At 65.8% G+C, this 55593-nt stretch carries 57 protein-coding genes (2 of these 57 only partly in view); 16 read left to right on the forward strand and 41 right to left on the reverse strand.

Annotated features, from left to right (window positions below; translation table 11 throughout):
• Both CAPP_RS06955 and CAPP_RS06960 read left to right on the forward strand, forming a co-directional pair.
• Nucleotides 1-881, forward strand: the 3' end of a protein-coding gene (locus tag CAPP_RS06955) for a PTS fructose transporter subunit IIABC (protein WP_076598923.1). The gene continues 1237 nt to the left of window position 1, outside the view; only the last 881 of its 2118 coding nucleotides appear in the window; its start codon lies beyond the left edge, outside the window; the stop codon is at nt 879-881.
• A 69-nt stretch (nt 882-950) separates the two neighbouring features.
• Nucleotides 951-1220 carry an HPr family phosphocarrier protein gene (locus CAPP_RS06960; protein WP_076598856.1) on the forward strand — a complete coding sequence of 90 codons (270 nt, stop codon included), beginning with the start codon at nt 951-953 and terminating at the stop codon, nt 1218-1220.
• A 58-nt stretch (nt 1221-1278) separates the two neighbouring features.
• Here CAPP_RS06960 and CAPP_RS06965 read toward each other — a convergent pair whose 3' ends face one another.
• The 3 genes from CAPP_RS06965 to hflX all read right to left on the reverse strand — a co-directional run bounded on the left by CAPP_RS06965 (nt 1279) and on the right by hflX (nt 5384).
• Nucleotides 1279-2364 carry an HNH endonuclease signature motif containing protein gene (locus CAPP_RS06965; RefSeq protein ID WP_076598855.1) on the reverse strand — a complete coding sequence of 362 codons (1086 nt, stop codon included), beginning with the start codon at nt 2362-2364 and terminating at the stop codon, nt 1279-1281.
• Between the two features lie 119 nt (nt 2365-2483).
• On the reverse strand, nt 2484-3776 hold the full coding sequence (locus tag CAPP_RS06970; protein ID WP_076598854.1) for a uracil-xanthine permease family protein: 1293 nt from the start codon (nt 3774-3776) through the stop codon (nt 2484-2486).
• 87 nt (nt 3777-3863) lie between these two features.
• Nucleotides 3864-5384 carry a GTPase HflX gene (gene hflX, locus CAPP_RS06975; RefSeq protein ID WP_076598853.1) on the reverse strand — a complete coding sequence of 507 codons (1521 nt, stop codon included), beginning with the start codon at nt 5382-5384 and terminating at the stop codon, nt 3864-3866.
• 128 nt (nt 5385-5512) lie between these two features.
• Here hflX and CAPP_RS06980 point away from each other — a divergent pair, with 128 nt between their 5' ends.
• Together CAPP_RS06980 and CAPP_RS06985 are read left to right on the forward strand one after the other, a co-directional pair.
• Complete coding sequence (locus CAPP_RS06980; RefSeq protein ID WP_076598922.1) at nt 5513-6253, forward strand: hypothetical protein; 741 nt, start codon at nt 5513-5515, stop codon at nt 6251-6253.
• A gap of 47 nt (nt 6254-6300) precedes the next feature.
• Nucleotides 6301-6816, forward strand: coding sequence for a hypothetical protein (locus CAPP_RS06985; RefSeq protein WP_076598852.1), 516 nt, complete (start codon nt 6301-6303; stop codon nt 6814-6816).
• Nucleotides 6817-6826: 10 nt separating this feature from the next.
• On the opposite strand, the gene dapF is transcribed toward CAPP_RS06985, so the two are convergent.
• The 3 genes from dapF to CAPP_RS07000 are packed head-to-tail and all read right to left on the reverse strand — an operon-like array spanning nt 6827 to nt 9232.
• A complete protein-coding gene (dapF, locus tag CAPP_RS06990) occupies nt 6827-7726 on the reverse strand; it encodes a diaminopimelate epimerase (protein ID WP_234958770.1) in 900 nt (299 codons plus the stop codon).
• Nucleotides 7723-8643 (reverse strand): tRNA (adenosine(37)-N6)-dimethylallyltransferase MiaA, encoded by a 921-nt coding sequence (gene miaA / locus CAPP_RS06995; RefSeq protein WP_076598851.1) that lies wholly within the window; start codon nt 8641-8643, stop codon nt 7723-7725. The genes dapF and miaA overlap by 4 nt, the downstream gene beginning before the upstream one ends.
• Nucleotides 8636-9232, reverse strand: coding sequence for a hypothetical protein (locus CAPP_RS07000; protein WP_076598920.1), 597 nt, complete (start codon nt 9230-9232; stop codon nt 8636-8638). The genes miaA and CAPP_RS07000 overlap by 8 nt, the downstream gene beginning before the upstream one ends.
• A 196-nt stretch (nt 9233-9428) precedes the next feature.
• On the opposite strand from CAPP_RS07000, the gene CAPP_RS07005 reads away from it, so the two are divergent.
• Both CAPP_RS07005 and CAPP_RS07010 read left to right on the forward strand, forming a co-directional pair.
• Complete coding sequence (locus CAPP_RS07005; protein WP_234958789.1) at nt 9429-10754, forward strand: DUF349 domain-containing protein; 1326 nt, start codon at nt 9429-9431, stop codon at nt 10752-10754.
• A gap of 1 nt (nt 10755) precedes the next feature.
• Entirely contained in the window at nt 10756-11877 is a 1122-nt protein-coding gene (locus CAPP_RS07010) for a GNAT family N-acetyltransferase (RefSeq protein WP_076598849.1), read from the forward strand.
• Here CAPP_RS07010 and CAPP_RS07015 read toward each other — a convergent pair.
• The 3 genes from CAPP_RS07015 to miaB form a co-directional block, all read right to left on the reverse strand.
• Nucleotides 11874-12212, reverse strand: a complete 339-nt coding sequence (locus CAPP_RS07015) for a DUF3592 domain-containing protein (protein WP_076598848.1) — start codon at nt 12210-12212, stop codon at nt 11874-11876. The two genes, CAPP_RS07010 and CAPP_RS07015, sit on opposite strands and share 4 nt — an antisense overlap.
• 241 nt (nt 12213-12453) lie before the next feature.
• Nucleotides 12454-13089, reverse strand: a complete 636-nt coding sequence (locus CAPP_RS07020) for an Rv2732c family membrane protein (protein ID WP_076598919.1) — start codon at nt 13087-13089, stop codon at nt 12454-12456.
• Between the two features lie 10 nt (nt 13090-13099).
• Nucleotides 13100-14617, reverse strand: a complete 1518-nt coding sequence (gene miaB / locus CAPP_RS07025) for a tRNA (N6-isopentenyl adenosine(37)-C2)-methylthiotransferase MiaB (protein WP_076598847.1) — start codon at nt 14615-14617, stop codon at nt 13100-13102.
• 74 nt (nt 14618-14691) lie between these two features.
• Between miaB and CAPP_RS07030 the strand changes: the two genes are divergently transcribed.
• Complete coding sequence (locus CAPP_RS07030) at nt 14692-14874, forward strand: hypothetical protein (RefSeq protein ID WP_076598846.1); 183 nt, start codon at nt 14692-14694, stop codon at nt 14872-14874.
• A 16-nt stretch (nt 14875-14890) separates the two neighbouring features.
• On the opposite strand, the gene recX is transcribed toward CAPP_RS07030, so the two are convergent.
• From recX to CAPP_RS07045, 3 genes are all read right to left on the reverse strand, one after another.
• Nucleotides 14891-15532 (reverse strand): recombination regulator RecX, encoded by a 642-nt coding sequence (recX, locus tag CAPP_RS07035; RefSeq protein WP_076598845.1) that lies wholly within the window; start codon nt 15530-15532, stop codon nt 14891-14893.
• 6 nt (nt 15533-15538) lie between these two features.
• A complete protein-coding gene (gene recA, locus CAPP_RS07040) occupies nt 15539-16657 on the reverse strand; it encodes a recombinase RecA (protein WP_076598844.1) in 1119 nt (372 codons plus the stop codon).
• Nucleotides 16658-16853: 196 nt separating this feature from the next.
• Entirely contained in the window at nt 16854-17069 is a 216-nt protein-coding gene (locus tag CAPP_RS07045) for a DUF3046 domain-containing protein (RefSeq protein ID WP_076598843.1), read from the reverse strand.
• Between the two features lie 93 nt (nt 17070-17162).
• Between CAPP_RS07045 and CAPP_RS07050 the strand changes: the two genes are divergently transcribed.
• From CAPP_RS07050 to CAPP_RS07060, 3 genes are read left to right on the forward strand one after another with little or no spacing between them, the layout of a single operon-like run.
• A complete protein-coding gene (locus CAPP_RS07050; RefSeq protein ID WP_076598842.1) occupies nt 17163-17747 on the forward strand; it encodes a biotin transporter BioY in 585 nt (194 codons plus the stop codon).
• A gap of 9 nt (nt 17748-17756) precedes the next feature.
• Entirely contained in the window at nt 17757-18482 is a 726-nt protein-coding gene (locus CAPP_RS07055) for an energy-coupling factor ABC transporter ATP-binding protein (RefSeq protein WP_076598841.1), read from the forward strand.
• Nucleotides 18483-18484: 2 nt separating this feature from the next.
• Entirely contained in the window at nt 18485-19102 is a 618-nt protein-coding gene (locus CAPP_RS07060) for an energy-coupling factor transporter transmembrane component T family protein (protein WP_084560525.1), read from the forward strand.
• A 17-nt stretch (nt 19103-19119) separates the two neighbouring features.
• On the opposite strand, the gene CAPP_RS07065 is transcribed toward CAPP_RS07060, so the two are convergent.
• From CAPP_RS07065 to pgsA, 4 genes are all read right to left on the reverse strand, one after another.
• On the reverse strand, nt 19120-19980 hold the full coding sequence (locus tag CAPP_RS07065) for a PspA/IM30 family protein (protein ID WP_076598840.1): 861 nt from the start codon (nt 19978-19980) through the stop codon (nt 19120-19122).
• Between the two features lie 140 nt (nt 19981-20120).
• On the reverse strand, nt 20121-20507 hold the full coding sequence (locus CAPP_RS07070; RefSeq protein ID WP_076598917.1) for a helix-turn-helix domain-containing protein: 387 nt from the start codon (nt 20505-20507) through the stop codon (nt 20121-20123).
• 8 nt (nt 20508-20515) lie between these two features.
• Nucleotides 20516-21142, reverse strand: a complete 627-nt coding sequence (locus CAPP_RS07075) for a CinA family protein (RefSeq protein ID WP_076598839.1) — start codon at nt 21140-21142, stop codon at nt 20516-20518.
• Nucleotides 21139-21696, reverse strand: a complete 558-nt coding sequence (pgsA, locus tag CAPP_RS07080) for a CDP-diacylglycerol--glycerol-3-phosphate 3-phosphatidyltransferase (protein WP_076598838.1) — start codon at nt 21694-21696, stop codon at nt 21139-21141. Before pgsA ends, CAPP_RS07075 begins: the two co-directional genes overlap by 4 nt.
• A gap of 44 nt (nt 21697-21740) precedes the next feature.
• Here pgsA and CAPP_RS07085 point away from each other — a divergent pair, with 44 nt between their 5' ends.
• On the forward strand, nt 21741-22025 hold the full coding sequence (locus CAPP_RS07085; RefSeq protein ID WP_076598837.1) for a YciI family protein: 285 nt from the start codon (nt 21741-21743) through the stop codon (nt 22023-22025).
• Between the two features lie 9 nt (nt 22026-22034).
• Here the strand turns inward: CAPP_RS07085 and CAPP_RS07090 are convergent, their stop codons facing one another.
• From CAPP_RS07090 to dapB, 8 genes are all read right to left on the reverse strand, one after another.
• Nucleotides 22035-23210, reverse strand: a complete 1176-nt coding sequence (locus CAPP_RS07090; protein ID WP_076598836.1) for a TerC family protein — start codon at nt 23208-23210, stop codon at nt 22035-22037.
• Nucleotides 23211-23626: 416 nt separating this feature from the next.
• The gene (locus tag CAPP_RS07095) at nt 23627-24211 is read right to left on the reverse strand and encodes a DJ-1/PfpI family protein (RefSeq protein WP_076598835.1); all 585 of its coding nucleotides are present in this window, start codon (nt 24209-24211) and stop codon (nt 23627-23629) included.
• A 19-nt stretch (nt 24212-24230) separates the two neighbouring features.
• Nucleotides 24231-27401, reverse strand: a complete 3171-nt coding sequence (locus tag CAPP_RS07100; protein ID WP_076598834.1) for a DNA translocase FtsK — start codon at nt 27399-27401, stop codon at nt 24231-24233.
• Nucleotides 27402-27473: 72 nt separating this feature from the next.
• Nucleotides 27474-28100, reverse strand: coding sequence for a TIGR03085 family metal-binding protein (locus CAPP_RS07105; RefSeq protein ID WP_076598833.1), 627 nt, complete (start codon nt 28098-28100; stop codon nt 27474-27476).
• A 78-nt stretch (nt 28101-28178) separates the two neighbouring features.
• Complete coding sequence (locus tag CAPP_RS07110; RefSeq protein WP_076598832.1) at nt 28179-30317, reverse strand: ribonuclease J; 2139 nt, start codon at nt 30315-30317, stop codon at nt 28179-28181.
• 2 nt (nt 30318-30319) lie between these two features.
• Entirely contained in the window at nt 30320-31228 is a 909-nt protein-coding gene (gene dapA, locus CAPP_RS07115; RefSeq protein WP_076598831.1) for a 4-hydroxy-tetrahydrodipicolinate synthase, read from the reverse strand.
• A gap of 93 nt (nt 31229-31321) precedes the next feature.
• Nucleotides 31322-32074, reverse strand: a complete 753-nt coding sequence (gene thyX, locus CAPP_RS07120; protein ID WP_076598830.1) for an FAD-dependent thymidylate synthase — start codon at nt 32072-32074, stop codon at nt 31322-31324.
• A complete protein-coding gene (gene dapB / locus CAPP_RS07125; RefSeq protein WP_076598829.1) occupies nt 32075-32836 on the reverse strand; it encodes a 4-hydroxy-tetrahydrodipicolinate reductase in 762 nt (253 codons plus the stop codon). It abuts the gene before it with no gap.
• A gap of 179 nt (nt 32837-33015) precedes the next feature.
• Here dapB and CAPP_RS07130 point away from each other — a divergent pair, with 179 nt between their 5' ends.
• Entirely contained in the window at nt 33016-33657 is a 642-nt protein-coding gene (locus CAPP_RS07130) for an AMIN-like domain-containing (lipo)protein (protein ID WP_076598828.1), read from the forward strand.
• A gap of 12 nt (nt 33658-33669) precedes the next feature.
• On the opposite strand, the gene CAPP_RS07135 is transcribed toward CAPP_RS07130, so the two are convergent.
• Nucleotides 33670-33999, reverse strand: a complete 330-nt coding sequence (locus CAPP_RS07135) for a cupin domain-containing protein (RefSeq protein ID WP_234958761.1) — start codon at nt 33997-33999, stop codon at nt 33670-33672.
• 91 nt (nt 34000-34090) lie between these two features.
• Here CAPP_RS07135 and CAPP_RS07140 point away from each other — a divergent pair, with 91 nt between their 5' ends.
• Complete coding sequence (locus CAPP_RS07140) at nt 34091-34498, forward strand: cupredoxin domain-containing protein (RefSeq protein WP_143313846.1); 408 nt, start codon at nt 34091-34093, stop codon at nt 34496-34498.
• A 6-nt stretch (nt 34499-34504) separates the two neighbouring features.
• Here the strand turns inward: CAPP_RS07140 and CAPP_RS07145 are convergent, their stop codons facing one another.
• From CAPP_RS07145 to CAPP_RS07165, 5 genes are all read right to left on the reverse strand, one after another.
• The gene (locus tag CAPP_RS07145; RefSeq protein ID WP_076598826.1) at nt 34505-35689 is read right to left on the reverse strand and encodes a hypothetical protein; all 1185 of its coding nucleotides are present in this window, start codon (nt 35687-35689) and stop codon (nt 34505-34507) included.
• Between the two features lie 82 nt (nt 35690-35771).
• Nucleotides 35772-38063, reverse strand: coding sequence for a polyribonucleotide nucleotidyltransferase (locus CAPP_RS07150; protein WP_076598825.1), 2292 nt, complete (start codon nt 38061-38063; stop codon nt 35772-35774).
• A 194-nt stretch (nt 38064-38257) separates the two neighbouring features.
• Nucleotides 38258-38527: a 30S ribosomal protein S15 gene (gene rpsO, locus CAPP_RS07155; RefSeq protein WP_076598824.1), complete on the reverse strand. Its 270-nt coding sequence runs from the start codon at nt 38525-38527 to the stop codon at nt 38258-38260.
• Between the two features lie 168 nt (nt 38528-38695).
• Nucleotides 38696-39652 (reverse strand): nucleoside hydrolase, encoded by a 957-nt coding sequence (locus CAPP_RS07160; RefSeq protein ID WP_076598823.1) that lies wholly within the window; start codon nt 39650-39652, stop codon nt 38696-38698.
• 54 nt (nt 39653-39706) lie between these two features.
• Entirely contained in the window at nt 39707-40669 is a 963-nt protein-coding gene (locus tag CAPP_RS07165) for a bifunctional riboflavin kinase/FAD synthetase (RefSeq protein ID WP_076598822.1), read from the reverse strand.
• Between the two features lie 31 nt (nt 40670-40700).
• Between CAPP_RS07165 and truB the strand changes: the two genes are divergently transcribed.
• Nucleotides 40701-41609, forward strand: coding sequence for a tRNA pseudouridine(55) synthase TruB (truB, locus tag CAPP_RS07170; protein ID WP_076598821.1), 909 nt, complete (start codon nt 40701-40703; stop codon nt 41607-41609).
• On the opposite strand, the gene CAPP_RS07175 is transcribed toward truB, so the two are convergent.
• The 9 genes from CAPP_RS07175 to rimP all read right to left on the reverse strand — a co-directional run bounded on the left by CAPP_RS07175 (nt 41571) and on the right by rimP (nt 51086).
• Nucleotides 41571-42284, reverse strand: a complete 714-nt coding sequence (locus tag CAPP_RS07175) for a 4'-phosphopantetheinyl transferase family protein (RefSeq protein WP_076598820.1) — start codon at nt 42282-42284, stop codon at nt 41571-41573. The genes truB and CAPP_RS07175 overlap by 39 nt on opposite strands.
• On the reverse strand, nt 42281-43090 hold the full coding sequence (locus tag CAPP_RS07180) for a metallophosphoesterase family protein (RefSeq protein WP_076598819.1): 810 nt from the start codon (nt 43088-43090) through the stop codon (nt 42281-42283). The genes CAPP_RS07175 and CAPP_RS07180 overlap by 4 nt, the downstream gene beginning before the upstream one ends.
• A gap of 10 nt (nt 43091-43100) precedes the next feature.
• The gene (locus tag CAPP_RS07185; RefSeq protein ID WP_076598818.1) at nt 43101-44435 is read right to left on the reverse strand and encodes an MATE family efflux transporter; all 1335 of its coding nucleotides are present in this window, start codon (nt 44433-44435) and stop codon (nt 43101-43103) included.
• On the reverse strand, nt 44432-45418 hold the full coding sequence (locus CAPP_RS07190; protein WP_076598817.1) for a DHH family phosphoesterase: 987 nt from the start codon (nt 45416-45418) through the stop codon (nt 44432-44434). Before CAPP_RS07190 ends, CAPP_RS07185 begins: the two co-directional genes overlap by 4 nt.
• Nucleotides 45419-45853, reverse strand: a complete 435-nt coding sequence (gene rbfA, locus CAPP_RS07195) for a 30S ribosome-binding factor RbfA (protein ID WP_076598816.1) — start codon at nt 45851-45853, stop codon at nt 45419-45421.
• Between the two features lie 129 nt (nt 45854-45982).
• Entirely contained in the window at nt 45983-48823 is a 2841-nt protein-coding gene (gene infB, locus CAPP_RS07200; protein WP_076598815.1) for a translation initiation factor IF-2, read from the reverse strand.
• Between the two features lie 135 nt (nt 48824-48958).
• Nucleotides 48959-49240 carry a YlxR family protein gene (locus CAPP_RS07205; RefSeq protein ID WP_076598814.1) on the reverse strand — a complete coding sequence of 94 codons (282 nt, stop codon included), beginning with the start codon at nt 49238-49240 and terminating at the stop codon, nt 48959-48961.
• A gap of 184 nt (nt 49241-49424) precedes the next feature.
• Nucleotides 49425-50471 carry a transcription termination factor NusA gene (nusA, locus tag CAPP_RS07210; RefSeq protein WP_076598813.1) on the reverse strand — a complete coding sequence of 349 codons (1047 nt, stop codon included), beginning with the start codon at nt 50469-50471 and terminating at the stop codon, nt 49425-49427.
• Nucleotides 50472-50528: 57 nt separating this feature from the next.
• Nucleotides 50529-51086: a ribosome maturation factor RimP gene (gene rimP / locus CAPP_RS07215; RefSeq protein ID WP_076598812.1), complete on the reverse strand. Its 558-nt coding sequence runs from the start codon at nt 51084-51086 to the stop codon at nt 50529-50531.
• 50 nt (nt 51087-51136) lie between these two features.
• Here rimP and CAPP_RS07220 point away from each other — a divergent pair, with 50 nt between their 5' ends.
• A complete protein-coding gene (locus CAPP_RS07220) occupies nt 51137-51985 on the forward strand; it encodes a DUF4439 domain-containing protein (protein WP_234958759.1) in 849 nt (282 codons plus the stop codon).
• Here the strand turns inward: CAPP_RS07220 and CAPP_RS07225 are convergent.
• Complete coding sequence (locus tag CAPP_RS07225; RefSeq protein WP_076598914.1) at nt 51982-53760, reverse strand: proline--tRNA ligase; 1779 nt, start codon at nt 53758-53760, stop codon at nt 51982-51984. The genes CAPP_RS07220 and CAPP_RS07225 overlap by 4 nt on opposite strands.
• A 31-nt stretch (nt 53761-53791) precedes the next feature.
• Here CAPP_RS07225 and yaaA point away from each other — a divergent pair, with 31 nt between their 5' ends.
• Nucleotides 53792-54532 carry a peroxide stress protein YaaA gene (gene yaaA, locus CAPP_RS07230; RefSeq protein ID WP_076598811.1) on the forward strand — a complete coding sequence of 247 codons (741 nt, stop codon included), beginning with the start codon at nt 53792-53794 and terminating at the stop codon, nt 54530-54532.
• A 150-nt stretch (nt 54533-54682) separates the two neighbouring features.
• Here yaaA and CAPP_RS07235 read toward each other — a convergent pair whose 3' ends face one another.
• On the reverse strand, nt 54683-55593 hold the 3' portion of the coding sequence (locus tag CAPP_RS07235) for an endonuclease domain-containing protein (RefSeq protein ID WP_076598810.1). The gene runs 7 nt beyond the window's last position; only the last 911 of its 918 coding nucleotides appear in the window; its start codon lies beyond the right edge, outside the window — the gene reads right to left on this strand; it ends in the stop codon at nt 54683-54685.

Consider the following 55593-nt stretch of genomic DNA (forward strand, 5'->3'; position numbering starts at 1 on the left):
TGTCCGGCTACATCGGCTACGGCATCGCCGGCCGCCCGGGCATCGCGCCGGGCTTTGTCGGCGGCGCGATCTCCGTCATGGTCGGCGCTGGCTTCATCGGCGGCCTGGTCACCGGTCTGCTCGCAGGGTTCATCGCGTACTGGATTGGTTCCTGGAAGGTGCCGCGCTGGCTCGGCTCCCTCATGCCGGTCGTGATCATCCCGCTGCTGACCTCGCTGGCCGTGGGCCTGCTGATGTTCCTGCTGCTCGGCCGCCCGCTCGGCGCGATCATGACGGGTCTGCAGGGCTGGCTGGAGTCGATGAGCGGCTCGTCGGCAGTTCTGCTCGGTGTGATCATCGGCCTGATGATGTGCTTCGACCTCGGCGGCCCGGTGAACAAGGCCGCTTACCTCTTCGGTACTGCCGGCTTGTCCGCCGGCACCGACGCCGCCTACGAGATCATGGCTGCCGTCATGATCTCCGGCATGGTCCCGCCGATCGCTCTGTCCATCGCGACGTTCCTCCGCGCCAAGCTGTTCACCCCTGCCGAGCAGGAGAACGGTAAGTCTGCCTGGCTGCTCGGCCTCTCCTTCGTCTCGGAGGGCGCTATTCCGTTCGCCGCGGCCGACCCGTTCCGCGTCATCCCGTCGATGATGCTCGGAGGCGCCGCAGCTGGCGCGACCTCGATGGCTCTCGGCGTCGGCGCGAAGGCACCACATGGCGGCATCTTCGTCATCTTCGCCTACGAGCCGTGGTGGGGTCTCTTTATCGCCCTGGCAGTCGGCGTGGTCGTCGCGACGATCGCGATCATCGCCGCCAAGCAGCTGTGGCCGAACAAGGCAGTCGAAGAAGCCGCGCAGAAGGCTGACGAGGCCGAGACCGCCGAGGTGGCCGTCGCCTAGCCAGCGCCCGGTATCCGAAAGTCCTTATACTGGCCCCCATAAGCGCACCAACGAAAGGAAAAGCTCAACATGGCTTCCAAGACAGTCAAGGTCGGCTCCACCGTGGGCCTGCACGCCCGCCCCGCAACAGTCATCGCGGAGGCTGCCGGCGAGTACGACGACGACATCATCCTCACCCTCGTCGGCGGCGACGAGGACGATGAAACGGATGCCGCGTCCTCCCTCATGATCATGGCCATGGGCGCCGAGCACGGCGACGAAGTCACCGTCACCTCCGATAACGACGAGGCCGTGGAGAAGATCGCGGCGCTCATCGAGTCCAACCTGGACGACGAGTAAAAAACGTCCGGCCCGTCCAAGCTCCGGCCAAAGTGCCGGAGCTTTTTCGTGTCCGCCTCTAGGTCGGCCCCCTCGGCCCGAACAAAGTGTCCACTGCCGCGTACCGGTGGTAATGGTTGGGCACGAGATACCCGCGGGGCGAGCGCCACCTCGGGGTTCCACGCGCCCGCTCGATGCGGCCGCGTTTCGCGCGCTGCGGGTCGTCGTCGTTGACGCGGTTGTGGTACCTGCACAACGGCGCGAGATTGGCCGCGTTGGTCTCTCCCCCGTTCTTCCACGCAGTGATGTGGTGGATTTCGCACGCATCAGCTCCGTGGCGGCACCCAGGCACCGGGCACACGGGCGAGGATATCCGGGCGAGATCGCGCTGCTTCTGATTCGCCAGGCGCTGCGTCCGGTAGAGATTCACCGGGCCTTCTTGGGGGTGCACGGCGGCGAGCTCGAGTTCCTCCCCCACGCACTGCTGCAAGAACTCTGCACCAGTCATGGTGGTGGCATCCGTGAGGCCGAGGACGATGTCGTCGCCGTCGCCGGCCATGATGCGGCTGAGATCTGGCATCGGCACGAGCACCATTGGCCGCGGCACAGCTTCGGGCACGCCGCCTTTTCTGCCGCGCATGCGGCGCAGGAAATTCTCGAGCAGTTGTGGCGCAGCGGGTTTAGAGGGGTCGATCCCGCGCGTCAGGGCATGCTCGAGGTCGGCGAGATCGCGTTCTTCTGCGGTGACGGTCATCGTGCGGCGTCCGTGCCGGGTTTTCGAGAAGCGCACCTGCTTCTTCGGAGGTTTCGGTTCCTCGCTAATCAACACCTTCGCTTTACGACGAACCGCCTCGTATTCCCCGCTCACCCCCAAAAGTTCGAACCGCAACTCCCACTTCCCGCGGGGATCTTTCACCTTTTTGAGTTGTTTTTCGATCAGTGCGAGCTGGTCGATGCTCATTTTCCGGTTCCGCGCGAGCTGCACAGCGAATCTCTGCTGAGCGGTCCACTTCGTGGCGCCGAAGTAGGTTTCGTGGACGAGCGCCCACTCGTTAATTCGGCGCGGCTGAATGCCGGCGGCCCGGGCGGTCTCGCTGTCGAATTCGGCGATGACGTCGAGGGCGTCGGCTGTCTGGGTGCAGAGAAACGAAGCAAATCTGCTCATACCCCGCACATTAAAGATTGGGGCCGAATCCCGAACGGGAGCGCCTTTCAGGCTGTGGATAACCCCCGTTTTCCACAGGCCCGCACGCTCGCCCAGTGCGCGCGGGGTCGCGGTGTGGTTTATTCGGAGGGTTTGGGCAGCAGGCGGCCTTCGCCGAGGTTCTCGTAGGCCCAGCGCATGACCGGGTACAGCACGATGATGCCGATGGAACCCAGCGCGATGCCCTCGAGGGTGACGTTGCCGATTTCGAAGGTCAGGTTGCCGATGCCCACGATCAGCGCCACCGCCGCCATGGTGAGGTTGACCGGGTTGTTGAAGTCGACCTGATTGTCCTGCCAGATGCGCACGCCCAGCATGCCGATCAGGCCGTAGAGGACCAGGCACGCGCCACCGAGCACTCCGGCGGGAATGGTGAAGATCAACGCACCGAATTTCGGGATGAACGCCAGCAAGATCGCAAAGCACGCCGCGACCCAGTACGCGGCCGTGGAGTAGACGCGGGTGGCGGCCATGACGCCGATGTTCTCGGCGTACGTCGTGGTGCCGGAGCCGCCGAATGCGCCGGCGAGCGTAGTGGCGACACCGTCGCCGACGAGAGCCGGACCGGCGAGGTCGTCAAGGTCGCGGCGGGTCATCTCGGCGACGGCTTTGACGTGGCCGACGTTCTCGGCGATGAGCACGACCAGCACCGGCAGGGTGACAAGGATGGCGGAGAGGTGGAACTCGGGCGTGTGGAAGGTCGGCAGACCGACCCACGGCGCGGCGGCGATCGTCTCGCCCGCGTCTTCTGCCAGGTTGCCGGTCAGCGTGGCGAAGATCCAGCCGGTGACGACGCCGATGAGGATGGACAGGCGGGACGCCATGCCGCGCAGGCACGCCGTGGCGATCAGAATCGCGGCCAGCGTGACCAGGCCGACAGCGGGCTGCGTTTGCGTGTTCGCGACAGCCGTGGGAGCGAGATTCAGGCCGATCAGCGCCACGATCGCACCAGTGACCACGGGCGGCATGACGGCGTCGAGAACACGCTTGCCGGCCCAGCTGACCAGCAGGCCCACACTGATCAGCGCCAGACCGGTGACGAAGATGCCGCCGATCTGCGCGCTGATGCCGTGTTGCTGCGACGCGGTCAGGGGCGCGATGAAGGCGAACGACGACCCCAAATAACTGGGCAGCCGGTTACGGGTGAACAGAAGGAAGATGATGGTGCCCAAACCGGAGAACAGCAGCGTGGTGTTCACCGGGAATCCGGTCAGGGTGGGCACGAGCAGCGTCGCGCCGAACATGGCGATGACGTGCTGCATGCCAATGCCGATCGTGCGCGACCAGCTCAGGCGTTCTTCGGGGGCGACGACAGATCCAGGTTGGATGGTCTTTCCGTCGCCGTGGACGGTCCAGGAGGGAATGAAGCTCACAGGCTCACAAATTTAGCACCGCGCCCAGCTGACACGAAGTCGTCGCGGGCCGCGCCGTAAGCCGGCGACGCCGCCCGGGGCACCGCGTCAGTCGACCACGAACTCGGAGTACTGGTGGAAGAGGACGCGGGGCAGGCGGACGTCGATAAGCGTGCCCTCTTCCTTGTATTCCTCGCTGCGAACGGTGCCTTCTTCATGGAGGCGCGAGACGATGTCGCCGCGCGTGTACGGCACGAGCATTCTCGCGTGCGCGTCGAGGGTGTTGAGGAACATCTCGATGCGGCCTTCGAGCTCCGCGATCCCCTCACCCGTGCGCGCGGAGACGAAGACGACGTCGCGCTTCGAATCGGCGAACGAGTGGCGCAGCTCGGCCAGCACCACCGGGTCCGCCTGGTCGATCTTGTTCACGACGACGATCTCCGGCGGAATCTCCTCGCCGGTGTCGCGCGTGATCTCGGCGAGAACGTCGTTGACCGCCTGGATCTGCTTCAGCGGGAACGGGTCGGAACCGTCGACGACGTGGAGCATCAGGTCCGCACCGGCGACTTCCTCGAGGGTGGACTTGAACGCTTCGACGAGCTGCGTGGGCAGGTGGCGCACGAAACCGACGGTGTCGGTGAGCACGACGGAACGGCCGTCAGCGAGCTCCGCCTTGCGTGTCGACGGATCCAGCGTCGCGAACAACGCGTCCTCCACCAGCACGCCCGCATCCGTCATCGCGTTGATCAGCGACGACTTGCCGGCGTTGGTGTAGCCCGCGATGGCGATCTTCGGAATCGTCGAGCGCTGCCTTTGCGCGCGCTTGACGTCGCGGGCTGTCTTCATGCCCGCCAACTCGCGGCGCAGCTTCGCCATCTCGGAGCGCAGGCGGCGGCGGTCCGCCTCGATGCGCGTCTCGCCGGGGCCGCGCAGACCAACGCCGCCGTTGGAGCCAGCGCGACCACCCGCCTGGCGCGACAGGTTGCCGCCCCAGCCGCGGGTGCGCGTGTACAGGTACTCCATCTGTGCGAGGCTGACCTGCGCCTTGCCCTCCTTCGACTTCGCGTGCTGGGCGAAAATGTCCAGAATGAGCATGGTGCGGTCGATGACCTTGACTTTGAGCGCTTCCTCGAGCGCCACCATCTGACCGGGCGAGAGCTCGCCGTCGCACACCACGGTGTCGGCGCCGGTCGCGTGCACGATGTCGCGCAGCTCGCTGACCTTGCCCGAGCCGATGTAGGTGCCCGGGTCCGGCTTGTCGCGCTTCTGGTAGAGCATGTCCACGACGTCGGCGCCGGCGGTCTCGGCCAACGCAGCTAGCTCATTCATGTTCGCCTCGACTTCGGCGATGGTCCCCTCGGTCCACATGCCGACCAGGATGACCTGCTCGAGGCGCAGCTTGCGGTACTCGACCTCGTAGATGTCCTCGTGGTCTTCGGAGCGGATCTCGGTGTCGCGGGTGACGCGTCGAAAAGCGTTGCGCTCAGCGAGATCCAGCGAGCCGACCGTCGGGTCCGTGCTCTCGTGCGCGGCGGGCGGCGCGTGGTCGCGGAATGCTTCCGCGAGAAGTGCGTCGTGAGCCGAATCCTCGTGTGGTTCGGCGGAAAAACGGGAAAAAGGTTTCGTCATTGAGTCCTTATTGTCACATGCCTGCATGTCCAGGCAAAGAAACACCTGCCCACTGCGCAACCCCGTGCAGCGGGGGATTGTTCCCTTCGCGCCCTCCGGCACTAGACTCGGGACCTATGAGTGAGACGATCACGACAGATCTTTCCAGCATTGGCATGGGCTATTCGCGGTGGCAGGACGCCGTGGAAGCCGCAATCGCGTCGAATCAGCTCGCGGTGACGGGCGAGGTGCGCGGAGGCCAGTTGATCCAGTTCTCGGACCCGTCGGGCGCGCAGCTGAATATTCTCGCGGTCGAGCCGTTCGCGACATTCGCCGGATTCGATTCCACAACTCGCACGTACGCGCATGTCACGATGCTCAACGACGTCGTCGGCCTGTGCGATGTCGTCGATCCGGTGGGCAACGCGATCGCGTCCGTCACGGCTAATATCGCGCAGGGGCCGTTGCTTGTCGACGAATCCACCCTCCAGTGGCAAGAAATGGGCTTCACCGCCCTGGCGATTGACGCGCGGCACTACGGCAGCGTCGACGAGTACCTCGCCGCCACCGGCGCGACTCTGGGCACGGTCGTCTCGGAGGGAGCCGAGCGCGTCAATTCCGGCGCAGCCGCTGCCCCGGACGCCGCCGCATCGTTTTCCGCCCGCGTCTTGGAAGCGGAGTACCGCACCAACACGCTGACCGGCGAGCGCTTCGTCCACGTCTCCGTCGACGCCGCGTTCCCCTTCGACGTGGTGCTCCCCGACACCGGCGCCGAGCTGCCGGAGCGCAATTCCGTCATCGCGGGCACTGCCGTGCTGGCCGGCCAAGTCGCAATGGCCGCCGGGTGCGGATGTGGCGGCGGCGGAAGCTGCGGCTGCGGCGGCCACTAAAGCCCGCGGGTTGCCGGGCACGAACACCTCAGCGAGCGGAGCAGACGATGGCCGGGACAAACCGCAGCAGAGAGTCGGCGATTTGGCTGACGCTCGCGCTCGTCGTCGCAATTTTACTGGGCACGCGGCTAGGGGTACCGGGGCTGATCCTCGGAATTGTTCTAGCTGCGGCGGCGTTCGTGGCGTACCGCGCCAACACGGTCGACCCTGAAGTCGAGGCGCTGCGCTCCTCTCTCCGCGTCGCCCGGGACGATATCGCCGAGGTAGTCGCGGAGTACGAGGATTTCGCGTCGGGCACCAGCACAGACGCGCTCGCGGAGCGCACGCTCACCTACCGGGCGTTGGCGACCCCGCACAGCGATATTCCGGCGATCGAGGATTTCCATCTGCGGCTCGGGTCGTCGCGGCGTTTCCTCGCTCGGGTTGACACGCATTTGCACAACAACGACTTGGACCGCCACGCGCTGGAGCGGATGATCAATATCGCGGACCAGCGCGCTCTCGACCTCGCGCAGTCGTGGGCCGACGCCCGCCGCGCCGCGCGCAGGCTCGGCCCCGCTTAACGTTTTCCGCTTATCGACGAAGCGCCCCCAGCTCCACCTCTCCCCTCCCCACGATGACCGATGGTCCCGTCATAGTGGCTACCCCGTCCTCGATGGCGATGGTCAAGGTGCCTCCCGGGACGTGGACGGTGACGGAGCCGTGCTCGATGCCGGCGTCGGCAAGCGCGGCGCGTGCCGCGGCGACGGTGCCGGTGCCGCAGGAGCGGGTCTCCCCCACGCCGCGCTCCCACACCCGCATGTGGACTGCGCCGCCGGTCATTTCCGTGAGGATTTCCACGTTGACGCCTGCAGGGAAGAACTCGTGGTCGAAGGCCGGCTGAACGAATTTCATGGCGGCGAGCTCGTCCGGCGTCAGTCCCGGGATCACCGCGGCGAGATGCGGGTTGCCCACATCCACGCCGAGGCCCGCAAAGTCGAACTCGCCCATGCGCGCTGTAGATACGCCGGTGACCTCGACGCGCCCCATGCCCACTTCCACCTCAGCGCTCGCCGGGCCGTGCGGTCCGTCCCCGGTCAGCTCCCGGATGATGATGTGCTTGGTTCCCGCGCGGGTGGCCACGTCGAATTCGCGTGCCGTCTCCAGCCCCTGGGCCGCGAGCACGTGGGCGAAAACACGGATGCCGTTGCCGCACATCTCGGCGATCGAGCCGTCGGCGTTGCGGTAATCCATGAACCAGCGGGGCGACTCAGTCGACGACGGATCGTTCCGGACAATGCGCAGGAGCCCGTCGCCGCCGATGCCGGCGCGACGGTCGCACAGGGAAGCCGCAAGGTCGCCAGTGAGGACGCCTAGGTCCTCGAGCTGATCGTCGACGTCGATAAGCACGACGAAGTCGTTTTCGGTGCCGTGTGCCTTGATGAACGGCAGGGAGGACAAGTGCGGTTCGGTTTCGTTGCTGTCGGTGCTCACGCCAGCGAGTCTAGCGCGGCCCGCAGCAGCTTCTCCGGGGCCTGGTCCGCGTCGATCCACGCGATGCGTTTGTCGCGGTTGAACCAGGACCGCTGGCGCCGAACGTAACGGCGGGTGCCGGCGACGGTGGACTCCACTGCTTCTTCGAGGGAGCACTTTTCGGCGAGGTAGTCGAGCACCTGCGCGTAACCGATGGCGCGGCCGGCGGTGGAATCGGGGGTGAGGCCGGCGTCGATAAGCGTGCGCACTTCGTCGACGAAGCCTCGGTCAAACATGAGCTGGGTACGTTTTTCGATGCGCGGGTTGAGCCATTCGGCATTCGTGCGCAGGCCGATGATCCGGGTGCCCCACCGCGGCGGGGCGTCTTTCGGCGGCTGGGACGCCTGGAACGGTTTGCCGGTCAGCTCGATGACCTCGAGCGCGCGGACCGTGCGGCGCGGGTCGTTGTCCTCGATGATGCCCGCCGCCTGCGGATCGACCTCGGCGAGCTCCGCGTGGAGGGCCTGCACGCCGATCTCGGCCTGGCGCGCTTCGTACTTGGCGCGGACGGCGGGGTCGGTGGGAGGGAACTGCCAGTTGTCGATGAGCGACTGCACGTACATCATCGACCCGCCCACGAGGATCGGGACCGCTCCGCGCGCGGCGATCTCCTCGACTTCGGCCACCGCGCGGGCCTGGTACTCGGCGACCGACGCTGTGCGCGTGACCTCCCAGATATCGAGCAGGTGGTGCGGGATGCCGCCGCGCTCTGCGGGCGGGAGCTTGGCGGTGCCGATGTCCATGCCGCGGTAGAGCTGCATCGAATCGACGTTGACCACTTCCCCGCCGAGCTCGCGCGCGAGAGCGATGCCGAGGTCCGATTTACCGGACGCCGTCGGGCCGACGACCGCGACGGGAGTGACGGGAAGCTCAGGCATGGTCCACCTGCCATACGGCGACGAAACGCCCCACGCCGCGCGTCGCGTCCGCGGCGATGAGCTGCTGCCGCGCGGCCTCCAGCGCGGCGAGCTCGTGCCACAGTGCGGGCTCAACGACACCGTACGTTTCCAGGTCGTCCGGCAACGTGTCCTTGCCGTCCAGGAAACGCGCCATCTGCTCGTGCGCTTCGGGCGCGCCGTCGACGAGCGCGAGCGGCGCGCGCGGCGTCAACCCAGCTGAACCGTCGAGGACGACCACGGTGAGCGCCCGCGGATCAAACGGCGCGGTGGCCCCACGCGAATCCGTCACGCGCGACTCCGCGCCCCCCAGGACGTACCGCGCGACGAGCTCCGCCAGGAAACTCCCGCCGCCCACCGTGACCTGCGGTGCGCCCCACGCCGCGAACGAGCCCGTGTGCTCCGTGCGCCACCGTGCGTCGCGCGAACCGACGATGTGGATCTCGCGCGTATCGTGCGCAGTCAACTCGCGGATCGCTCGCACAATTTCCTGCCCGGCAACATCGTTCGGCGCGAGCTCCGCCACCAGCGCCGGCGAGCCCGGCACGACGCACACATTGAACTGATTCACGCCCACCACCCTAACCAGCGCCCCCGGTCGCGCGCGCAAACGGTTCCATCGGCTGACATCGGGGTGCGGGGGCCGGTAAAGTCTTCAAGCATTACGGCAGCCGTGTCGCGCGGCACACACATGAAAGGACAGGCACACCATGACGCAGCCCCCTACCGACGGCCAGAATCCGAAGCCGGCACCTTCGCCAGGAGCGATGCCGTCGAGGGCACCGAAGCCCGGTCCGCGGCCGGGGGCACGTCCAGTGCAGGCTGGCGCGTCTACGCCGTCGCCGGTGCCCGCGACTCCGGCCGCACCCGTCGACACTGCCGCGGCGAAGAAATTCGGGCGCGTCGACGAGGACGGCACTGTCTATGTGACCCGCGGCGGCGCCGAACGCGCCGTCGGTTCGTGGCAGGCCGGCACCCCGGAGGAAGGCCTCGAGCACTTCGCGCAGCGCTTCGGCGACCTGTCCACCGAGGTCGGTCTGCTGGAAAACCGCCTCGCGGCGCGCCCGGAGGACGCTAATTCCGTGCGCACTCAGGCGCAGCAGCTCATCGACTCGCTCGACGAGCAGGCCATCGTTGGGGACCTCGATGCACTGGAGACCCGCCTGAAAGAGCTTCTCGGCCAGGCCGACATCGCCGGCGAGAAGGCTAAGGAAGCGAAGGAAGCCCGCCGCGCCGACGCGATCCAGCGCAAGGAAGCGCTCGCCGCCGAGGCCGAGGACATCGCCGCGAACTCCACCGAATGGAAGGCCGCCGGCGACCGCATCCGCGCGATCCTGGACGAGTGGAAGACGATCCGCGGCATCGACCGCAAGACGGACGACGCGCTGTGGAAGCGCTACTCGAAGGCGCGCGACTCGTTCAACCGCCGCCGCGGCGCCCACTTCGCCGAGCTCGACCGCGGCCGCGCCGCCGCGAAAGCAGCCAAGGAAGACATCATCGAGCGCGCCGAGAAGATCAAGGACTCCACCGACTGGGGTGAGACCGCCCGCGCGTTTAGCGACCTGATGAAGGAGTGGAAGGCCGCCGGCCGCGCGCCCCGCGATGTCGACGACAAGCTGTGGGAGCGATTCCGCGCCGCGCAGGACCACTTCTTCGCCGCGCGCAATGCGGTCAACGACGAGCGCGACCGCGAGTTCGAGGCCAACGCGAAGGCGAAGGACGAGCTCATCGCCGAATACGGCCCGCTGATCGACCCGGAGAAGGGACTCGGCGCCGCGAAGTCCAAGCTGCGCGAGCTGCAGGACAAGTGGGATGAGATCGGTTTCGTTCCGCGCGGAAAGATTCGCGAGTACGAGGACAAGATCGGCGAGATCGAGCAGCGCGTCTCCGATGCCGAGGAGAAGCAGTGGCGCAAGCAGAACCCGGTCCAGCAGGACAAGGCGAACCAGTTCCAGGTCAAGGCGGACGATTTCCGCGCCAAGGCTGAGGCCGCCGAGGCGAAGGGCGACGCGGCGAAGGCCGCGGAGCTGCGCGCGCAGGCCGAGCAGTGGCAGGAGTTCGCGGACGTCGCGGCGAAAGCGCTCGACGACTAGTTTGCAGCCGCTCCTTTACTCCCCGGCCAGCCGCGACGCGGACGAGGTCGCCGGGGCCTACGCGTTTTCCGCGACGCTCGCGATTCAGGACATCACCGGCGACGCGCATTCGGGCTTGACTGCATCGCACATGACGAAGCGCCTCGAGGGCTCCGCCGAGTCCGACGCGCTCTTGTTCGCGCTCACCAACGTGCGCGCGCCGCGTCCGCTCGGCCCGCGCGGCTACCCGGAAATCGGCGTCGACGACCTGGCCGATATCGAGGCGTGGGTCTTCGTCTCGTTGCCGCTGCTCGAAGACACGTCCATCATCGAAGCAGCCTTCACGCTCGACGCCGCCATCGCCCCACTGCCCGGCGAGCCCGTCCCGGAAGAGCCGTGGGTAAGTGCTTTATCGCTTATCGACGCCTTATCCCACTCCCTATCCCGCCCCACCCGCCACGTCTGGGAGACCCACGCCCCCGACGCCGACTCCCCCGCCGCCGATTTTCTCGCATCCGCCGGGTACGCACCCGCCTACCGGGAGGAGCAGGCGACATTCGCGGTCGACGCTGCCGCTCGCGTTGCATCTGCGGTTGCTTCCGGCACTGATGCCGGCCAGAACTCCGTGACCGCGCACCTTCCCGTCGACTCGATCGACGTGGTCTTCAACAACGAGATCTCCGAGGCCGACCTCGCCTTATTCCGGGCACTGCTCACCGCCGCGTCCGAGGGGTACCCGCGCGGAGACCTGCGGCTCGACACCGTGGAATGGACTGAAGACCGCCTCCGCGACGCGCAAGCACGCCTGCTCGACCGCGGCGGCAACCAGTACACCGCCATCGCTTACGGCACCGGTCCGGGCGGCGAGCGCGCTGCAGTCGGTCTCGCCGAAGCCGTCTACTACGACGCCGACGACGACTCGCTCATCGAACTCGGCCTCGTCTACGTTCTGCCCGCCTACCGCCGTGCGGGCGTAGGCACTGCCCTAGTGGAATCTGCGTTGGCCGCCGCGAAGAGCCGGTGGGAGGGGGTGGAGACGGGGTACAGCTCGCATCCGTCGATAAGCGATGCCGCGCAAGCGATGTGCACCCGCAACGGCGCTGCCGCGATCTCCGCGACGACCGCCTGGCAACGCACGAGCTAATCGACGGCGAAACACTCCGGGTTCTCCGCGTCGTAGTGCACCGTCACCGTCTGGTTGAGGCGCGGATTCTTCACCGCATTCGACGCGGACGCGGTGACTGCGCGCCCCTCGGCAGTGGTGAACTCGACCACCTCGAAGGTGCGGGTCGCGTACTGCTGGATCTCGCCCGAGAACATCTGCCTGCGCTTCTCCACATCGACGGCGCGTCCGTGAGTCTCGATGCCACTACCGCGCAGATCATTTGCTTCACGCGTGCGGAATGACCGTGTAAAAGCAATCACACCGACAATCACAACGACGACGAGGAGCGAAACAACGATGGTGGTAGCACTCATGCCTTGAGTATCCTCTGCCGGGACGCTCTCCAACCACCGTATTCTCCGTTATGTGTGTCACTTCGGGTCAGGGCCAGCAGCGCATTTCTCCGGTTCCTCGGGGTCGTAGAGAACACCTCATGGGGGGCGACAAGTCAATTCATCCCAAGCTCGGCGTGACGGAGCCGCTCGGTCAAGCTCGCCGACGCCAGCGAAAAAGAATAACCCACTATCCTTTCACCCCTGCCCGAGCGGCGGTAGGTTAGCGCCCTTCGTCGCGGCGGTGACGCTGGGCGGCGCGGGCACGGCGGTCGTCGATAAGCGTGCCTGCGTTCTCGGCGCGACGGACGGACTGGCGGCCGGCGTCGGCTTGGGCATCGGCGACAGGGTTGAAGTCCGTGTGCTCGCGGCGCAGCGCCTCCATCTTCTGCTGCTCCGGGTCGCGGCGCATCCATGCGGCGGTGAGCAGCGGCACGGCGACGATGACGCACGCGATGGCGAGATACATGCCGGCGCCGGTGGAATCAGCGGTGTTGCCGGTCTGGCGCAGCCAGAGTCCGAGCAACGCCGCGACGAGTGAGACGCAGCCGGCCATCCACGCGAACAGGGCGAAGGTGGTGCGGCGCATGATCACTAACAACAGCGTGAACACGGCAAGGCAGAGGAACGACAGGAGCGCGAAGACGCGCTCCCCGATCGCTACGTCGACGCCGTCGGGCTCGGTGAAGGTGAGCATCTGCCACCCAGCGGCATCGCCGGCAAACGGCAAGAACAACGACGCGGCGTAGACTGCCGCCGCAGCGGCCAGGACCCAACGCCGGGCTCCGAGGTCGACGGTGCCGGCGCGTTGCTTCTCGAGGGAAGCGAGGTCGGGGTTGGGGGTGGCGTCGTCAAGCATGTTGATCATGTTAGCGGCACGTGCCGCACGCAGTAGGGGCGCTGGGTGCCTGAGTCGGCGCGCCGATGGTCGGAATGCCCAAACCGACACCGACGGGCGCGGTGGTGGGAACCTGGCCGGCCTCCGTGTTGTCGCCGGCGAGCGTGCGACGGTGGGTGTGGATGCCCGAATCGGCGATGAGGTAGTGCGGACGCGCATCGGTGACCGTGACGTGCACGATATCGCCCGGACGCACAGTGCGGTCGATATTGCCCTCGACCGTGAAGTGAACGAGGCGGCCGTCGCGCGCACGTCCCGACATGCGGCCGGTGTCCTTCTTGTCGTGCGTCTCCTGAACGAGCAACTCCTGGTCCGTGCCCACGAGCTTCGCGTTCTCCTCGGCACTGATGCGCTCCTGCAGCTCGAGCAGGCGCTCGAAACGCTCCTGGACGACCTTCTTCGGGATCTGGTCGGCCATCTCCGCCGCGGGCGTGCCGGGGCGCGGCGAGTACTGGAACGTGAACGCCGAGGTGAAGCGCGCTTTCTCGACGACGTCGAGCGTCGCCTGGAAGTCCTCCTCCGTCTCCCCCGGGAAGCCAACGATGATGTCGGTCGTGATCGCGGCGTGCGGGAGCTTCTCACGAACTTCGTCGAGAATGCGGAGGAATTTCGCCGAGCGGTACGAACGGCGCATGTCCTTGAGCACCTTGTCAGATCCGGACTGCAGCGGCATGTGCAACTGCGGGCACACATTCGGGGTCTCCGCCATGGCGTCGATGACGTCGGAGGTGAATTCCGCCGGGTGCGGCGAGGTGAAGCGCACACGCTCCAGGCCCACGATGTCGCCGCAGGCGCGCAGCAGCTTCGAGAACGCGGAGCGGTCGCGCTTCATGTCCGGATCGACGAAGTTGACGCCGTACGCGTTCACGTTCTGGCCGAGCAGGGTCACTTCGGTCACGCCCTGGTCGACGAGGGCTTTCACCTCGGCGAGGATATCGCCCGGGCGGCGGTCCTGCTCCTTGCCGCGCAGCGACGGCACGATGCAGAACGTGCACGTGTTGTTGCAGCCCACGGACACCGACACCCAGCCGGCATAGGAGGACTCGCGCTTGGCGGGCAGGACCGACGGGAAGTGCTCGAGCGCCTCGACAACCTCGACCTGCGCCTCCTCGCTGACGCGCGCGCGGTCGAGCAGCGCCGGCAGCGCCGCCATGTTGTGGGTGCCGAAAACAGCGTCGACCCACGGCGCCTTCTCGATCACCGTGTCACGGTCCTTCTGCGCCAGACACCCGCCGACGGCGATCTGCATCCCCGGATGGTTGCGCTTGACTTCGCGCAGCTGGCCAAGGGTGCCGTAGAGACGCTTATCGGCGTTTTCGCGCACCGCGCAGGTGTTGAACACGACGAGGTCCGCCTCCGCGTCGGCGGGCGCGGCCTCGTAGCCGGCGTCCTCCAAAAGGCCCGACAGGCGCTCGGAATCGTGCACGTTCATCTGGCAGCCGAACGTGCGCACCTCGTAGGTGCGCGGAGCTGCCTGCGTCGTTTTCATCCCGGTTGTCACGGTGCAACAGTGTATTGCCCGCCGCGTTCATCGCATAACCGCTCACCGACGAGCATTACGGCATGGGACTGCGCCACCACGACGAGGAGACGGCGCTGACAGTCAGCGACGCGCTCACGCAGATACCCGAAGACGGCTCGTTCGACCGTTTCGTCGCGGATAACCTGCAGGCCGATGCGGCAATGGCGCGGGACTCCCCGGGCGACACGTCGTTCTTGGCCGACGCGACTAGCGCAGCCAACTAGACCTGAGAGCCGAAAGCTAGCGCTCGCAGTCGAGTTCCTCACACCGCTCGTCGAGAGCTTCTTTGGCGGTCGCAAGCGCCATCGATTGCGGGAAGCCGCGGCGGGCGAGCACACCGACAATGCGCCGCAGCACCTTGTCGCGCTCGGCGCGGTCGGCCGGAACAGCCTTGACGGAGCGGGCTTTCTTCTGTGCGAGAGCCCGGGCGAGCTGGCGCTCGTCGTCCTCGTCGATCTGCTCCAGGGCGCTGTCCTGGTCGGCGGCGGGCACGCCTTTTTCTTGTAGTTCGCGGCGGAGCACCATGGCAGATTTGCCGCGGCGCTCAAAGCGCTGGCGGACCCACTCATGGGCGAAGGCTTCATCGTCGATGAGGCCGGAGCGCTGGAGGGAGTCCAGGACATCGTCGACAAGCTCGGGCACAGGCGGCTCTTCCCCTTCTTTGACGCGGCGTGGATCCAACAGCCGCTCGCGCAATTCGTGGCGCGAACGGGACCGCTGGTCGAGCAAGCGCAGGGCGCGTTCGCGCACCTTCGCGGCGGCCTTTTCGTGCTCGTGGTCGATGAGACCCGGCCCCTCGCCGGCTGCGTACACGTCGAGCGCTTCTTGCAGCTTGCGCAGCTTCTCCGGGTCCGGTTCGCGCCGCGGTGGGCGTGATGTCATGCCGGGCTATTTCTCCCCGGCCGCGGCGCTGTCGCCCTCGTCGTCGAAGTCGATATTGGGCACCATGTCGATCGCTTCGTCGCTCAGCTCGTCGTCTTGGCCCGCGAATTCGCCGACGCCGAGCTTCTGGAAGATCTTCTGCTCGAGCTCGTTTGTCAAGTCCGGGTTCTCCTTGAGGAAGAGGCGGACCTTCTCCTTGCCCTGGCCGAGCTGGTCGCCTTCGTAGGTGAACCAGGAGCCGGACTTCTTGATCACGCCGTTGTCCACGCCGAGGTCGATGATCGAGGACTCGCGGGAAATGCCCTCGCCGTACATGATGTCGAATTCGGCGATCTTGAACGGCGGGGAGACCTTGTTCTTGACCACCTTGAGGCGCGTGCGGTTGCCGATGGAGTCCTGGCCGTCCTTCAGCGTCTGGATGCGGCGGACATCGCAGCGCACCGACGAGTAGAACTTCAGCGCCTTACCGCCCGTGGTGGTCTCCGGGGAGCCGAACATGACGCCGATCTTCTCGCGCAGCTGGTTGATGAAAATCGCGGTGGTGCCGGAGTTGTACAGCGCGCCGGTCATCTTGCGCAGCGCCTGGGACATCAGGCGGGCCTGGAGGCCGACGTGGGAATCACCCATCTCGCCCTCGATTTCCGCCTTCGGGGTCAGCGCGGCGACGGAGTCGATCACGATGATGTCGATCGCGCCGGAGCGTACGAGCATGTCCGCGATCTCGAGGGCCTGCTCACCGGTGTCCGGCTGGGAGACCAGCAGATTGTCGGTGTCCACCCCGAGCTTCTTCGCGTAGTCCGGGTCGAGCGCGTGCTCGGCGTCGATGAACGCGGCGATGCCGCCGGCGCGCTGCGCCTGCGCGATGGCATGCAGCGCGACCGTGGTCTTACCGGAAGATTCCGGGCCGTAAATCTCCACGATGCGCCCGCGCGGCCAGCCGCCGATGCCGAGGGCAACGTCGATCGCGGTGTTGCCGGAGGAGATGGACTGGATCGGCGGGCGCTTCTCGTCGCCCAAGCGCATGATCGCGCCCTTGCCGTAGTCCTTCTCAATCATCGCCATTGCCGCGTCAAGCGCGTTCTGGCGGTCGTTCGCAGCGGAGGCAGCTTTCTTCTTCGTTGCCATGGCGTGGTTCCTTTCGTTTCGTGTGTTCCCCGGTTCGCAGCGGGCGGCTCAGTTCAGGTTGGAAGATGGTGCAGATAGTTCAGCTACATCCACTTAGACCGCCGCCGGCCCGTGTCCGGTTCCCCGTTCACTGAAAATCACACTAGTGGGCTTTCAGACACCCCTTCGAACATACACGCACGAATGTTCGAATGATTTATTCGCCCGGGCGGTCAATGCCCAGCCGGCGCTCTTCGGGGATGTCGAAGTCGTCGCACAGGTGGTCCCACACGTCGCGGGGGTCCACGCCGGCGTCGATAAGCTCGCCCGCCGTCTTGCCCTCGCCGGGGAAAACGTGCGAGGACACGACCCACTTCCCTTTCGCGTCGCCGAATTCGTCGGCGACGAGTTGGTGGAATTCCGTCAATCGCATGCGCACCACTTTACGCGTCGAGACTTTTCGCTTATCGACGCTCGCCCTCCCACGAATTGAACACCGTTCAACTCGCCCGCTAATGTCTCCCCTATGACAACATCACGCACCTCGGGCGCGCGCGGAACCAGTGCCGCCACCGACATCGCCTACATCGCGGTCTTCGCCGCCCTGATCTCCGTTCTGGGCTTCATCTCCATTCCCATCGGCGCCGCGGGAGTGCCGATCGTGCTGCAGAATGCCGCGACGATTCTCGCGGGCCTCGTGCTCGGCGGCCGCCGCGGTTTCCTGGCCACTGCCCTCTTCCTCCTTGTAGGCTGCTTCCTGCCTGTGCTCGCCGGCGGCAGCACCGTCATCCACGCCCTGGCTGGCCCGACTGTCGGCTACCTGGCGGGCTACCTGCTCGGCTCCGGTGCCGCCGGCCTGATCGCGTACCGCGCGCCGTTCAACAACAAGGCCGCGACAATCGCTGTCTTCTTCGTCGGCGGTCTCGTCGCGATCGCGTTCCAGTACGTTCTCGGCTCGTTCGGCCTGATGTGGCGCGCGGAGATGGGGCTCGGCGCCGCATTCGCCGCGCAGCTCGCGTTCATCCTCCCCGACCTGGGCAAGCTTGCAGTGATGGTCGCGATCGCCTTCGCCGTCCACTCCGCATTCCCGCAGCTGCGCCGCACCCGTTAATCTCTCGTCGTGCCCACTATTTCCTTCGACCGCGCCAGCGTCGCCTACGACTCCGACGTCATTCTGCAGCCGCAGACCTTTGAGCTGACCGAGAAACGCATTGGGGTCATCGGCTCCAACGGCTCCGGCAAGTCGACGCTGGTGCGGCTCATCAACGGGCTGATCGAACCGTCGTCCGGCACCGTGTCGTACAACGGCCTCGACGTAGCCGAGCACGGCAAAGACGTGCGCAAAAAAGTCGGATTCATCTTCTCCGACGCCGAGGCCCAGATCGTCATGCCGCGGGTGCGTGACGATATCGCGTTTTCCCTGCGCCGCTTCAAGCTGCCGAAGGCTGAAGTCAACGCTCGCGTCGACGACATGCTCGAGCGCTTCCAGCTTGCGGACCGCGCCGAGAACTCCCCCCACACCCTTTCCGGCGGCGAAAAACAGATGCTCGCTTTGGCCGCTGTCATGGTCATCGAACCGGAGACCATCATCGCCGATGAGCCGACAACACTGCTGGACATGCGCAACCGCCGCCGCATCGTCCGTGAGCTGACATCGCTGGACCAGCAGGTCATCGTGGTCACACACGACATCGACATGCTCACCGACTTCGATCGCGTCCTGTGCGTCAACAACGGCGATATCGCCTTCGACGGCCCCGCCCGCAAGGCCATCGCGTTCTACACCGACCTGATGGACCAGCTGGACCGCGACGAGGCGGGCGAATCCGGGAACGTGGAGACTTAAACGTGCGCATCAGAGAGCTCCCCCTCGGGGTCTACGTGCCGGGCGACACCGTCGTGCACCGCGCCTCCCCAGCCGCGAAATTCGCTGCGCTCCTGCTCTTCATCATCCTGATCACGGTGCTGCCGACGAAGCCGTGGCACCCGCTCGCTGCCGCCGGCGGTGTGGCCGTGTTCTACGCGGTCGCGCGGATCCCCTTCAAAACAGCCCTACACCAAGTGTTTCCGATCCTGCCGTTCATGGCGTTTATCGGTGCCTTCCTGTGGTGGCAAAGCGGCCTGGAGAAGATGCTCATCACGGTCTTCGGGCTCATCGCCGCACTGATGGCCGCCAGCTTGTTCACGCTGACCACCACCATCGAGGACCTCATGGAGGCGCTCGAGACCAATATGGCTCCTCTCGAGCGCATCGGCGTGCCTGTTGACACTGTAAGTCTCGCCATCGCGCTGACGATCCGCCAGATTCCGGTGCTGCTTGGTACGGCCAACGAGTCCCTAGACGCGCGAAAGGCCAGGGGCGCCAATATGTCGCTCCTGGCCTTCGGTACCCCGCTTGTCATCCGCAGCGTCCGCCACGCCCAGCTCACGGGCGAGGCGCTCATGGCGCGCGGCGCGGTGGATTGAAGCGCTCTAGATAATTCCTACTTCTCGCCGCGCAGCTCACGCATACGTGCTGCGACTGCGTCCTGATCGACGTTCGAGTAGTCGGCGGCGGCGTCGGTCGCTGCATTGGAGGAAGAAGCGTTGCCCTTTTCGATCGCCGGCTTAGAACCGGACTCGAGCTGGCCGCCCATCTCGGCGCGGATCTGCTCGAGGCGGCTGTGACCCGCCATCTGGATGCCGGCCTGCTCGACCTCGGCCATGCGGCCCTGGACGGAGTTCTGGGCGAGCTCAGCTTGGCCGAGAGCGTTGGAGTAGCGGCGCTCGATCTTCTCGCGGACCTGCTCCAGGTTCGGGGACGAACCGTCGGTGATCGAGTTCATGGACTGCAGGGACTCGGCGACCTTCTCCTGCATCTTCGCCTGCTCCAGCTGGGACAGGAGCTTGGAGCGCTCCGCCACCTGCTGCTGCAGCTTCATGGAGTTGCGCTCGACAGCCTGCTTCGCCTGCTCCGCCTGCTGGAGAGCCTGGTCGTGCATGGTCTTGGTGTCCTCGACGCCCTGCTCGGCGGTGACTAGCTGAGCGGCGAAAGCCTCAGCGGCGTTCTCATACTCGGTCGCCTTGGCATTGTCGCCCTCAGCGCGGGACTTGTCGGCCAACTGCAGGGCCTGCTTGGTGTTCGCCTGCAGCTTCTCCACGTCAGCCAGACGGCGGTTGAGCTGCATCTCCAGCTGGCGCTGGTTTCCAATCACAGCCGCTGCCTGCTGGGAGAGCTCCTGGTGCTGGCGCTGCGCCTCACCGATTGCCTGCTCGATCTGGATCTTCGGGTCGGCGTTCTCCTCGATCTTGTTGTCGAAGAGGGCCATCAGGTAATTCCAGAATTTGCTGAACGGATTAGCCATGGTGGGAGATTCGCCTTTCTACTGCGTGGTGTAGCGCCACGCCATGTAATTCGTCGCTAACGGTTCAATCGTAGCGGAGAAAATCCGAGTGTGCGGGGGCGCACGAGGGGCGCACGATAAGCCCGCGCAGCTGCCAGTAGTTAGACCTCCGCGGCCGCCGGCGGAGTGTGCGCCAGCTCGTCCTCCATCGCCTGCAGCGACAGATTCGCGGCAGCTTCGAGCAGCAGCTCGGACACAGTCGTATCCAGCGCCACGCACACCGACGCGAGCAGCTCGGAGGAAACTTCCTTGCGGCCTCGCTCCAGCTCGGAAATGTATCCCGGCGAGACGCGGGCTTCGTTGGCCAGCTCGCGCAGGGTCACGCCCTTGTCAGCGCGGAACGCCCGCAACGACATGCCCAGAGCCTCACGCAGGAGCGGTTCGCGCACCTTGGTTTCCGCATTCTTCTGTGCGCGTGCGGGAGCGTTTTCCGGTGCGGAAGAAGTCGTCGGGCCGTGCTGGTAATTGAGCGTCGTTGTAGTTGCCATCACGTCGTTCAACGATTCTCCCGTCCGTTTTGTTCCCGGTTTCCGTGATCTTCTTCCCATTCAATCTCATGCAGCACGGCCAGGATCGCGGCACTTACCGCCAGCTCGCGGATCTCCTGCCTCTCACCCACCAGGACGCGCACCGGTTCGTTCCCGCCGGGAATGAGCGCGAATTGGGTCGTCGGGGCTGCCCCGTCTTCATCCGCCGCATCCGCGAGAATTTCCGCGGCCGGGCTCGACACCGTGCGCGACGGCCCCGACACAGCGATATGGACCTCACCCACTGGATGGCCGTCCTGCGGGTCGGGCCCAGCGACGCCGGTCAGAGCCACTCCCCATGTCGCGCCGCATCTCCCCCGCGCGCCACGCGCCATGTGGCGGGCAGTCACCGCCGCGACAGGGCCACGGCTGTCCAGCACCTTCTCCGGCACACCAGCCAGCGTCGACTTCAACTCCGTGGCGTAAGTGACCAGACCGCCTCGCAGCACGTTGGAGGCACCCGGCACAGTCGCCACAGTCGCGCTTGCCAGCCCCGCCGTAAGGGATTCGCAGAACGCGACAGTCTCGCCACGTGACGTGAGCGTGCGGACGAGGGCGGTGGCGGGTGCATCGTCGATAAGCGTGCCCTGTGTCATGCGGCCTTCCTGTTTGCCTTGGCGCCGTCGACGAGGTACTGGACGCCCGTGACCACCGTGACCACGACTGCGATGAGCATGACCACGAGCGTCGGCAGGTCCATCCAGCCCGGCAGCGGGCTCAGGTACATCGCCACGCCGACGGTTTGCAGCACAGTCTTGAGCTTGCCACCCCTCGACGCGGGAACAACCTTGCCGTTTCGCAGCATTCCCATGCGCCAAAACGTGATGCCCAGCTCGCGCACGATGATCACGACCGTGATCCAGATCGGCAGTGGTCCCGCGATATTCAGCGTGACCAGCGCCGTGATCATCAGCGCCTTATCGGCGATCGGGTCGGCGATCTTGCCGAAGTCTGTGACCAGCCCCCGCGAGCGCGCGATGTCGCCGTCGAGCTTGTCGGTGATCATGAGTGCGACGAACACGCCGAACGCCCACCACCACCGCTCCGAGAGCACGAGCCACGCGAAGACAGGGATGAACAGGATACGCAACGACGTCAGAATGTTGGGCAGGTTCCAATTCGACGGCGTGGTCTGGCTCGGAGCATTCACACTCCCAACCCTACATTCCGTGCGGCACGCTAGACTTCCGGCCCATGACCTACTTCATTGCGACATACACGTACGGCGAGAAAGCACTCATCCAGGACACGCGTCCGGCGCACCGGGACTTCATCACGGGGTTGAAAGACGAGGGAAAGATCGTCGCCGCCGGGCCGTTCGCGGGCGATGAGCAGTCCGCGATCATCGTCCGCCTGCCCGAGGACGCAACGCTGACCGACGCCGAAGCATTGCTTGCCGACGACCCCTACCTCGCCGCCGGCGCCCTCACCGACCGGACTATCCGTGAATGGAGCCCGGTCATCAACATCTGGGACTAGCTGCCCCTCTTATTTCTTCCTGCCACCGCGCGCGACATCCAGGTGGTCGGTTGCGCGAGAACCGGTGGCGGTGTGGTCGCCCTTGCCGGAGGTGGCCGGGTCGTCGATCCACTCGATGTGGTGACCCTGATTGTCCACCTTGCGGCGGTTGCCGTGGTCGTCGTAGTCCACGTGGAACTGCTGCTCCTCGCGGCTGGACCGGCCGGCCTTCACGTCAGCGCGCTCCTTGATGACGGAGGCAACTGCCGTCACCACGAGCACACCCACGATGACGACCAGAGACAAGACCGTGCCGACCTCCGGCACGTTCAATCCCTCGCCGCCGTTGATGAACGGCAAGTTGTTCTCATGCAGGGCGTGCAGCAACAGCTTCACCCCGATGAACCCCAGCACCACCGCAAGTCCGTACGGCAGGTACACGAGCTTGTCCAGCAGGCCGTTGAGCAAGAAGTACAACTGGCGCAGGCCCAGCAGCGCGAACGCGTTGGCCGCGAACACCAGGAACGGTTCCTGCGTAATGCCGTAAATCGCCGGGATGGAGTCAAAGGCGAACATCACGTCGATGAAGCCAATCGACAGCAACGCCACGAACAGTGGCGTCACGGCTTTCTTTCCGGCCTCCGTCGCCGAGAACAGCCGGTCGCCGTGGTAGGACTTCGTGACCGGAATGACCTTGCGCAGGGTCTTGACCACGAACATGTCGTTCGGGTCCGGGTCCTCTTGGTCCGTCGCTTCGTCGTACACCAGCTTGATCGCGGTGTAGAGCAGGAACGCGGCGAAAATGTAGAAGACGTCAGACCACGCCTCAATGATGACCGCACCCAGCAGGATGAACAGCAGGCGGCAGATCAGGGCGAAGACGATGCCGATGAGCAGCACCTTCTGCTGGTACGCGCGCGGAATCTTGAACGAACTCATGATCAGCGCGAACACGAACAAGTTGTCCACGCTGAGCGAGAGCTCCGTGATGTAGCCGGTGAAGAATTGGACGCCGTGCTCGGCATCCCACAGCCACCAGACGATGCCGCCAAAAATGCAGGCCATCGTCATGTAGAACGCGGCCCAGCCGCCTGATTCCTTCATCGTCGGTTCGTGCGGGGTGCGCACGTGCGAGACGAAATCGAAGATGAAGAAGCTGAGAATCACGACTGACGTGATTAGCCAGATCGAAAGGGGCACATGCATGAATTGAACCTCCGGTTGCGACGAAAAATAACCGGAGGTCTCCCCCACCCTTTCACGTGATGGGCCGCCTGGACCGGGAACCGCGTACGGTTGGCCGTGTTGACGATCCGAGGCGCTTTCGGGGTACTCCCCTCCAACAGGGAGCAACACTACTCGATCGACGGGGTACACTCACACCCCGACCCGCCTGCGCCGACCGCCGGAGTGTGCCTAACTCACCGCCTCGTCGGGCACCACGTACAAAACCAGCTACTTGGATCCAGCTATTTACTGCTTTTGGGGGCGAATAGCTGGATCCAAGTAGCTGGATTCTCAGAGGAGCACCGTGTTACGGGGCTGGCGGAGGGATGCCGGGAATCGGGTGGCGGGGTTGGGTGCCGTGGGCTGATGGAGAGACCGCCGTTAGGGCGCCGATCTCACACTGCGTACGGGTCATCCCCGGGATCGAGGTTCAGCCGGAGCTCGATAGCGTCGGCGACTTTGTTGACCGTGCCGGTCCCCCACTGATCCGCCACGAAAGCGGCAGCCATGTCGATGCCAGCCGAGACACCCGACGAGGTCCAACGGTCCCGGTCGTGAACCCACCGGGCGGCGCGGTGCCACTCGACACTGGTGCCAAAGCTCGTCGCCCAGGTGAAAGCTCGCTTGTTGCTTGTCGCCGCGTAGCCGTCCAAAAGTCCTGCAGCGGCCAGCAGCGCGGAGCCGGTGCAGACAGACATGAGGGTCCGTGAGTTGGCGGCCATCGTCTTCACCTGACAAAGAAAAGCCTCATCGTGGACCAGCCGACGGGTGCCTGCCCCTCCCGGGACGAACAGGACATCGCCGGTCTTTGTTCCGAAATCGCCATCGACTCCGAGTGTCATTCCCTGCGACGAAGTAACTGGCTTACCGTCGGCTGAGAGGAATTCCGTTTCCAGCCCGTCAACCTTTGAGAAGACCTCGGCGGGACCAGCGACATCGAGAAGCTCGACGTGCGGAAAGAGGATGACGGACACCCGCATTCCCTGATCCCCGCACCTGCTAGAACGCACCGCCGGTCGGGTTGTAGGTGGCCTTCACGGTCTGGGTGTCGCCATCTGCCGCATCCGAATCGCTGGACGCTTCTTCTGCCGCGGCTTGCTCTTCGAGCACTTCCTTGGGAGCTTCGGCAGGGTCGGCGCCCTTGATCATCCACTGGATGGTCTCAAGCTCCTCGGGCTTGACCAGGACCTCGCGCGCCTTGGAGCCTTCGGACGGACCGACGACGCCGCGGGATTCCATGAGGTCCATGAGGCGGCCGGCCTTGGCGAAGCCGATGCGGAGCTTACGCTGCAGCATCGAGGTGGAGCCGAGCTGGGAGGTGACGACGAGCTCGACCGCCTCGAGGAGGTCGTCCATGTCCTTGCCGATCTCCTCGTCGATCTCCTTTTTCTCCGCGGCCTTCTCCTCGGTGACGCCTTCGGTGTAGTGTGGCTCGCCCTGCTCCTTGACTGCGTCGACGACAGCCTGGATCTCCTCGTCGGAGACGAATGCGCCCTGCAGACGCTGCGGCTTGCCGGCACCCTGCGGGATGAACAGCGCGTCGCCCATGCCGATGAGTTTCTCGGCGCCGCCCTGGTCGAGGATGACGCGAGAGTCGGTCAGCGAGGACGTGGCGAACGCGAGGCGCGACGGCACATTGGTCTTGATCAGGCCGGTGACAACGTCCACGGACGGACGCTGGGTGGCCAGAACGAGGTGGATGCCGGCGGCACGCGCCTTCTGGGTGATGCGGACGATCGAGTCCTCAATCTCCTTCGGCGCGGTCATCATGAGATCTGCGAGCTCGTCAACCACGCAGACGATGAGCGGGTACGGGCGCATCTCGCGTTCGGAGCCCGGGGGTGCGGTGTGTTCGCCGGAGCGGACCTTCTTGTTGAAATCCTTGATGTGGCGCACGCGCGCGGACTTCATGTCCATGTAGCGCTGCTCCATCTCTTCGACGAGCCACTGCAGTGCGGCAGCCGCCTTCTTCGGCTGGGTGATAATAGGCGTGATCAGGTGCGGGATCCCCTCGTACGGGGTCAGCTCCACCATCTTCGGGTCGACCAGGATCAGACGGACTTCTTCGGGCGTTGCGCGCGTCAGAAGAGACACCAGCATGGAGTTCACGAACGCGGACTTACCAGAACCGGTCGAACCAGCGACGAGAAGGTGAGGCATTTTCTGCACGGAAGCGGAGACGAAATCGCCTTCAATATTTTTGCCCAGGCCGATCAGCATCGGGTCGTGCTCGCTGCGCACCTTGGGAGCCTCGAGCACGTCGCGGAGGCGGACCATTTCGCGGTCGGCATTCGGCACCTCGATACCCACGGCGGACTTGCCGGGGATGGGGGTGAGCAGACGCACGTTGTCTGTCGCCACAGCGTACGCGAGGTTGGACTGCAGGTTCGTGATCTTCGAGACCTTCACGCCCGGGCCGAGCTCAACCTCGTAACGCGTCACTGTCGGGCCGCGGGAGAAGCCCGTCACCGCGGCATCGACCTTGAACTCGTCGAAGACGTCGGTGATCGCCTCGATCATGCGGTCGTTCGTTTCAGTGCGGGTCTTCGGCGTGTTGCCCGGCAGCAGCAAGCTTGTCGACGGCAGCTTGTAGTCGCTTTCCCCCTCCGGCTCTCGTACGGCCGGAGCAATGGTCGCCTCCTGATCCTTCTCGGAATTCGGCGTGGATGCCGGGATGGCGGACGCGTCGATTCCCGAACGAGCCGCGATCTGCTTGCGCATCTCCTCGCGGGCCTGGGAGACGGCATCGCTGGCGCCGGCGGTACCTGCGGCTGCGGCACCTGAGGCTGCAGCGCCTCCGACCTTTTGAATCGGCGCAGTGTCGGACGGCTTGCTCTTCGGTTTCGCCTTCGGAGCAGGCTTGCGGCGAGGTGCTTCGGCGGGAGCTGGCGCTGGTGCCGGAGCTTCAGCTGCGGGGGCAGCGGGGATCTGCTCGGTGAACTGGTCCTCGCCGGCGAATTCGCTGCTGAAGTCGTGCACCTCGTCTTGCGCATCGGAACGCGAGATCGCGCGGGTCTCGTTTGCTGCAGCGGAGCGGGTTTTTGGCCGGCGGCGGCGAGGGGCGGGCTCGGCGGGGGCGTCGAAAAGCGTCGGGTCGCCGGCGTCTTCATCGGCGGGGTCGACTGGGTAGTTATCCATCGGTGTGCGGCGCTTGCGTCCCTGGGCCCGCTCACGCGGGCGGCGCTCGCGCCCCTCGGCGATGTCGTCGAGATCGCCCTCGACGTGGCTGTACATGTCGTCGTCCTCGGCCTCGTCGTGCGGGTCCGGCGTGTGCGCGTTCAACGCGATTCCGCGCAGGAGACTGCGGATGTAGTCGAAGGATTCGCGCACCGTGATGCCGGTCGCGAGCAAAGCCGCGTAAACGATGACGAGACCGAGCAGCGGAACAGCGACATACGGCGTGAAACCAGCACTTAGCGGCCCGCCCAGCAGGGCGCCGATGGCGCCGCCGGCGACCTTGCGGTCAGCCCAGCTCTCCGGGGTACCCGCGAAAATGTGGATGAGGCCGAGCATGCAGACCGCGATGATCGTCAGGCCGGCGCCGCTGTGGGCGCGCTCGGAGGCGGAGTTGCCGATGCCGAGCATGATCGCCACGGCGATGCCAACGAGAATGACGGGCAGCACCAAAGCACCGGCACCGATAATCCAGTGCACGCCGCTGGCGATCGCGGCACCCACCGGACCGGCGATATCGAGCCAGACGGACGCACCGAGGACTGCTGCCAGCCCGATGAGGATTAGGCCGAGTGCGTCGGCGCGGCGGCCGCGCTCTGGGACGTCGTATTCGTCATGGGATTCAAAGGAGTCATCCACGTCCTGGTCCTCCTCGGGCGCGTCGTAGGTGTCGTCGTATGCGTCGGGCTGCGCCGAACGCTTCCTGCGGCGGCGCTTGGGAGCGCCATCCACCTCGCCCTCGGCGGGACGCTTCTGCGAGCCGGTCGCCTTGCGGCCGACAGCGCCGAACGCACCTGTCACCTCACGGGCGGCGTTGCCCACCCCGCGCCCGACGGCACCAACGGCAGAACCGACACGCTCATCAGCGGAGTCGGCGGCGACCATTGTTCCGGATGCGGAATTGCGCGAGTACCCGCCTGTGGTGCGGGTATCGCGGCTCTTCGGCCCGGTTTTGGGGCGACCTTTCTGGCGGCGCTGGGTACTGGTGACAGACATGGCCACCACTGTAATGCCCAGTCACACCTTAAGTCACATGCGCCACACCGGGTAGCAGACTTTTCATCGAGTCTAGATTTGACGCTTGACTTTCTGGATATCCTGCTCGTCGCCGTCGATCGTGACCTCGACTGCCTCGCGGCCGCTGACCCACAGCAGCAGCTCGCCCGGCTCGCCGGAAACGCGCACCACGCGGTCGCCGTGCTCGACGACGCCGCGTCCTCCGCCGAGCGTCAGCGGCGGGTGGTTCGGCGGAGTCAGCACGACCGGAATATCGGAGCTTTTGAGCGCTAACATGCCCATCAGCTTCGCCGCCTTCATAAGGTCGTTTTCGACCACGCGGGAGAATTCGCGCGCAGCGGCCTCTCCCCCACCCCGGCGGACATCCTCGTGGTGGATGAAGTGCTCCGATGTGTTCATCGCTTTATCCAGCGGCTTCATGAACAGCGGCGGGCCCGCCGCCCACTCCTGGACGACTTCGGTGTACGGCCGCTGCTTCACCGTGGCCTGTGCTTCCTTGGTGGAGCTCGATAGCGCCGACAGGAAGTACCCTCCTGCCAGGTACGGCTTGCGCTCACGGAGATACAGGTGGGCGGCCAGGTCCGCAGTAGTCCATCCTGCGCACAACGTGGGCGCATCAGGTCCCTTCTCTACCAACAACTGGGCCAGCTTTTCGCGCTCTTTTTGCTGAAACGACATAGGCCCCAGCCTAGCGTGGCTGGGGCCATTGATCCGGGAACATGAGTCAGCCCCCGGAAGGTATCGCGCCTGCGCGAATTACAGGGATTCGCGGGACGACTCGACGTCCTCGTTGCTGAGCGGTGCGGTGTCGTCGGCGTTCATCGGTACGACCGTCGGCAGGATCACCGGCTCGCGCTTGTATTTCTGTTCGATCGTGCGGGACACGCGGCGGCGGAGCTGCTGCACCATGCGGTACGGATCGTTCTCGCCTTCGGCGGCGAGATCCATCATGGTGTTCTCCACCAGCTCGACAAGATCGGGCAGGACGCCGCGGTCGTCGTCGACAAGACCGGTGGTAGACACGACCGGACGCTCGATGAGGCGGCTGGTGCGGTCATCGATCACGCAGGTGATCGAGATGACGCCGCCGGCAGCGAGGTTCGTGCGGTCGGTCAGGACATCCGGGTCGACATCGCCCATCGTGGTGCCGTCGACGTACAGGTTGCCCACCTGGTACTGGCCGGCGACTTTGAGCTTGCCGTCGACCATGTCCACAACAACACCGTTCTGAGCCAGGACGGTGTTCTCCGGCTTCACGCCGGTCGCGATGGCCAGCTCCTTGTTGGCGCGCAGGTGGCGCCACTCGCCGTGCACCGGCATGGCGTTGCGCGGTCGGGCCATGTTGTAGAGGAACAGCAGCTCGCCAGCGTAACCGTGGCCGGATGCGTGGACGTGGGCGTCGTCGCTGGTGATCACGTTCGCACCGATCTGGGCGAGGTTGTTGATCACGGCGAAGACCGCTTCCTCGTTGCCCGGGATGAGCGAGGAGGACAGGATGATCGTGTCGCCGTCGCGGACGGTGATCTGGCGGTGCTCGCGGCGGGACATGCGCGACAGAGCAGCCATCGGCTCACCCTGCGTACCGGTCGTGATCAGCATGACGCGGTGCGGAGCCATCTTCGCGGCTTCCTCGATCGGGACGATCGTGCCCTTCGGAGCCTTCAGCAAATTCATCTTCTCGGCGATCTCCATGTTCCGGATCATGGAGCGGCCATTGAAGGCGACCTTGCGGCCCGAAGCGACGGCGGCGTTGACCGCCATCTGCACACGCGAAACGTTCGAGGCGAAGGACGCCAGAACGACGCGCTGCTTCGCAGCCTGAACGAGACGGATTAGCGTTTCCTCAATGCCGGCCTCCGAGGCGGAGATGCCCGGGATGGTGGCGTTAGTGGAATCGCACAGGAACAGGTCGATGCCCTCATCGCCGTAGCGTGCCAAGGCCGGCAGGTCCGTCGGCTTGTTGTCGTACGGGGTCATGTCGACCTTGACATCGCCGGTCATGCAGACGGTGCCAGCGCCGGTCTTGATGACCACGCCGAGGCAGTCCGGAATGGAGTGGCCGACGTGGAAGAAACGCAGGTTGAACGGGCCGACAGTCACCTCGGACTTCGGGTTCACCTCGTTCAGCTTCGGACGCTGGCGGTGCTCCTTCGTCTTCGCGGCGATCAACGCGTTGGTGAACTTCGCCGAGTAGATCGGGATATCCGGGCGCAGCTTGAGCAGCCACGGGATCGCGCCGATGTGGTCCTCGTGGCCGTGCGTGACAACGAGGGCCTCAACTTTGTCCAGCTTGTTCTCGATCGGACCGAAGTCGGGCAGGATCAGGTCCACGCCCGGCTCGTCAGACGACGGGAAGAGCACGCCGCAGTCCACGATGAGCAAGCGGCCGTTGTACTCGAAGACAGTCATGTTGCGGCCGATCTCGGAGATGCCGCCGAGCGCGTAGATGCGCAGTCCGTTCTGCGGCGGCTTCTGCGGCGCCGGCAGACGCTTAGTCAGATCGGCACCCTGCATGCCCTTGACCGGGTTACGGCGGTTGTCGCTGCCGCGTCCGCCACGGCCGCGTCCACGTCCACGGCCACGACTGCGGCCATTACCGTTACCGTTGCCGCCGCCGTTGTTTCCGCTGTTTCCGCGTCCGCCACGGCTTCCACCGTTGCCGCCGCCGCGGTTGTCGTTGCCGCGGCCGCCGTTACCGTTGCCGTGGTCGTTGTTGTTCTTCCCGTCGTTGTCGCGGTTGCCGCCGCCGTTTCCGTTTCCATTGCCGGAACCGTTCTTGCCCCCGTTGTCGCCGGGTTGCGTGTCCGCTGCTTGGAAGACCGGTTGCTGGTCTCCTGCCTCGGGCGGGCCCGCCTTGCGGGTCACCTTGCGGGAGCGATTGCGGGGTTCGTTCATACTTATAGGACTCCAGCCTTTTCCATGTCGCGGCGCAGAGCCTCCAGCTGCTTGTCATCTACGGCGACGACGGGCAGGCGGGGGTCTCCGACCTCGATGCCCTGCAGGCGCAGGGCCGCTTTTGCAAATGTCACTCCACCGAGCGCCGCTTGCTGTCCAGCGAGCACGCTCATGGTGGTGGCGTTGATTTCCCGCGCGCGGGCGAGGTCGCCTTCCTCGAAGCTTGTCACCATTTCTCTCATCAAACCTGGGGCTGCGTGGCCGATCACGGAGATGACTCCGGTCGCGCCGACGGAGAACCACGGCAGGTTGAGAACGTCGTCGCCAGAGTACCAGGCAAGGTCCGTGTCATTGATAATCGAGGTCGCCTCGAGCACGTCGCCCTTCGCGTCCTTGACCGCCTTGACAGTCGGCAGCTCGGCAAGCGCGCGGATCGTGGAACCCGCGATCGGGATGCCGGAGCGGCCCGGAATGTCGTAGAGACAGATCGGCAGCTCGGTCGCCTCTGCCACAGCCGTGAAGTGCTTGAGCAGGCCCGCCTGAGACGGCTTAGAGTAGTACGGCGTGACCACGAGCAGCGAGTCGGCGCCGGCATCGCGGGAGGCCTCGGCCAGCGCGATGGTGGAACGCGTGTCGTTTGTGCCGGCGCCGGCCATGATCTTGACGCGGTCGCCGAGCTCTTCGCGGACGGCTGTGATCAGCGCGATCTTCTCGTCCGGAGACGTCGTCGGGGACTCGCCGGTGGTGCCGCCGAGGATGAGAGAGTCGACTCCGTTGTCGACCAGGTGGGCAGCCAACTTTCGCCCGGCCTTGAGGTCGAGTTCGCCGTGTCGGTCGAACGGGGTGACCATTGCGACACCGACAGTGCCGAATTCTTCTGCACCGGTTTGTGCTTTCGTTGAAATGCCCATGGCTATCTAGGGTACATTCTCTTCCCCGCGAATCTGTGTATCCCTATCGGGCAGTTTGGCGGGCAGTGGTCTTTACAGGCCTAAACAGTCGTCCTAACCGGCGTAGGGGCTCGTGGCCATAACGGAGCCGTCGGCAAGCGTGCTGATGAGGAAGTCGTCGAAAAGCGCCGGTGCCTGCTTTTTGAGAGTTTCCAGGCAGGCGACGGCTAGTTCGCGGATTTCGGTGTCGGCGTGCTCGCTGGCGCGCGCCGCGATGAACTCGCGCCACGCGCGGTAGTTGCCGGTCACCACGAAGCGCGTCTCGGTGGCGTTGGGCAAGACCGCACGCGCTGCTTGGCGCGCCTTCTTCTTGCGCAGCAGCGCGTTGGGCTCGGCGGCGAGGTTGCTTTCTAGCGCCTGGAGGAGCTCCTCGTAGACGAAGCGCTGCTCGTCGACCGCCGAGAGGAACATCTGCGATAAATCTTCGTCTTCCGCGATCGAGTCGGGCACGACAACGTCGGACTCCCCCGCCGGGACGAAGCGCTGGGAGAGCTGCGAGAACGACAGGTGGCGGTGCCGCAACAGCTCGTTGCCCGCGGCCCGCGACAATCCGCGCACGTACAGCGTGGCCGTGGCATGCTCGAGCAGCGCGTCGTGGCCGACTTCGAGAATGTGCCGCAGGTACGTCTCGTTCCTCGCTGTATGCGGGTTCGGTTTGTCGAAGGTCTCGTAGCAGGCGCGTCCCGCGAATTCGACCAGCGCTTCCGCGTCCGTTGCTGCGGGGTCCTGCTCCCAGTCGACGTCGGCGGGCGCCGCGAACGATGTTGCCGCGACGAGTTGGACGTCCAGCTTCTTGCTCTGCGTCATTTACAGACCCAGGTAGCTGTCGAGGCCGACGGTGAGCCCCGGGTTGTCCGCGACCTGGCGGACGCCGGTGAGCACTCCCGGCACGAAGGAATCGCGGCCGTAGGAATCCTGACGGATGGTCAGCGACTGGTCGGTGGTGCCGAAGATGATCTCCTCGTGCGCGACCATGCCCTGCATGCGCACCGCGTGGACCTTCACACCGTCGACGTCCGCGCCACGGGAGCCGTCGAGGGCCTGCTCGGTCGCGTCCGGCATCGCGGACATATTCGCTTCTCGACGAGCCTCCGCAATCCCCTGCGCCGTCTTCACCGCCGTGCCGGACGGTGCGTCGAGCTTATTCGGGTGGTGGTACTCCACGACCTCGGCCGAGTCGAAGAACGGCGCGGCCTGGCGGGCGAATGCCATCGCCAGCACGGCGGAGATGGCGAAATTCGGGGCGATGAGCACGCCGACACCGTTGCCCTCTCCCCCGTTCTTGGCCTCGAGCCAAGAACGCACCTGCTGGTAGCGCTCCTCGTCGAAACCGGTAGTTCCAACAACGGCATGAATGCCGTTGTTGATGCAGAACTCCAGGTTGTCCATGACGACGCCCGGGGTGGTGAAGTCGACGACGACCTCTGCCCCGTTGTCCACGAGCAGTTCCAGCGAGTCGCTGGCATCCACCTCTGCGACGAGCTCCAGGTCATCCGCCGCGTTGACACCTGCAACGACTGCGGAGCCCACGCGGCCCTTCGCGCCGAGCACTCCCACCTTGATAGCCATGATCCGCCTTCCCGCCGGTATCAGCACCGGCACTTCTCGTTGGTCGTTCGTTATCTGTCTAACCACCATAGCGCCGCCCTGCGGCCTCGCCGCCGAGAACCTCGCCGCGTGGCCAACACGCCGCTCACCGGCCCTACCAGTAGTCGCGCTGTCGCATTCGCGCAGCTAGAATGGAACATATGAAACTCAAGTCACTCCAGTCGACAGCAGTCATCCTCGCATCGGGACTCGTACTGGCCAGTTGTTCGGGCGAGAACGTGTCTGAGCCGGCCCTGAGCGCACAGACACCCAACGCGACGACGACGGAGGCTGAGGAGCAGACAGAAACCACCACGTCCGAGGCCGACAGCCAGACCCGTCAGGCCGCGATGGATTCTGCTGCCGCCGCCGACGGGTTCAGCACAGAGCCGACCGAGAAATTCGGCGACGGCTACGGCGAGCTGCGCACCACCGATATCCGCGTCGGTTCCCACGACGGCTTCGACCGGCTCGTCATCGAATTCGAGGGCACCGGAGAACCGCGCTACCACATCGGTTACACCGACGACCCCCGCCAGGATGGCTCCGGCTTTCCCATCGACGTCCCCGGCGCCGCGAACCTGGAGATGATTGTCCACGGAACTGCCCCGGATATGTCGCTGGACGCGGAGTACGAGCCGAACACTAACCTCGGCCTTGCCAGCGGAAATATCGTCGATGTGTACAACGGCGGCGCCTTCGAAGCGACCTCCCAGTACGCCGTGGGTTTAAATAGCGAGCGCCCGTACAAGGTCGAGATCCTGCACGAGCCGACGCGTCTTGTCGTCGACTTCCGGAACTAAGTCCGGAACGCGCTACGCCTGGTGCGATTCCGACAAAATGACCAAGGTGACCGTCGCGTCTTCACGGGCTACCAGCTCGTGAACGATTCCCGCACCGAGGTGAACAGCGCTCCCCGGCTCCACAACCTGCGTTTCCCCCTCGGCGGAAAACTCCACCCGCCCAGTCTGGCCGATGACCAAGATCGGCCAGGCTGCTTTGTGGTCCGGCATGACATCGCCTGCTGCAAAAGACAGGCGCACAACAGTGGCGCCCTCGTGCTTGCCCAACACCTTTAATTGGGGCCGGTCACGCTGCTGGTTATCCGCCGATTTGGCCGCCTGTAAACCTTCGATGATCTGCACTGGTCACGCCTTTTCAGTCTGACTTCTAAAATGGGTCACGTACTTTCCAGCACGTAGGTTCAGCCTATAGTCCAACGATCGGTTTTCTATCATGACTTCTCCACGCACAGCCTCAACTCGACGCGGCAATGTAACAGCGTGGGTCGTCGTGGCTTTATTGGTGATCGCTTCAGTGGCGGGAGCTCTCGTGTCGCACGCACGCGCCGGAGACGCGAGGGATTTGTCCGGCCCGGTGATCCAGGAGGTCACCATTGAAGGAATGAGCTTTACTCCCGCCCGCATCGAAGTGGACGGCTCGACGCCGGTTGTCCTGAAGATCACGAACAACGACGACCGCCGCCACGACCTGAAGATCGGCGCGGAGCACTCCGGCGGGATTCCGCCGGGGCGGACGATCGTGCACGACTTCGGCACCTTCACCGAGGACACCCAGGGGTGGTGCACCTTGGCGGGGCACAAATCGCAGGGAATGGTCTACGACGTCGCGGTGACGGGCTAGACTCCCCTATTTCCGCGCCGCGGCTTTCTCCATGATCACCGCGCGCTGGGCGCGCACGCCACGCACCATCAGCGGGATGAAGGCGACGAGGCACGCGCACGCAATGATGCTGCACACGATGCGCGCGATCGACGACGGCGCGAAAAGCCAGCCGAGCAGAGCGGCGTTGAACACGGCCACGCGCACAACGCCCGCGCGGTTCAGCTCCGCCAGACCGGCCCGCGTCGCCGCAGGACCGCCGCCGATCGTCGTGGGCATGAGGTAGCTCATCGTCCCGATCAAAAGCTGCGCGGCGAACCCCGCGATGAGGGGAAGGGTGGGAGGGATAAGGGCGTCGAGGGAAGCGTCGATAAGCAATGCGGACGTGCCGAAAGCCGTGAGCGCGGCGACAAGCCATGCGACGGCGAGCAGCACGGACAAGCTCGGGTACGTGACGCGTTCGCGCCACGAGGTGGCCAGCACTCCCGCGAACCACGTTTGGAGCGCCCACGCCCATGCCGCTGCGTAGACGAGCACGCCGAGGCCGAGCGCGCGCCCGCTGCCGCACAGCGCACCTGTGGATGCGAAGACGAGGCCTGCCCCCATGAGCGCCAGCACGGTGCGCGGCCGAGCCAGCATCGCCCTCATCCGCCACATTGCGGGAAGCAAAATGACCAGGGACGCCATCGCGGCGAACCCGACGAAACCGCCGATATTCAGCAGCATGTGGGCGAGCAACACCCTTTGCTGCCACCCGCCGCGCAGATCCAGCGCGAGAGCGGCGCCGAAACACCCGCCGACAACGAGGCACGCCGCCGACGCCACGTACCCCCACGCGACAGGCCGGAACCGCTTTTCAGGAGCAGAGGCAATTTGCTTGCCGACGCTCACAGCGTGCCACCCCAGCGCCCCCACCACCAGCGCGGCGCCGCACCAGGTGATGCCCCAGTGCCATTCGATTCCGCTCAGCACCTGGCCAATGAGAACGCCGACCACTCCGGCGTTGAGGATCCGCGACCGCAACAACTGGGCTGGCCGGGCTGAGTCCGGCAGCTTGTGCTGTAGAAAGCGCTCGGTGAGGTTCTGCGACCACACGACGATGGAATTCGTCAGAACACCGAGCGTGAAGATGTGGATCAACAGCCAGCGCGGCTCGGGCACGAATGTGTGGACGAGTCCGACAATGACGAAAACGCCCATCCACACCGTCACGGGGCGCGACACCTTGCGGTGCCACACCCGCGGGTCCCAGCGGGACGACGGTGAAGTGGGCGTTGCCGTAGAGGAAGAGCGCTTACTCGTCGTCCTCATCCTCGCTGACCGGCACGAGCGAGATCTTGCCGCGGTTGTCGATGTCGGCGATCTCCACCTCGATCTTGTCGCCGACGTTGACCACGTCTTCGACATTCTCGATGCGCTTGTTGCCGCCGAGCTTGGAGATGTGGATCAGGCCGTCGCGGCCCGGGGTGAGCGAGACGAATGCACCGAAGGCGACCGTCTTGACCACGGTGCCCAGATAGCGCTCCCCGACCTTCGGCTGCTGCGGGTTGGCGATCGAGTTGATCTGCTCGATCGCGGCGTCGGCAGCCTCGCCGGTGGCGGCGGCAACGTAGATGGTGCCGTCGTCCTCGATGGAGATGTCTGCGCCGGTGTCCTCGGTGATCTGGTTGATGGTCTTGCCCTTCGGGCCGATGACCTCGCCGATCTTGGAGACCGGGACGTGGACGGTGGTGATCTTCGGCGCCAGCGAGCTCATCTCGTCCGGGCCCTCGATGATCTCTGCCATCGTGTCCAGGATCGCCTCGCGGGCATCCTTCGCCTGGTTGAGTGCATTAGCCAGGACGTCAGACGGGATGCCGTCGAGCTTGGTGTCCAGCTGCAGTGCGGTGATGAACTCGGAGGTGCCGGCGACCTTGAAGTCCATGTCGCCGAAGGCGTCCTCGGCACCCAGGATGTCGGTCAACGCGACGTACTTCGTCTCGCCGTCGACCTCACCGGAGACGAGACCCATGGCGATGCCGGCGACCGGAGCCGCCAGCGGCACACCGGCGTTGTACAGCGACAGCGTGGACGCACAAACAGAGCCCATGGAGGTCGAACCGTTCGAGCCGAGAGCCTCAGAGACCTGGCGGATCGTGTAGGGGAAGTCCTCCTTGGACGGGATCACCGGCACGAGAGCGCGCTCGGCGAGCGCACCGTGGCCGATCTCGCGGCGTTTCGGGGAGCCGACGCGGCCGGTCTCACCGGTGGAGTACGGCGGGAAATTGTAGTGGTGGATGTAATGCTTGGACGTCTCCGGGTGGAGCGAATCCAGCTGCTGCTCCATCTTCAGCATGTCCAGGGTGGTCACACCGAGGATCTGGGTCTCGCCGCGCTCGAACAGGGCGGAGCCGTGGGCGCGCGGAACCAGTTCGACCTCGACACCAAGGTCGCGGATGTCGGTGACCCCGCGGCCGTCGATACGGAAGCCCTCGGTGAGGATCTTGTTGCGCACGATCTGCTTCATCACCGCGTTGTAGGCGGCGCGGATCTGCTTGGATGCGTCCTCGTCGTCCTCAACCGGCAGCGAGTCGAGCAGGTCTGCCTCGATCTCCTCCATGTAGGCGTTGGTGGCATCGTCGCGCTCGGCCTTGCCCGGAATAGTGAGCAGCTTGGACAGCTTCTTGGAGGCCTTCTTCTCCACGGCGTCGAAGATCTCCTCGCTGTAAGACGGGAAGAGCGGGAACTCCTCGGTTTCCTTCGCGGTGCGCTCAGCCAGACCGCGCTGCGCCTCGCACAGGGTCTTGATGAATGGCTTGGCGGCTTCGAGGCCTTCTGCCACGGTGGCCTCAGTCGGGGCCGGGGCGCCGTCCTCGACGAGCTTGACCACGTTGGCGCCGGCGCCTGCCTCGACCATCATGATCGCGACGTCTTCGACCTTCTTGCGGCCCTTCTTCTTTTCCACGATGCGGCCGGCGACGACCATTTCGAAGACGGCCTGCTCGTGCTGCTCGTGGTTCGGGAACGCGACCCACTGGCCGTCCGGGTGGTCCTCGTCGGCGATGAGCGCCATGCGCACGCCGCCGACAGCGCCGGAGACCGGCAGGCCGGACAGCTGCGTCGCGGCGGACGCGCCGTTGATGGCCACGACGTCGTAGTACTCCTCCGGATCCCAGCTCATCACGGTGATGACGACCTGGACCTCGTTGCGCAGGCCCTTGACGAAGGTCGGGCGCAGCGGGCGGTCGATCAGGCGGCACGCCAGGATCGCCTCGGTAGACGGGCGACCCTCGCGGCGGAAGAACGAGCCCGGGATCTTGCCCGCGGCGTACATGCGCTCTTCCACGTCGACGGTGAGCGGGAAGAAGTCGAAGCCCTCACGCGGCTGGTTGGATGCGGTGGTGGTGGCCAGCAGCATCGTCTCGTCGTCGAGGTAGGTGGTCACCGAACCGCCGGCCTGGCGGGCGAGCTGGCCGGTCTCGAACCGGACGGTGCGCTCGCCGAAATCGCCGTTGTCCAGAATGGCGACTGCATCGGTGATGCCGTAGTCCTCGTCCACATTGAATTCGACGGAATTGTCCGGGGTGTGCGTCTGGTGCTTGCTCAAAAGATCCCTTTCTGGGCTTCTCGTCTCTCCGGCGATCATCGGTGCCGCCGCGTGTCGGTTTCTTACGTACAACAACCAGGCATGTTACCAGCAGACATAGAAAAATGCCCAGTTCATCCACAAAGGACGAACCGGGCGGAAAGGCGCTTCACCCGCGCGGCGCGGCAAGCGCGACGTCGATAAGCGGTTAGCGCTTAGCGGCGCAGACCCAGGCGGGCGATGAGCTCACGGTAGCGCTCAACGTTGTTCTCGCGCAGGTACTTCAGCAGACCGCGACGGCGACCGACGAGAAGCAGCAGACCACGACGGGAGTGGTGGTCATGCTTGTGGTCCTTGAGGTGCTCGGTCAGGTTGTTGATGCGCTCGGTGAGCAGTGCGACCTGAGCCTCCGGGGAGCCGGTGTCGGTCTCGTGCAGGCCGTACTCCTTGAGGACCTCAGTCTTCTTCTCAGTGGACAAAGCCATTATTTTTCTCCTTGGTTATTTCAGTTCGCATTCTGCGGATCTTCCCTGTTCAAGGAAGCGGCGCGGCGACTGCTGCGAACCACAGTCAAAGCCACACTGCACTGAGCACAGCGCGGTGCCGTTACCGAGAAAGACTAGCGCACGGTCGCGCACAACCGTTAATCGCGTCTACCTCGCTTCCGCCGCTAGGTCGGTCAAACGCCGCATGAATTCTGCGAGGAAGCGTTGCTTATCGACGCCCACTGCCACCTTCGCCGTCTTCTCCTCCTCGTTGAGGCGGGTCTCGTCGCCGATGGTGCGGCCACGGGTCTCACCTTCCGTGTCCACCTTGAGATTGATCGCGATGGTGTCGACGAGGCTCGGGTCGATGGCTACGCCGACGGCCAGCGGGTCGTGCAGGCCGCAGCCGCCGAGGTGCGGCGCCGTGGTCTTATAGGCGTCGATGTAGTAGTTCGTGGCTGCCGCGAGGAAATCGCCGCCCGGGGTGCCGAGTGCCTCCCACTTCGCGGTCTCGTCGACGGTGAGCAGCGTCTGCAGCGTCACATCCAGACCGATCATGGTGATGTCCTTCAGGCGGCGGAAGATCGCGTCGGTGGCCTCCGGGTCCTGGTTGACATTGGCCTCGGCCCACGGGGAGACATTGCCCGGGACGGTGAGCGCGCCGCCCATCATGACGATGTGGGCCTTGTCCGCGAAGGTGTCGCTCACTTTGGCGGCCGCGGCGATCGTGGTGGACGGGCCGGTGGGCACGATGACGAGCTCGTCGCCGTACTGCTCGACAGACTCGACGAGGAAGTCGACGGCCGATTTCGTCTCCACGACGCGCTGCGGTGTCGGCAGCTCCGCCTCGCCGACACCGTTCTTGCCGTGAATGAACTCAGAGATCTCCAGCACCTCGAAGGAGTCTTTCGCACTGGCGTGGCCCGGGCCCGCGAAGACGGGAATGTCGGTGCGGCCGAACAGCTCGAGAATGGCCAGGGTGTTGCGCACGCCGGTCTCAACAAGCACATTGCCGTAAGTGCCGGTCACGCCGATGAGGTCGACTTCTTCCGAGCCGAGGGCGTAGGCGAGTGCGAGGGCATCGTCGATGCCGGTGTCCAGATCCAGAATCATTTTGCGGGTCATGGCACACCACACTAGCCCTTAACACGCCGCGAGCTTGAAGAAGGTGCGGGCGGGCTAGGACAGGATCTCGCGCACCCGGGAAACGTCGCGGGCCATGTTCTCCAGCAGCTCGTCGACGGAGTCGAATTTGACCATGTCGCGCACCTTCGCGATGAACTCCACGCGCGCCGTGCGGCCGTAGAGGTCGGCGTCGCGGTCGAGCACGAAGGACTCGATACTGCGGCGGTGATCACCGAAGGTGGGATTCGTGCCCACGGAGACCGCCGCGCGGTAACGGATGCCGGGCTCCATGTCACCTTCGATCGGGTTGCCGTCCGGCAGCACGGTGAACCAGCCGGCGTAGACTCCGTCGGCGGGAACGGCCTCGGTGTCGGAGGCGTACTGGTTCGCGGTCGGGTACCCGAGCTCGCGGCCGCCGCGCCCGGCGCCGCGCTCGACCTCGGCGGTCACGGAGAATTCGCGGCCAAGGAATTCAGAGGCCTGCGCCACGTCCCCGCCGCGCAGGGCATCGCGGATGGCCGTGGAGCAGATGCGCTCGGTGCCGTCGAAAAGCAGTGAAACAACGTCGACATTGACCCCGTATTTCTCCCCGAGAGCCAGCATCGTCTGTGCCGTGCCCAGGCCACCGGCTCCGAAGGTGAAGTTCTCCCCCACCACGACACGGGAGGCGTGGAGTGTGTCCACAATGACGCCGCGGAAATAGTCCTCCGGGCTCTCCCCCGCCAATTCTCTGGTGAAGTCGATGACCAGCAGGTGGTCGACATCGAGTTCTTCGATGAGGCGGGCGCGCTCCTCCAGCGGCAGCAGCGTGTCGGGGGCGTGATCCGGCGCGAAGATCGTCACCGGGTGCGGGTCGAAGGTCATCACGACGCACTCCACGCCCGCCTCGTGGGCGAGCTTCACCGCGCGCCGGATGAGTTTCTGGTGGCCGCGGTGTACGCCGTCGAAGACACCGATGGTCACCACGGGGTCGCGCATGTCGGCGGGAACCTGGCCGAGCCCAGACAAAATATCCACGCCGGAAAGCGTAGTGCATAGGGTGGTGAGTATGAACGTGGGCCAAACTGCAGATCCGCTTTCCACCTCGGGCGTGGTTGTCGTCGATAAGCCTGCTGGCGTGACCAGCCATGATGTCGTGGCGAGGCTGCGGCGCTTCTTCGGAACCCGCAAGGTGGGGCACGCGGGCACGCTCGATCCGATGGCCACAGGCGTGCTCGTGGCCGGTATTGAGCGCGGCACAAAGCTGCTCGCGCACCTCGTCGCCGATGAGAAGGTCTATTCCACGACGATCCGCCTCGGCGCGGCGACGAGCACCGACGATGCGGAAGGCGACGCGCTCCGCGAATCGGACGCGTCGCAGGTGAGCGACGCCGAGATCATGGAGCAGGTCCGCGCGCTGACGGGCGACATCATGCAGGTGCCGTCGAAGGTGTCGGCGATCAAGATCGGCGGCAAGCGGGCGCACGAGCTCGTCCGCGAGGGCAAGGAGGTCGAGATTCCGCCGCGGCCCGTCACGATTGTCAGCTTCGACGTCTCCGGGATCCGCCGGGAGGGCACGTTCGTCGACATCGACGCGCGCGTGCACTGTTCGTCGGGCACCTACATCCGCTCGCTCGCGCGCGACATGGGCGACGCGCTCGGCGTCGGCGGGCACCTCACGGCGCTGCGCCGCGAGGCGTCCGGCCCGTTCACGCTCGAGCACGCGCGCACGCTCGATGAGCTCGAGGATCACGTCGCGCTTTCGCTCACCCTCGACGAGGCTCTCACTACCGCGTGGCCCGTGCTCGAGGTCACCGCCGACGAGTACGCCGCGCTCGCGATGGGCAAATGGCTCGAACCCCGCGGGCTGAAAGGCGTCCACGCCGCCGTCGGTCCGGACGGCAGGGCCGTCGCGCTCGTCAAAGAAAAGGGCAACCGCTTATCGACGACCTTCGTCGCCCGCCCCTCGACTTTGTAACCGCCCCTTTCGGCGCTGCGCCGCCCGGACGAACGCGGCCGCGCAGACATACCCGCTGCGCACCATCCACCTGCCTTCGATGAACGGAACCGGCGTCGGCCGGACGAGAAGGTACGAGATGAAGGTGCCGTCGGGCCGGAGCTCGATCTCGGCGTCTTCGAAGCCCAGCCACCGCAGCGTCATCGGGAACCAGGCCTTGTAGGTGGCCTCCTTCGCGCAGAACAGCAGGCGGTCGGCCCAGTCGTTGCCCGCTGTCTTCTGCAGGTCGACCCAGTGGCGCTCCGGCGACCGTGCGATCTGGTCGAGCACGCCCTCCGGGAGCGGCTCGGCGGGTTCGGCATCGATCCCCGCCGACCGCAGCGCGTCCGTCGGCGCGGCGACAGCGATGCGCAGCCCGTCGGTGTGGGTCAACGAACCGGTGTAGCCCTCCGGCCACAGCGGCATGCCCTTCTCCCCCTTCAGGATCGCGCTGGCGGAATCCACGCCGAGCTCCCGCAGTGCCTGGTGCGCGCACCAGCGGGCGTCGCCGAATTCGCCCTTGCGGTTGTCCACTGCACGGCTGACCACGACGCGCTCTTCGGGGTGGAGATGGTTGTAATTCGTCAGGTCCCCGTTCGCGTCGGTCCGCAGGAACACCACGCGGGCGGGAGCCGGAAACAGCTTTTCGACGATCACCGCTCCACCTCCATCACCGCGTACGGCCACGCCGGTGGATTTTTCCTGCGCTTCCACTCGTCCGGATACCCCAGCGAGACTTCCACGTGGTCCACCCCGTCGATGGTGTGCACACCGGGCATGTGCAGGTGCCCGTAGATGACTGCCCTAGCGTTGTAGCGCGTCGCCCAGCCGCGGGTGTGCCGGGTGCCGCACCACAGGGCGGCTTCGCGCCACCACATCTTGTCCGTCGGCTCCTGGATCAGGGGCCAATGGTTGATGAGGATCGTGGGCCCGTCGATGCGCGAGAGCCGCCGCGTCGAATAGGCCAGGCGGTCCCAGCACCACGCGCGGATGTCCGCGAACGGGGCGATGGCCACCTCGTCGGTGAACATGATCTCGTTCTTTTTCGCGGCGGCGAGCGCCTCCTCCACCGTGGTGGTGGGCGGCCGGAACGAGTAGTCGTAGAGCGTGAACAACGGCACGACTGTCACGCCGCCGAAGACCGGATACGGGTCCTCCGGCGTGATCACCCCGAGCCCGCGCAGCCGGTTGACCAAATCCGTGTACTTCTCCCGGCCCCTGTACCGGTCGGTGCCGCGGGCGAAGAGCTCGTGGTTGCCGGGCACCCAGATCACGGTGTCGAATCGCTGCACCAGCGTGGCCATGACTTTGACCACCAACTCAGTGCGCTCGGCGACATCGCCCGCGACGATCAGCCAGTCGGACGGGTCCGCCGGGGTGATGTCGTCGACGCGCGGGCGGTTGACCTTCACGGCTGCGTGAAGGTCCGAAACGGCCCACAGTGTCGACGTTGTCGAAGTCATGGTCTTCTTTCTAGTCCTCCGGCGCATCGATTGTGGCCCAACGCATCGAGTAGAAGCGCCACACATCACCCACCAGGCGCAGCACCACCATGGCGGTGAGGCCGCACCAGATGCCTGCAAGCCCCGTCTCCGCCCAGTACGCGATCGCGATTCCCGGCAGGAAGCCGAGCAGCACCGAGACGAGTGTGAGCGTGCGCAGAAAGGCCGCGTCGCCCGCGCCCAACAGCACGCCGTCGAGCGCGAACAGAACGCCTCCGGCGGCGATCATGGCGATCAGCAGCCACCACGGCACCGCCATCGCGTCGAGCACCGCCTCGTCGGTGGTGAACAGCCGGCGGATGAACGGGCCGCCGACAGCGAAGATGCCAGCCAGGCTGAGCGCGAACCACAGCGACAGGCGGGTGGCCTTCTCGCCGACGGCGCGGGCGTCGTCGATACGCCCCGTGCCCAACGCCGAGCCGGTGAGCGTCTGCGCTGCGATGGCCAACGAGTCGAGCACGAGCGTGAGGAAATTCCACAGCTGCAGCATCACCTGGTGCGCCGCCAGTGCCGCCACACTCACCCGGCCCGCTACCGCCGCCGCAGAGATGAACGCCACCTGGAACGACAGGGAGCGCAGGATCAGGTCGCGGCCGAGCACCAGCTGGCGCGCAATGACCTTGCCCTGCGGCGCCCACGATCCTTTATGCACGTGAATCAACGCCCCGAGGAAGCCTGCAGCGGTGAGCCCCATGCCGATGACATTGGCCACCGCCGAGCCCACCAGGCCGTATTTAGCCACCAAGAACGGCAGCGCCACCGCGCCCGGGATGAGCCCGCACAGGGTGAGGTAAAACGGCAGCTTCGTGTTCTGGATCCCGCGTAACCAGCCGTTTCCGGCCATGATGATCAGCGTCAGCGGAATAGCCAATGCCGCCACGCGCATCCAGCTCACCGACATCTCGGCCGTCGCCGGGTCGTTGGTGAGGAAGAGCGCGATCGGGTGCGCGAAGATCCACACCAGCGATGCGAGCAGCACACCCACGCCGATGGCGACCCATGTCGCCTGGACGCCCTCCGCAATCGCGCGTTCGGTCTTTCCTGCTCCGTAGAAGCGGGACGACCGGGCGGTCGTGCCGTAGGACAGGAAGGTCAGCTGCGTCGTCACCGTCGACTGCACCGTGGCGCCCGCCGCGAGCGCCGCCAGCTCGCCCGCGCCGAGGCGGCCGATGACTGCGGTGTCCAACAACAGGTACAGCGGGTTCGCCGCGAGCACGCCGAGTGCCGGCAGCGCCAGCGCCAAAACGCGGCGCAGCGTCACCGTGGTGTCGACGGGTGCCTGGGAAGTCTTGTCGGTTTCCGTCACAGTGTCGCGGCCATTTCCTCGACGGTGCGGCGCAGCGCGGCGATCCCGTCGTCGACCGGCCCCGCCACCGAATAGCCGGCGGCGGGGATGTGTCCGCCGCCGCCGTGCGCGGCGGCGACCTCGGCGACATTGACCACGGTCGAGCGCAGCGACACCGACCAGTAGCCCGGGTGGATCTCCTTGAACACCACACCGATATCGCTGCCCGTCAGCGCGCGGGAGTACTCGATGATGGACTCCACGGCGGTCTGGTTCATGCCGGACAGGTGGCTGTCGTCGATGCGCAGGACAGACATGGTCAGGTTCCCGGCAGCGAGCGTCGTCATGCCCGCCATGACCTCGCCCATGAGTTTCAGGTCCTCTGCGGAGACCGCGTCCATCAGGTCCATGCCCGCTGAACGCGGCTCCACGCCGTTGTCGAGCAGCTCGGCGGCCAGACGGTGCATGCGCGGAGTTCCCCAGCGGAAACTGCCGGTGTCGGTGACCAGGCCCGCGTACAGGCAGTACGCGATCTCCGGGCTCAGCTCGACACCCAGGTAGTGCATGAGCTCGCGGATGATCACCGTCGTCGACTCGGACGGCAGCACGAGGTTCATGCCGCCGAAGCCCGGGTTGGATGCGTGGTGGTCAATCACGATCAGGCGCTCGGACGCCGCCGCGATTGCCGGGGCGAGCCGCCCGGTACGGTCGAGCGAGGCGCAGTCCGTGGTGACCACGAGGCCGTCGTCCGGCAGCTCGTCGCCGAGAATGACATCCTCGACCCCCGGAATGGTGGCCAGGTTCTCCGGCCACGGGGCGCGCTGCCCGATCCGCACGTCGACAGTGACCCCGAGGGTTCGCAGAGCGAGCGCCAGCGCGGAGGCTGACCCCACCGCATCAGCGTCGGGGCGGATGTGCGTGACCACGTGCACGGCATCGGCGGCCTTCAGGCGCTCCGCCACCGCCGTGAAATCGCCCTCGCCGGGGGCGAAGAGATACCCCATCTACTCGTCCCTCGTCTTGTACGGGTCAGCCTCGCCTGCCGGCTTCGCGTTCTTCTTCAGCTCCGCCAGCTCCTCGTCGCGGGCGCGGGCGCGCGCGAGCAGCTCTTCCATGCGTGCCGACACCTCCGGCACGGTATCCAGCTCAAAGCTCAGCGTCGGAGTGAACCGGACGCCCAGCTCGTCGCCCATGATCTTGCGGAGCTGGCCGCGGGCGCGGTGCAGCGCCTCGGCGGCCTGGTCCAGGTCGGGCTCGTCGTCGATATCTGCGCCGCGGACCGTGTAGTACACAGTCGCATCGTGCAGGTCACCGGTGACGCGGGTATCCGTGACAGTGACCAGTTCCAAACGGCGGTCCTTGATCTGGCGCTCGATTGCGCTGGCCACGATTGTCTGAATCCGCTTGGCCAAGCGCTGCGCGCGGGTGTTGTCAGCCACAGTGATTCCCCTTCCTGCTCTTCAAAATCAGCTTCCCTAGTGTAGCGCCCCTCACCAACGCCCACGCCCCGCGGGCGGTGAGCCAGCGGGGCGTGGGCGGGTCGGAGCCGTCGATAAGCGGTCTGTGCGTTAGGTGCGCGGAACCTCGACCATCTCGTAGACCTGGATCTCGTCGTCGACCTGGATGTCCGGGTAGGACAGCACCATGCCGCACTCGTACCCCTTGTCCACCTCGGTGACGTCGTCCTTCTCGCGGCGCAGCGAATCGATCGTCGCGTCCGGCTTGATGACGTTGCCGTCGCGCACCAGGCGGACCTTCGCCCCGCGCTTGACCTTGCCGGAGGTGACCATGCAGCCCGCGATGAGGCCCACAGAGGATGCCTTGAAGATCTGGCGGATCTCCGCGGAACCGAGGTCGCGCTCCTCGTAGATGGGCTTGAGCATGCCCTTGAGCGCAGCTTCCATGTCCTCGATGACCTGGTAGATCACCGAGTAGTAGCGGATCTCCACGCCTTCCTCGTTGGCTTCCTCCGTGGCCTTGCCCTCGGAGCGGACGTTGAAGGCAATGATCACCGCATCCGAGGCCGCAGCCAGCGACACGTTGGTCTGGGTCACAGCACCGACACCGCGGTCGATGATGTTGACCTGCACCTCGTCGTCCACCTCGATCTTGAGCAGCGCTTCCTCGAGGGCCTCCACCGAACCGGCGTTGTCGCCCTTGAGGATGAGGTTGAGCGTGCTGGTCTCCTTGAGCGCCTGGTCCAGGTTCTCCAGAGAGACACGCTTCTTCTTCCGCGCCTGCATCGCGGCGCGCTGACGAGCGTCACGCTGCGCGGCGATCTGGCGTGCCACGCGGTCGTCCTCGACCACGAGCAGGTTGTCGCCGGGGCCCGGGACACCGTTGAGGCCCTGGACCTGTACCGGCGTGGACGGGCCGGCCTCGTCGACGTCGTTGCCCCACTCGTCGATCATGCGGCGCACGCGGCCGAAGTTGCCGCCCACGACGATGGAATCGCCGACGCGGAGCGTGCCACGCTGGACGATGACCGTGGAGACCGGGCCGCGGCCGCGGTCCAGGTGGGACTCGATGGCCAGACCCTGCGCGTCCATGTCCGGGTTCGCCGTCAGCTCAAGCGCGGCGTCCGCGGTGAGCAGGACAGCCTCGAGCAGGTCGTCGATGCCCGTGCCCTGCTTGGCGGAGATGTCGATGAACATCGTGTCACCGCCGTACTCCTCCGGCACGAGGTCGTACTCGGTGAGCTGGCCGCGGATCTTGTCCGGCTGAGCCTCCGGCTTATCCACCTTGTTCACGGCGACCACGATCGGCAGCTCCGCCGCCTTGGCGTGGTTGATCGCCTCGACGGTCTGCGGCATGACGCCGTCGTCGGCCGCCACAACGAGGATGGCCAAGTCCGTGGACTTCGCGCCGCGGGCACGCATGGCGGTGAACGCCTCGTGGCCCGGAGTATCCAGGAACGTGATCTTGCGCGGCTCGTCTTCCAGGGTGACCTCGGTCTGGTACGCGCCGATGCCCTGGGTGATGCCGCCAGCCTCGCCGCGGCCGACATTCGCGTTGCGGATCGAGTCCAGCAGTCGGGTCTTACCGTGATCGACGTGGCCCATGACGGACACCACCGGCGGGCGCTGCTCGAGGGCTTCTTCGCCGCCCTCGTCCTCGCCGAACTGCAGGTCGAAGGATTCGAGCAGCTCGCGGTCCTCGTCCTCGGGCGAGACGATCCGCACCTCGTAGTTGATCTCGGCACCCAGCAGCTGCAGCGTCTCCTCGGAGACAGACTGCGTTGCCGTCACCATCTCGCCCAGGTTGAACAAAGCCTGGACGAGGTTCGATGCCTCGGTGCCGATCTTCTCGGCGAGGTCTGACAGGGTCGCACCCTGGCGCAGACGCACGGTCTTTCCACCGCCGTCCGGCAGACGCACACCGCCGACGACGTTCGGTGCGTGCATCTCCTCGTACTCGTGGCGCTTCTGACGCTTCGACTTACGTCCCTTGCCAGGTGCGCCGCCCGGACGTCCGAATGCGCCGGCGGTGCCGCCACGGCGTCCACCGCGACCGCGGAAACCGCCGCCGCCCATCGGGCCGCGGCCGCGACCACCAGGTCCGCCCGGGCCACCGTGTCCGCGTCCGCCACCGCGTCGGCTGGCAGCGCGCGACGGCATCTGCGCCGGATTCGGGTGGTTCGCCATATCCGCGGGGCTCGGTGCACCGGAACGGGAACCGCCGCCGGAACGGCCACCCTGGCCGCCCGGACGCGGGGCCTGGTCGCCGCGGCGCTTCTGCTGGCCGCCGGCACCGCCGCGGCCGCCGCCGGGACGCGGCTGCGGGCGCGGACCACCCTGGTTCGAGGAGAACGGGTTGTTCGCCACGCGCGGGCGACCGCCCGGCTTGGGCATCGGACGCGGCATTGGCGCGGAACCGCCTTCAGCACCGGGCTTCGGACCCGGCTTCGCTGCGGGCTTGGGTCCCGGTGCGGCCGGCTTCGGTGCCGGCTTTGCGGCAGCGCCCGGTTTCGGCGCGGCACCCGGCTTGGGAGCTGCCTTGCCTACAGCGCCCGGTTTCGGAGCGGCGCCAGGCTTCGGCGCATCCTTCGACGCGGCACCCGGCTTCGGGGCGGCACCCGGCTTTGGCGCAGCCTTAGCCTCGCCAGCCTTGCTGTCCGCGCTCTTCTTGGCGGCCGGCTTCGCAGCAGCCGACGGCTTAGCGGCCGGCTTCTTCGCTCCGGTCTTCTTTGCCCCGGCAGCCGGCTTCTTCGCAGCAGCCTTATCGTCCTTGGCGCCGTCGCTGGCACCGCGCTCTTCGTAGAGCGCCTTCATCTTTTTCACCACCGGCGGTTCGATGGTGGACGATGCGGTTTTGACGAACTCGCCTTCCTCTTTCAGGGTGGCGAGCAATTCCTTACTTGTTACGCCGAGCTGTTTTGCCAGTTCGTGAACGCGTAGCTTTCCGGACACGTATCTCCTCTTGGTTGAGCTAGAGGCGACTGTCCGCGGCTACGCGACAGGCCTCTAGACGATGGTCATGACGTTCATCGCTGATGCTTCATGGTCTGCTTCATGGCTGAAGACTCATCAGTTCTTTAGTCCTTTTCACTTACTGTGCGGAATTTCTTCCGCGATGTACTTTCGTACTGCGCTGGTGTCCACATTCGCGGACACCCGGAGGGCCCGCCCGAAGGCGCGGCGCGACTCCGCCAGCTCACATGCCTCGATGGTGGGTGTAATCCACGCGCCGCGGCCGGGAAGTCTCCGTCCCGGGTCCGCGATGACGCGCGTGGAGTCAGCGGGGTCGACGACGACGCGCAGAAGCTGAGTGTCCGGCCGCGCCTCGCGCGTGGCTATGCACGTCCGGGTTCGTGTCGGGTTACTCATTTTCGCTTATCGACGCCTCCCACCCCACCACCTCGGCAGGATTGAAGCCAAGGGTCAAGCATACGCCATTGGGGCTCGGAACTGTAACTTCTTGTTCACTTTCACCCGAATGAATTACACCGGGTGGATTCGTCACCGTGGTACGCGGTGCCGTCGGGGCTGTGCCCCGAGGGCGCATCCCCGCCTAGTCAGCGCGGCCCGCGTCCGAGTGGATGTCGATCTTCCAGCCGGTCAGGCGCGCCGCCAGACGGGCATTCTGTCCTTCGCGGCCAATCGCGAGCGAGAGCTGGTAGTCAGGCACGGTCACACGCGCAGTCTGCGCCTCAAGGTCGAGCACCTCGACCTTGATCACCTTGGACGGCGCGAGGGAATTGCCCACGTAGACGGCCGGGTCGTCGGAATAGTCGACAATGTCGATCTTCTCGCCGTTGAGGCCGTCCATGATGTTGGTGACGCGCGCGCCGCGCGGGCCAATGCATGCGCCCTTGGCGTTAATGCCCTTCACGGTGCCCTTCACCGCCACCTTGGAGCGGTGGCCGGCCTCGCGCGCGATGCCGACGATCTCGACGGAGCCGTCCTCGACCTCCGGTACCTCGAGCGCGAACAGGCCGCGCACCAGCTCCGGGTGCGTGCGGGACAGGTTGACGGTGGTGTTGCGGTCGCCGGTGGTCACGCCGACGACGTACGCCTTGACGCGGTCACCGTGCTCGAGCTTCTCACCCGGGATCTGCTCCGCCGGCAGCAGGATGCCGTCCTGCGGGTTCGCTTCGGTGCCGAGCTGGACGACGACGATGCCGCGCGCATTCGCGTTCGCGTCGCGCTGCACGACACCGGAGACGACCTTGCCCTCTAGGCCGGAGTACTCGTCGTAGGCGCGGGTCGCCTCGGCGGAACGCATGCGCTTGAAGATGGCCTCGCGCACAGCCAGCGCACCCACGCGGGAGAAGTTCACCGGGGTGTCGTCGTATTCGGAGACGACGTTGCCCTCGTCGTCGAGCTCGCTGACCAGCACCGCGACCTGGCCGGTCTCCGTGTCAATGTCGACGCGCGCCTTCGAGTCGCTCACTTCTCCGGCAGCGCTAACACCAGCACCAGTTCCCCCGCGACCGGTCGGGCCGCTCTCCTCGCGGTAGGCGTGCAGGAGTGCCGTCGCGATCGTGGTCAACAGGTCGTCGACCGGGATGCCGGCTTCCTTCTCAATGCCTTCGAGTGCAGCGATGTCAATATTCACTTGTCTTCCTTACTACGGGGATGGTCGTGCTGGGTCTCGCGTGAATCGCGTTCGGTCCTACTCAGCGCCGCCGTTGCCTGCGAAGGCTTCGACGTCGTCGTAGTGCTTCTCCGCCAATTCCACTTCCGCGGCTGGCGGGGTGTTGAACTCAATTTCTACCACTGCACCCGACAGCGACGAAATAGGCGCGATCTCCACGGTGGGCTCGGCAGACTTCTTCGCTGCCGGAACGATCAGAGCGACGGTGTCTTCCGCACCGTTCAGCGCACCGATGCGGTAGAGCTTTTCCCCGGCCTTGACCAGGTGGCCGCGGTTGCGGCGCCAGTGGCGCGCCTCGGTCAGCGGCAGGTCCACGCCCGGGGTGGTCACCTCCAGTGTGTAGCCCGCGCCGAAATTGACCTCGCCGCGCTCCTCGGCGGCGTCGAAAAGCTCGGAGAGCTCGTTGGAGACCTCTTCCAACTGGTCAAGCGTCGGTGCCTCATCGCCCGCAACGGCGACAACGACCTGCGATTTCTTGCCCGCCTTGACCGTCTTCACGGTCTCGATGTCCAGGCCGCGTGCGTCGGTGACGGGGCGGATCAGCTGTACCAGTTCTTCGCTTTCCGGAAATGCCATGGCCACCACTGTACGGGTACAGGCACAGGCGGGCGGTACAGTCTCCCACTGTGAAGTCCTCCCGCCAGATCCTCGCTGTCATTCTCGCCACAGCACTCGCCGCTCCCATGGCCGCGTGCTCGCCCCTCGATGTCTTCGGGCCGCGCGCGGACGGCGAGATCATCGCTCTGGCCAAGCAGGCATCCGCCGATGCTGAAGCCAGCAGCCCGAACAGCGGTGGCGATGACCCCAAGGCGAAGTGGAATGAGCTCCGAATCTTCCATGCCAAGCAGCTTCAGGACGAGGCCCGGCGCCTGTGCGGAACGGACGACAACGGCGAGACTCCCTCCACTTGCGAGGTGGAGTACGACGGAACCCACTTGCCGGTGGGCGGCGATGCGGCGGCCCTGGTGAAACTGACTGTCGAATCCGCCGGCAAGGTCCCCGACGAATCCGTCGACCTCGTCGTCGCCCAAGCCATCGACGGGGCTGCGGCCGCAGATCTCCCTCTCGATCTGCCCGCCATCGACGACGAGACCGCGCTCGAAGCCGTGAAACAGCTCGTCAGCGCGGAACACGCCGTGGACTTCGGGCTCGACATCGCCACCGCCTACGCCGACGACCCGCTGCAGGACCGCATCGACTCACTGCGCACGCTTCACGACGCCCGCATCTCCGCTCTCCTCTCCGCCCTCCCCGAAGGACAACTCCCCTCCCGGGAAGCCGGCTACGAGATTCCCAGCGGCGCGCCCACGAATCCCGCTGAGGCAGCCGACTTCGTCGACACGCTTGAAAGCGACCTCGTCGACCACTGGCGCACAGCCGCCGCCACCGCCGCTACCGGGGGTTCTTCCCCCGAGTGGCTGACCGCGGCAATCCTGCTGGCCGGCCACGCCCAGCGTTCAGCTGAACAGGCCTAGCCGTTGACCAGCTCCTGAACCTTCTCCACGATCTGGTCGGCCGGGACCTCGAGGGTCTCGCCGCCGCGGATGCGCAGCTCGATGATGCCGTCGGCGAAGGCGCGGCCCAGGATCACGATGAAGGGCATGCCCAGCAGCTCGGCATCCTTGAACTTGACGCCTGGAGAGACCTTGGGGCGGTCGTCGACAAGCACGTCGACGCCAGCGGCCTCGAACTCGCCGACCAGCTTCTCCCCTGCTTCCATCGCGGCAGCGTCCTTGTTCGCGACGGCGAGGTGCACCTGGTACGGAGCGATCTCCTTCGGCCACACGAGCCCCTTGTCGTCGTGGGTCTGCTCCGCGATCACGGCGAGCATGCGGGTGATGCCGATGCCGTAGGACCCCATCGTGGGCACGGCGCGCTTGCCGTTCTCGGCGAGGATCTGCACGTCGAAGGCCTCGGTGTACTTGCGACCGAGCTGGAAAATGTGGCCCAGCTCGATGCCGCGGGCGAGCTGTACAGTGCCGTTGCCGCTTGGCGACGGGTCGCCCTCCTTGATCTCCGCGGCCTCGATGAATTCGTCTACCTCGAAATCACGTCCAGCCACCAGTCCGACAACGTGCTTCTGCTTCTCGTCCGCGCCGGTGATCCACGACGAACCGGTGACCACTCGCGGATCGGCGTAGATCTTCACACCGTTCTCGGCGAGCGCCCGCGGCCCCACATAGCCCTTGACCAGGAAATCGTTCTTCGCGAAGTCCTCTTCGCTGGCCAGCTCGAACGTGGCCGGTTCCAGGGATGCCTCGAGGCGCTTCTCGTCCAGCTCGCGGTCGCCCGGAATGAGCACGCCAGCCAGCTGCGGGCCGACCGGCTCGCCGTCCTCGCCCACCTGACGCGGATCGTCGATCTTCACGACCATGCACTTGAGGGTGTCGGCGGCTTCGACCCTGCGGTCGTCGATAAGCACGCCCGCACTGTTCGCCCACTCAACGAGTGTCTCGATCGTCTCCGATGCCGGCGTGTCGTGGACCTGCGCCTCGGGCTGGCCCTCGATGGCGCGCTCGGCGGGCGGAACCGTGACCACAGCCTCGACATTGGCGGCGAAATCGCCCGCGGTGGACACGACGAACGTGTCCTCGCCGTTGTCGCTGTACGCGAGGAATTCCTCGGAGGCGGAACCGCCCATCGCTCCCGACGTCGCCTTGCAGATCTCGTACTTCAGGCCCACACGGTTGAAGATCGCCTGGTACGCGCCACGGTGCTTCGCGTACGACTCGTCGAGCCCCTCATCCGACATGTCGAACGAGTAGCTGTCCTTCATCACGAACTCGCGGCCGCGCAGCACACCCGCGCGCGGACGCGCCTCGTCGCGGTACTTCGTCTGGATCTGGTAGAGCGTCACCGGGAAATCCTTGTACGACGAGTACAGATCCTTCACCGTCAGCGCGAACATCTCCTCGTGCGTCGGTCCGAGCAGCATGTCGGTGCCTCTGCGGTCCTTCAGCCGAAACAGGTCGTCGCCGTACTCCATCCAGCGGTTCGTGTCCTCGTACGGCTCGCGCGGCAAAAGCGCCGGGAACAGCAGCTCCTGCGCGCCGATCGCGTTCATTTCCTCGCGCACGATCTCCTCGATATTGCGTAACGCGCGCAGCCCCAGCGGCAGCCACGAGTACACGCCCGGCGCGGCGCGGCGGATGTAGCCGGCGCGCACCAGCAGCTTATGGCTGGGCACCTCTGCATCAGCGGGATCTTCGCGCAACGTGCGCAGGAACAGCGTGGACAACCGTGTGATCATGCCGGTGAGTTTACCCGGTAGCTTTGACTGCATGCTGATCGTGCTCCCCCCTTCCGAAACCAAAGCTCCCGGCGGCGAAATGGACGGCATTGACGTGTCGTTTCCCTCCCTCGATCCGGTCCGCTCCGCGATCATGGACGACCTCGCCGCGCTCGACGTCGACGAGATGATGACCGCGCTCAAACTCCCCGCCACCAAGCGCGACGAAGCCGCCGAGAACCTCGAGCTCCGCTCCGCGCCCGTCATGCCCGCCATCTACCGCTACACGGGCGTGCTTTACGACGCCCTCGACGCCGGTTCCCTCCCTTCCCCCTCCCTCGATCGCCTCGCCATCGGTTCCGCGTTGTTCGGTATCGTCCGCGCCGTTGACACCATCCCCCGCTACCGGCTGTCCGGCGGCTCCAAGCTCCCGGCCCGCGACGGTGCCCTGCCCACCATGAAAGCCCGGTGGGGTTCCGCCATCTCCGACGCGCTGGCCGACCAAGGGTTCATCGTGGACATGCGCTCCGGCGCCTACCACCAGCTCGGCCCCGTGCCCGGCGCGGTCACCGTCCGTGTCGAATCGGCGCAGGAGGACGGCTCCCGGAAGGTCGTCAGCCACTTCAACAAGCACTACAAGGGCGAACTCGCCCGCGTCCTTGCCACCGCCCCCGATGCAGACTCGGTGACCGACATCGAGGGAGTCGCCTCCATCGCCGAGGCCGCCGGGATGACGGTGGAGCTGCCCGGAACTGATGTCAAGGATCCGCACCAGCTCACCCTGGTGGTGTAGGAGGGGCGGGGGCGCGGGCGGCGTCGATAAGCGTGCTCGTGCTGGGCACTATGCGATGTCCACTATGCGATGCTGTTTTTCTCCGACCTGCGACCTGGGCTTTTCGGGATTGCATAGTGCAGATCGCATAGTGCAGATCGCATAGTGGACTCAACCCAACAGGGACAACGCCTGACGGACCATCGCGATGAACCCGTCCGGATTGCGCAACAACTCCATCGGATCGACCCGGCGCACGATGTATCCCCGATTCTGCAGGTACACCTCGCGTTTGCGCTCCTTCCTCAAGGTGATGCCCAAGGGCGCATAGGTCTTTCCGTCGTATTTCTCCTCCCCATCGACCTCGATGATGAGCTTGCCGAGCCCAAGATCGCCACTATACGGCCCGACCGGCACCTGCGTTGCCACTTCCGTCAGACCGGCTTGGATGAGGAGCGCCCGGGCGTAGCTCTCAAATGGCGATTGGGAATTATGCACGGCATACCGCAGCACTTCCCGCAGAACTGCGACTCCCTTCTTTCCCCGCATCAGCGCGACTGCCTGCTTCAGCTCGGCTCGCATGGCGTGGCGCGAATAAAGCAACCAGTCAAAGGCCACGAGTCCTTCCGCAAAACCGTGCCGGATCGCAATGACGAAAGCCGTGCGCACGGGCCCTGTGAACTCGATGCCGGGCAACTGCGGGTAGTGGAAGATCTCGTTGCGTTCGAGTTTGCCGCGATAGAACGTCGTGCCTTCTGCCCACTCAGCCTTCGGCGGGCTGAACCCAGACGGCAGCGTGAGCTCGACGTGCTCAGATGCGGTGGCAACGACCCACATGCCGAGCATTCGGGCTGCGGATCGCCCGGTCAGAACCGCCGTCGACGTTCCTAGCCCGACCGCTGCGGCGCGCAGCCACTTCCGTTCGTGGTAGGAAAGCCCAGCCAAGCTTTCCTTGCGTACGGCATGCCTGCGCGATTGGGCGATCAACGCGCCGCTCGCCAGCTGCCCGAGCAGTTCTCGGTCGCCGTAGCACGCGCCCTGGATATCGACGAGCCCTTCCAGCAGCTCCTTCCCCTTCGCCA

This window comes from Corynebacterium appendicis CIP 107643, from assembly GCF_030408415.1.
In the GTDB taxonomy this organism is placed as follows: domain Bacteria; phylum Actinomycetota; class Actinomycetes; order Mycobacteriales; family Mycobacteriaceae; genus Corynebacterium; species Corynebacterium appendicis.

What these genes read in the sequence shown, in the direction of transcription:
- CAPP_RS06960 (WP_076598856.1), top strand. Translation starts at nt 951, where the DNA reads ATGGCTTCCAAGACAGTCAAGGTCGGCTCCACCGTGGGCCTGCACGCC.
- CAPP_RS06965 (WP_076598855.1), bottom strand. Translation starts at nt 2,364, where the DNA reads ATGAGCAGATTTGCTTCGTTTCTCTGCACCCAGACAGCCGACGCCCTC.
- hflX (WP_076598853.1), bottom strand. Translation starts at nt 5,384, where the DNA reads ATGACGAAACCTTTTTCCCGTTTTTCCGCCGAACCACACGAGGATTCG.
- CAPP_RS06985 (WP_076598852.1), top strand. Translation starts at nt 6,301, where the DNA reads ATGGCCGGGACAAACCGCAGCAGAGAGTCGGCGATTTGGCTGACGCTC.
- miaA (WP_076598851.1), bottom strand. Translation starts at nt 8,643, where the DNA reads ATGCCTGAGCTTCCCGTCACTCCCGTCGCGGTCGTCGGCCCGACGGCG.
- CAPP_RS07005 (WP_234958789.1), top strand. Translation starts at nt 9,429, where the DNA reads ATGCCGTCGAGGGCACCGAAGCCCGGTCCGCGGCCGGGGGCACGTCCA.
- CAPP_RS07015 (WP_076598848.1), bottom strand. Translation starts at nt 12,212, where the DNA reads ATGAGTGCTACCACCATCGTTGTTTCGCTCCTCGTCGTCGTTGTGATT.
- CAPP_RS07020 (WP_076598919.1), bottom strand. Translation starts at nt 13,089, where the DNA reads ATGCTTGACGACGCCACCCCCAACCCCGACCTCGCTTCCCTCGAGAAG.
- miaB (WP_076598847.1), bottom strand. Translation starts at nt 14,617, where the DNA reads ATGAAAACGACGCAGGCAGCTCCGCGCACCTACGAGGTGCGCACGTTC.
- CAPP_RS07030 (WP_076598846.1), top strand. Translation starts at nt 14,692, where the DNA reads ATGGGACTGCGCCACCACGACGAGGAGACGGCGCTGACAGTCAGCGAC.
- recX (WP_076598845.1), bottom strand. Translation starts at nt 15,532, where the DNA reads ATGACATCACGCCCACCGCGGCGCGAACCGGACCCGGAGAAGCTGCGC.
- recA (WP_076598844.1), bottom strand. Translation starts at nt 16,657, where the DNA reads ATGGCAACGAAGAAGAAAGCTGCCTCCGCTGCGAACGACCGCCAGAAC.
- CAPP_RS07045 (WP_076598843.1), bottom strand. Translation starts at nt 17,069, where the DNA reads ATGCGATTGACGGAATTCCACCAACTCGTCGCCGACGAATTCGGCGAC.
- CAPP_RS07050 (WP_076598842.1), top strand. Translation starts at nt 17,163, where the DNA reads ATGACAACATCACGCACCTCGGGCGCGCGCGGAACCAGTGCCGCCACC.
- CAPP_RS07065 (WP_076598840.1), bottom strand. Translation starts at nt 19,980, where the DNA reads ATGGCTAATCCGTTCAGCAAATTCTGGAATTACCTGATGGCCCTCTTC.
- CAPP_RS07070 (WP_076598917.1), bottom strand. Translation starts at nt 20,507, where the DNA reads ATGGCAACTACAACGACGCTCAATTACCAGCACGGCCCGACGACTTCT.
- CAPP_RS07075 (WP_076598839.1), bottom strand. Translation starts at nt 21,142, where the DNA reads ATGACACAGGGCACGCTTATCGACGATGCACCCGCCACCGCCCTCGTC.
- CAPP_RS07085 (WP_076598837.1), top strand. Translation starts at nt 21,741, where the DNA reads ATGACCTACTTCATTGCGACATACACGTACGGCGAGAAAGCACTCATC.
- CAPP_RS07090 (WP_076598836.1), bottom strand. Translation starts at nt 23,210, where the DNA reads ATGCATGTGCCCCTTTCGATCTGGCTAATCACGTCAGTCGTGATTCTC.
- CAPP_RS07095 (WP_076598835.1), bottom strand. Translation starts at nt 24,211, where the DNA reads ATGCGGGTGTCCGTCATCCTCTTTCCGCACGTCGAGCTTCTCGATGTC.
- CAPP_RS07100 (WP_076598834.1), bottom strand. Translation starts at nt 27,401, where the DNA reads ATGTCTGTCACCAGTACCCAGCGCCGCCAGAAAGGTCGCCCCAAAACC.
- CAPP_RS07105 (WP_076598833.1), bottom strand. Translation starts at nt 28,100, where the DNA reads ATGTCGTTTCAGCAAAAAGAGCGCGAAAAGCTGGCCCAGTTGTTGGTA.
- CAPP_RS07110 (WP_076598832.1), bottom strand. Translation starts at nt 30,317, where the DNA reads ATGAACGAACCCCGCAATCGCTCCCGCAAGGTGACCCGCAAGGCGGGC.
- dapA (WP_076598831.1), bottom strand. Translation starts at nt 31,228, where the DNA reads ATGGGCATTTCAACGAAAGCACAAACCGGTGCAGAAGAATTCGGCACT.
- thyX (WP_076598830.1), bottom strand. Translation starts at nt 32,074, where the DNA reads ATGACGCAGAGCAAGAAGCTGGACGTCCAACTCGTCGCGGCAACATCG.
- dapB (WP_076598829.1), bottom strand. Translation starts at nt 32,836, where the DNA reads ATGGCTATCAAGGTGGGAGTGCTCGGCGCGAAGGGCCGCGTGGGCTCC.
- CAPP_RS07130 (WP_076598828.1), top strand. Translation starts at nt 33,016, where the DNA reads ATGAAACTCAAGTCACTCCAGTCGACAGCAGTCATCCTCGCATCGGGA.
- CAPP_RS07140 (WP_143313846.1), top strand. Translation starts at nt 34,091, where the DNA reads ATGACTTCTCCACGCACAGCCTCAACTCGACGCGGCAATGTAACAGCG.
- rpsO (WP_076598824.1), bottom strand. Translation starts at nt 38,527, where the DNA reads ATGGCTTTGTCCACTGAGAAGAAGACTGAGGTCCTCAAGGAGTACGGC.
- CAPP_RS07160 (WP_076598823.1), bottom strand. Translation starts at nt 39,652, where the DNA reads ATGACCCGCAAAATGATTCTGGATCTGGACACCGGCATCGACGATGCC.
- truB (WP_076598821.1), top strand. Translation starts at nt 40,701, where the DNA reads ATGAACGTGGGCCAAACTGCAGATCCGCTTTCCACCTCGGGCGTGGTT.
- CAPP_RS07180 (WP_076598819.1), bottom strand. Translation starts at nt 43,090, where the DNA reads ATGACTTCGACAACGTCGACACTGTGGGCCGTTTCGGACCTTCACGCA.
- CAPP_RS07190 (WP_076598817.1), bottom strand. Translation starts at nt 45,418, where the DNA reads ATGGGGTATCTCTTCGCCCCCGGCGAGGGCGATTTCACGGCGGTGGCG.
- CAPP_RS07205 (WP_076598814.1), bottom strand. Translation starts at nt 49,240, where the DNA reads ATGAGTAACCCGACACGAACCCGGACGTGCATAGCCACGCGCGAGGCG.
- rimP (WP_076598812.1), bottom strand. Translation starts at nt 51,086, where the DNA reads ATGGCATTTCCGGAAAGCGAAGAACTGGTACAGCTGATCCGCCCCGTC.
- CAPP_RS07225 (WP_076598914.1), bottom strand. Translation starts at nt 53,760, where the DNA reads ATGATCACACGGTTGTCCACGCTGTTCCTGCGCACGTTGCGCGAAGAT.
- yaaA (WP_076598811.1), top strand. Translation starts at nt 53,792, where the DNA reads ATGCTGATCGTGCTCCCCCCTTCCGAAACCAAAGCTCCCGGCGGCGAA.